At 69.0% G+C, this 57,210-nt stretch carries 50 protein-coding genes, 2 tRNA genes and 1 riboswitch (1 of these 53 only partly in view); of the genes, 31 read left to right on the forward strand and 21 right to left on the reverse strand.

What is annotated here, in order from left to right:
• The first annotated feature begins 204 nt into the window (after positions 1–204).
• Positions 205–1,212 carry a 3-isopropylmalate dehydrogenase gene (locus ACFU5M_RS09130; RefSeq protein WP_379046295.1) on the forward strand — a complete coding sequence of 336 codons (1,008 nt, stop codon included), beginning with the start codon at positions 205–207 and terminating at the stop codon, positions 1,210–1,212.
• A gap of 676 nt (positions 1,213–1,888) precedes the next feature.
• Here the strand turns inward: ACFU5M_RS09130 and ACFU5M_RS09135 are convergent.
• Positions 1,889–3,070 (reverse strand): MFS transporter, encoded by a 1,182-nt coding sequence (locus ACFU5M_RS09135; protein WP_379046298.1) that lies wholly within the window; start codon positions 3,068–3,070, stop codon positions 1,889–1,891.
• Positions 3,071–3,271: 201 nt separating this feature from the next.
• Between ACFU5M_RS09135 and ACFU5M_RS09140 the strand changes: the two genes are divergently transcribed.
• The 4 genes from ACFU5M_RS09140 to ACFU5M_RS09155 all read left to right on the forward strand — a co-directional run bounded on the left by ACFU5M_RS09140 (position 3,272) and on the right by ACFU5M_RS09155 (position 5,953).
• Entirely contained in the window at positions 3,272–4,045 is a 774-nt protein-coding gene (locus ACFU5M_RS09140) for a fumarylacetoacetate hydrolase family protein (RefSeq protein WP_379046301.1), read from the forward strand.
• Between the two features lie 13 nt (positions 4,046–4,058).
• Positions 4,059–5,549: a glutamate--tRNA ligase gene (gene gltX, locus ACFU5M_RS09145; RefSeq protein ID WP_379046305.1), complete on the forward strand. Its 1,491-nt coding sequence runs from the start codon at positions 4,059–4,061 to the stop codon at positions 5,547–5,549.
• A 115-nt stretch (positions 5,550–5,664) separates the two neighbouring features.
• A tRNA-Gln gene (locus tag ACFU5M_RS09150) sits at positions 5,665–5,736 on the forward strand.
• A gap of 144 nt (positions 5,737–5,880) precedes the next feature.
• Positions 5,881–5,953, forward strand: a tRNA-Glu gene (locus ACFU5M_RS09155).
• Positions 5,954–6,560: 607 nt separating this feature from the next.
• On the opposite strand, the gene ACFU5M_RS09160 is transcribed toward ACFU5M_RS09155, so the two are convergent.
• The 3 genes from ACFU5M_RS09160 to ACFU5M_RS09170 form a co-directional block, all read right to left on the reverse strand.
• Positions 6,561–6,740 carry a DUF5302 domain-containing protein gene (locus ACFU5M_RS09160; protein WP_062969883.1) on the reverse strand — a complete coding sequence of 60 codons (180 nt, stop codon included), beginning with the start codon at positions 6,738–6,740 and terminating at the stop codon, positions 6,561–6,563.
• Positions 6,741–6,888: 148 nt separating this feature from the next.
• Complete coding sequence (locus ACFU5M_RS09165) at positions 6,889–7,389, reverse strand: PPOX class F420-dependent oxidoreductase (protein ID WP_379046310.1); 501 nt, start codon at positions 7,387–7,389, stop codon at positions 6,889–6,891.
• 33 nt (positions 7,390–7,422) lie between these two features.
• The gene (locus ACFU5M_RS09170; protein WP_174183959.1) at positions 7,423–8,124 is read right to left on the reverse strand and encodes an IclR family transcriptional regulator; all 702 of its coding nucleotides are present in this window, start codon (positions 8,122–8,124) and stop codon (positions 7,423–7,425) included.
• 154 nt (positions 8,125–8,278) lie between these two features.
• On the opposite strand from ACFU5M_RS09170, the gene leuC reads away from it, so the two are divergent.
• The 3 genes from leuC (at position 8,279) to ACFU5M_RS09185 (ending at position 11,155) form a co-directional block, all read left to right on the forward strand.
• The gene (leuC, locus tag ACFU5M_RS09175; protein WP_379046314.1) at positions 8,279–9,700 is read left to right on the forward strand and encodes a 3-isopropylmalate dehydratase large subunit; all 1,422 of its coding nucleotides are present in this window, start codon (positions 8,279–8,281) and stop codon (positions 9,698–9,700) included.
• 39 nt (positions 9,701–9,739) lie between these two features.
• The gene (gene leuD / locus ACFU5M_RS09180) at positions 9,740–10,348 is read left to right on the forward strand and encodes a 3-isopropylmalate dehydratase small subunit (protein ID WP_379046317.1); all 609 of its coding nucleotides are present in this window, start codon (positions 9,740–9,742) and stop codon (positions 10,346–10,348) included.
• 156 nt (positions 10,349–10,504) lie between these two features.
• Complete coding sequence (locus ACFU5M_RS09185; protein WP_379046320.1) at positions 10,505–11,155, forward strand: HU family DNA-binding protein; 651 nt, start codon at positions 10,505–10,507, stop codon at positions 11,153–11,155.
• 195 nt (positions 11,156–11,350) lie between these two features.
• Here ACFU5M_RS09185 and ACFU5M_RS09190 read toward each other — a convergent pair whose 3' ends face one another.
• From ACFU5M_RS09190 to cofC, 3 genes are all read right to left on the reverse strand, one after another.
• Entirely contained in the window at positions 11,351–12,313 is a 963-nt protein-coding gene (locus ACFU5M_RS09190) for an NUDIX domain-containing protein (RefSeq protein ID WP_379046323.1), read from the reverse strand.
• Complete coding sequence (locus tag ACFU5M_RS09195; protein WP_379046326.1) at positions 12,310–14,481, reverse strand: RNA degradosome polyphosphate kinase; 2,172 nt, start codon at positions 14,479–14,481, stop codon at positions 12,310–12,312. Before ACFU5M_RS09195 ends, ACFU5M_RS09190 begins: the two co-directional genes overlap by 4 nt.
• Before the next feature lie 71 nt (positions 14,482–14,552).
• A complete protein-coding gene (gene cofC / locus ACFU5M_RS09200; RefSeq protein WP_379046329.1) occupies positions 14,553–15,236 on the reverse strand; it encodes a 2-phospho-L-lactate guanylyltransferase in 684 nt (227 codons plus the stop codon).
• A 31-nt stretch (positions 15,237–15,267) separates the two neighbouring features.
• On the opposite strand from cofC, the gene ACFU5M_RS09205 reads away from it, so the two are divergent.
• Both ACFU5M_RS09205 and ACFU5M_RS09210 read left to right on the forward strand, forming a co-directional pair.
• Positions 15,268–16,263, forward strand: coding sequence for an NAD(P)H-dependent glycerol-3-phosphate dehydrogenase (locus ACFU5M_RS09205; protein ID WP_379046332.1), 996 nt, complete (start codon positions 15,268–15,270; stop codon positions 16,261–16,263).
• An 87-nt stretch (positions 16,264–16,350) separates the two neighbouring features.
• Complete coding sequence (locus ACFU5M_RS09210; RefSeq protein WP_379046335.1) at positions 16,351–17,454, forward strand: D-alanine--D-alanine ligase family protein; 1,104 nt, start codon at positions 16,351–16,353, stop codon at positions 17,452–17,454.
• Between the two features lie 143 nt (positions 17,455–17,597).
• On the opposite strand, the gene ACFU5M_RS09215 is transcribed toward ACFU5M_RS09210, so the two are convergent.
• Positions 17,598–18,254: a DUF3515 domain-containing protein gene (locus ACFU5M_RS09215; protein ID WP_379046512.1), complete on the reverse strand. Its 657-nt coding sequence runs from the start codon at positions 18,252–18,254 to the stop codon at positions 17,598–17,600.
• Positions 18,255–18,582: 328 nt separating this feature from the next.
• Between ACFU5M_RS09215 and thiL the strand changes: the two genes are divergently transcribed.
• Genes thiL through ACFU5M_RS09235 form a run of 4 tightly spaced genes read left to right on the forward strand, consistent with a single transcriptional unit; the run spans position 18,583 to position 21,673 of the window.
• Positions 18,583–19,764 (forward strand): thiamine-phosphate kinase, encoded by a 1,182-nt coding sequence (thiL, locus tag ACFU5M_RS09220; RefSeq protein WP_379046338.1) that lies wholly within the window; start codon positions 18,583–18,585, stop codon positions 19,762–19,764.
• Between the two features lie 11 nt (positions 19,765–19,775).
• Complete coding sequence (locus ACFU5M_RS09225) at positions 19,776–20,459, forward strand: uracil-DNA glycosylase (RefSeq protein ID WP_379046341.1); 684 nt, start codon at positions 19,776–19,778, stop codon at positions 20,457–20,459.
• Positions 20,460–20,511: 52 nt separating this feature from the next.
• Entirely contained in the window at positions 20,512–20,751 is a 240-nt protein-coding gene (locus tag ACFU5M_RS09230) for a hypothetical protein (RefSeq protein WP_379046344.1), read from the forward strand.
• 58 nt (positions 20,752–20,809) lie between these two features.
• A complete protein-coding gene (locus tag ACFU5M_RS09235; RefSeq protein ID WP_379046347.1) occupies positions 20,810–21,673 on the forward strand; it encodes an alpha/beta fold hydrolase in 864 nt (287 codons plus the stop codon).
• A gap of 7 nt (positions 21,674–21,680) precedes the next feature.
• On the opposite strand, the gene ACFU5M_RS09240 is transcribed toward ACFU5M_RS09235, so the two are convergent.
• The 3 genes from ACFU5M_RS09240 to rpmB form a co-directional block, all read right to left on the reverse strand.
• Positions 21,681–22,469 (reverse strand): enoyl-CoA hydratase-related protein, encoded by a 789-nt coding sequence (locus ACFU5M_RS09240; protein ID WP_379046350.1) that lies wholly within the window; start codon positions 22,467–22,469, stop codon positions 21,681–21,683.
• 178 nt (positions 22,470–22,647) lie between these two features.
• A complete protein-coding gene (locus ACFU5M_RS09245) occupies positions 22,648–23,178 on the reverse strand; it encodes a GNAT family N-acetyltransferase (protein ID WP_379046354.1) in 531 nt (176 codons plus the stop codon).
• 105 nt (positions 23,179–23,283) lie between these two features.
• Entirely contained in the window at positions 23,284–23,475 is a 192-nt protein-coding gene (gene rpmB / locus ACFU5M_RS09250) for a 50S ribosomal protein L28 (RefSeq protein WP_011210730.1), read from the reverse strand.
• A 327-nt stretch (positions 23,476–23,802) separates the two neighbouring features.
• On the opposite strand from rpmB, the gene ACFU5M_RS09255 reads away from it, so the two are divergent.
• Both ACFU5M_RS09255 and recG read left to right on the forward strand, forming a co-directional pair.
• Positions 23,803–25,566, forward strand: coding sequence for a DAK2 domain-containing protein (locus ACFU5M_RS09255; RefSeq protein ID WP_379046515.1), 1,764 nt, complete (start codon positions 23,803–23,805; stop codon positions 25,564–25,566).
• 3 nt (positions 25,567–25,569) lie between these two features.
• Positions 25,570–27,852 (forward strand): ATP-dependent DNA helicase RecG, encoded by a 2,283-nt coding sequence (recG, locus tag ACFU5M_RS09260; protein WP_379046357.1) that lies wholly within the window; start codon positions 25,570–25,572, stop codon positions 27,850–27,852.
• Between the two features lie 19 nt (positions 27,853–27,871).
• On the opposite strand, the gene ACFU5M_RS09265 is transcribed toward recG, so the two are convergent.
• On the reverse strand, positions 27,872–29,293 hold the full coding sequence (locus ACFU5M_RS09265; protein ID WP_379046360.1) for a short-chain fatty acyl-CoA regulator family protein: 1,422 nt from the start codon (positions 29,291–29,293) through the stop codon (positions 27,872–27,874).
• 246 nt (positions 29,294–29,539) lie between these two features.
• Here ACFU5M_RS09265 and ACFU5M_RS09270 point away from each other — a divergent pair, with 246 nt between their 5' ends.
• The gene (locus ACFU5M_RS09270) at positions 29,540–29,911 is read left to right on the forward strand and encodes a nuclear transport factor 2 family protein (protein ID WP_379046363.1); all 372 of its coding nucleotides are present in this window, start codon (positions 29,540–29,542) and stop codon (positions 29,909–29,911) included.
• 434 nt (positions 29,912–30,345) lie between these two features.
• Here the strand turns inward: ACFU5M_RS09270 and metE are convergent, their stop codons facing one another.
• Positions 30,346–32,613, reverse strand: a complete 2,268-nt coding sequence (gene metE / locus ACFU5M_RS09275) for a 5-methyltetrahydropteroyltriglutamate--homocysteine S-methyltransferase (protein ID WP_379046365.1) — start codon at positions 32,611–32,613, stop codon at positions 30,346–30,348.
• Positions 32,614–32,783: 170 nt separating this feature from the next.
• Positions 32,784–32,971, reverse strand: a riboswitch (cobalamin riboswitch).
• 695 nt (positions 32,972–33,666) lie between these two features.
• Here metE and ACFU5M_RS09280 point away from each other — a divergent pair.
• From ACFU5M_RS09280 to coaD, 3 genes are read left to right on the forward strand one after another with little or no spacing between them, the layout of a single operon-like run.
• Complete coding sequence (locus ACFU5M_RS09280; RefSeq protein WP_379046369.1) at positions 33,667–37,071, forward strand: pyruvate carboxylase; 3,405 nt, start codon at positions 33,667–33,669, stop codon at positions 37,069–37,071.
• Complete coding sequence (rsmD, locus tag ACFU5M_RS09285) at positions 37,068–37,631, forward strand: 16S rRNA (guanine(966)-N(2))-methyltransferase RsmD (protein WP_379046372.1); 564 nt, start codon at positions 37,068–37,070, stop codon at positions 37,629–37,631. Before ACFU5M_RS09280 ends, rsmD begins: the two co-directional genes overlap by 4 nt.
• A gap of 53 nt (positions 37,632–37,684) precedes the next feature.
• Positions 37,685–38,170 carry a pantetheine-phosphate adenylyltransferase gene (coaD, locus tag ACFU5M_RS09290; protein ID WP_379046375.1) on the forward strand — a complete coding sequence of 162 codons (486 nt, stop codon included), beginning with the start codon at positions 37,685–37,687 and terminating at the stop codon, positions 38,168–38,170.
• 78 nt (positions 38,171–38,248) lie between these two features.
• Here the strand turns inward: coaD and ACFU5M_RS09295 are convergent, their stop codons facing one another.
• Complete coding sequence (locus ACFU5M_RS09295) at positions 38,249–38,767, reverse strand: GtrA family protein (RefSeq protein ID WP_379046378.1); 519 nt, start codon at positions 38,765–38,767, stop codon at positions 38,249–38,251.
• 382 nt (positions 38,768–39,149) lie between these two features.
• Between ACFU5M_RS09295 and ACFU5M_RS09300 the strand changes: the two genes are divergently transcribed.
• From ACFU5M_RS09300 to ACFU5M_RS09350, 11 genes are all read left to right on the forward strand, one after another.
• Complete coding sequence (locus ACFU5M_RS09300) at positions 39,150–39,896, forward strand: DivIVA domain-containing protein (RefSeq protein ID WP_379046518.1); 747 nt, start codon at positions 39,150–39,152, stop codon at positions 39,894–39,896.
• Positions 39,897–39,992: 96 nt separating this feature from the next.
• On the forward strand, positions 39,993–40,622 hold the full coding sequence (locus ACFU5M_RS09305; RefSeq protein ID WP_379046521.1) for a YceD family protein: 630 nt from the start codon (positions 39,993–39,995) through the stop codon (positions 40,620–40,622).
• A gap of 52 nt (positions 40,623–40,674) precedes the next feature.
• Positions 40,675–40,857, forward strand: a complete 183-nt coding sequence (rpmF, locus tag ACFU5M_RS09310) for a 50S ribosomal protein L32 (protein WP_014987105.1) — start codon at positions 40,675–40,677, stop codon at positions 40,855–40,857.
• A gap of 22 nt (positions 40,858–40,879) precedes the next feature.
• Positions 40,880–41,593 carry a ribonuclease III gene (gene rnc, locus ACFU5M_RS09315; RefSeq protein WP_379046381.1) on the forward strand — a complete coding sequence of 238 codons (714 nt, stop codon included), beginning with the start codon at positions 40,880–40,882 and terminating at the stop codon, positions 41,591–41,593.
• Between the two features lies 1 nt (position 41,594).
• Complete coding sequence (gene mutM, locus ACFU5M_RS09320; RefSeq protein ID WP_379046384.1) at positions 41,595–42,455, forward strand: bifunctional DNA-formamidopyrimidine glycosylase/DNA-(apurinic or apyrimidinic site) lyase; 861 nt, start codon at positions 41,595–41,597, stop codon at positions 42,453–42,455.
• A 64-nt stretch (positions 42,456–42,519) separates the two neighbouring features.
• A complete protein-coding gene (locus ACFU5M_RS09325) occupies positions 42,520–43,101 on the forward strand; it encodes a dihydrofolate reductase family protein (protein ID WP_379046387.1) in 582 nt (193 codons plus the stop codon).
• 28 nt (positions 43,102–43,129) lie between these two features.
• Complete coding sequence (locus ACFU5M_RS09330) at positions 43,130–44,167, forward strand: PHP domain-containing protein (protein ID WP_379046524.1); 1,038 nt, start codon at positions 43,130–43,132, stop codon at positions 44,165–44,167.
• A 103-nt stretch (positions 44,168–44,270) separates the two neighbouring features.
• Positions 44,271–45,797 (forward strand): PstS family phosphate ABC transporter substrate-binding protein, encoded by a 1,527-nt coding sequence (locus ACFU5M_RS09335; RefSeq protein WP_379046389.1) that lies wholly within the window; start codon positions 44,271–44,273, stop codon positions 45,795–45,797.
• A 90-nt stretch (positions 45,798–45,887) separates the two neighbouring features.
• Complete coding sequence (locus tag ACFU5M_RS09340; protein WP_379046391.1) at positions 45,888–46,997, forward strand: winged helix DNA-binding domain-containing protein; 1,110 nt, start codon at positions 45,888–45,890, stop codon at positions 46,995–46,997.
• Between the two features lie 352 nt (positions 46,998–47,349).
• A complete protein-coding gene (locus ACFU5M_RS09345; RefSeq protein WP_379046527.1) occupies positions 47,350–48,543 on the forward strand; it encodes a glycosyltransferase family 4 protein in 1,194 nt (397 codons plus the stop codon).
• Between the two features lie 8 nt (positions 48,544–48,551).
• Positions 48,552–50,669 (forward strand): glycogen debranching N-terminal domain-containing protein, encoded by a 2,118-nt coding sequence (locus tag ACFU5M_RS09350; RefSeq protein ID WP_379046530.1) that lies wholly within the window; start codon positions 48,552–48,554, stop codon positions 50,667–50,669.
• Between the two features lie 353 nt (positions 50,670–51,022).
• Here the strand turns inward: ACFU5M_RS09350 and ACFU5M_RS09355 are convergent, their stop codons facing one another.
• From ACFU5M_RS09355 to ACFU5M_RS09385, 7 genes are all read right to left on the reverse strand, one after another.
• On the reverse strand, positions 51,023–51,478 hold the full coding sequence (locus ACFU5M_RS09355) for a DUF350 domain-containing protein (protein WP_379046394.1): 456 nt from the start codon (positions 51,476–51,478) through the stop codon (positions 51,023–51,025).
• Between the two features lie 64 nt (positions 51,479–51,542).
• Complete coding sequence (locus ACFU5M_RS09360; protein WP_379046397.1) at positions 51,543–52,706, reverse strand: glutathionylspermidine synthase family protein; 1,164 nt, start codon at positions 52,704–52,706, stop codon at positions 51,543–51,545.
• Entirely contained in the window at positions 52,707–53,528 is an 822-nt protein-coding gene (locus ACFU5M_RS09365; RefSeq protein ID WP_379046400.1) for a hypothetical protein, read from the reverse strand.
• Positions 53,529–53,559: 31 nt separating this feature from the next.
• Positions 53,560–53,838, reverse strand: coding sequence for an acylphosphatase (locus ACFU5M_RS09370; protein ID WP_379046403.1), 279 nt, complete (start codon positions 53,836–53,838; stop codon positions 53,560–53,562).
• Entirely contained in the window at positions 53,838–54,305 is a 468-nt protein-coding gene (locus ACFU5M_RS09375; RefSeq protein WP_379046406.1) for an OsmC family protein, read from the reverse strand. Before ACFU5M_RS09375 ends, ACFU5M_RS09370 begins: the two co-directional genes overlap by 1 nt.
• 98 nt (positions 54,306–54,403) lie before the next feature.
• Complete coding sequence (locus ACFU5M_RS09380) at positions 54,404–55,087, reverse strand: response regulator (RefSeq protein ID WP_379046532.1); 684 nt, start codon at positions 55,085–55,087, stop codon at positions 54,404–54,406.
• Between the two features lie 52 nt (positions 55,088–55,139).
• Positions 55,140–57,210 carry the 3' portion of an ATP-binding protein gene (locus ACFU5M_RS09385; protein ID WP_379046409.1) on the reverse strand. 470 nt of this gene lie beyond the right edge of the window, so the window shows 2,071 of its 2,541 coding nt (coding positions 471–2,541); its start codon lies beyond the right edge, outside the window — the gene reads right to left on this strand; it ends in the stop codon at positions 55,140–55,142.

The raw sequence follows: 57,210 nt of genomic DNA on the forward strand, positions 1-57,210 counted from the left end.
GAGCACTCGTGCGCGGCGCCGGTCGCTCGGCCGATGCGAGTACGCGGTGCGCCGCGTCCTCGCGCCCGGTGCTCGGCGATCCGGCCGCGCCGAGTACCGTGACGGTGCTGCGGTCACCCGGCCGGAATGTCGCGCGCACCCGACGGCCGCCTCTGGGCCGCACGTTGCGGCGGCGCGACCGGAACATCGAACGGAGCATTTGTCATGAAGCTTGCTGTCATCCCGGGCGACGGAATCGGGCCCGAGGTCATCGCCGAGGCGCTCAAGGTGCTCGACGTGGTCGTGCCCGGCGTGCAGAAGACCGAGTACGACCTCGGTGCGCGCCGCTACCACGCGACCGGCGAGATCCTGCCGGACTCGGTGCTGCCCGAGTTGAAGCAGCACGACGCGATCCTGCTCGGCGCGATCGGCGACCCGTCGGTGCCCAGCGGCGTGCTCGAACGTGGCCTGTTGCTGCGCACCCGGTTCGCGCTGGACCACCACGTGAACCTGCGGCCGTCCAAGCTGTTCCCCGGCGTGACCAGCCCGCTGGCGGGCAACCCCGACATCGACTTCGTGGTCGTGCGCGAGGGCACCGAAGGGCCATACACCGGCACCGGCGGTGCGATCCGCGTCGACACCCCGCACGAGGTGGCGACCGAGGTCAGCACCAACACCCGCTTCGGCATCGAGCGCGTGGTGCGCTATGCCTTCGCCAAGGCGCAGGCCCGGCGCAAGCACCTGACGCTGGTGCACAAGAACAACGTGCTCACCTTCGCGGGCTCGCTCTGGCAGCGCACCGTGGACGAGGTCGCGGCCGAATTCCCCGACGTCTCAACGGCTTACCAGCACATCGATGCCGCGACCATCCACCTGGTCAACGACCCGGGCCGGTTCGACGTGATCGTCACCGACAACCTCTTCGGCGACATCATCACCGACCTCGCCGCGGCCGTGAGCGGCGGCATCGGGCTGGCCGCCAGCGGCAACATCGACGCGTCCGGGACGAACCCGAGCATGTTCGAGCCGGTGCACGGCAGCGCCCCGGACATCGCGGGTCAGTCCAAGGCCGACCCCACCGCCGCGATCCTCTCGGTCTCGCTGCTGCTCAACCACCTGGGCGACACCGAGGCGGCCGCGCGCATCGAGTCGGCCGTCGCCAAAGACCTCGAATCACGCTCGGGTGCCGCGTCTACGGTCGAGATCGGCGACCGCATAGCCGCCACCCTCTGACGTTCCCCAGGAAGGTCCCGCCCCACCCGGGAGCGGGACCTTCCTGCGATCGATCGCCGATCAGTCCTCCGCACATCACGCGGACTCGCACGTCGGGGTCGAGCGGCATCGCCCGGGTCGGCGACCGGGATGAACTCGATGCCACCATCGCCGCCGCGCGCATAGCTGCCTCGCGTCCGACGCGTCACTGCCGAGCCTTGGCCTGCTTCCACGAAGCTATGGCGTGGCTCGGCGTGATGCCGAGACCCGGCTATCGCTGTGCCACCGAGCCCCGTCGTATCGTCCGCCTGCCATGAGGTCTCGGTGCGAGCATGCCCTGTGGGTCCGCCCACCTGTCGCTAGTTGCCGTCGCACATGGGAGCTGGGAGATGTGTCGTGGGTGCGCCTGGCCTTGGGCTCGGCTACCGCTGTGCCACGGAGTTCCATCGCAGTGCCTCCCGCTCGGAGGTGTGGCGTGACCCGGCTCGACCTCGGTTTCGGCTGCTGTGATGCCGCTGAGTTCCGTTGGGCGTGGCCCACTGGCTACGTGACCTGCCCCGGCTCGGCGCAAGCCCGGCCTCACCACCGCTGTGCAACCCCCGTCGCGGCGGCGGGGCAGCGACATTGCAGTCGGGACCGTTTTCCTGGTGCGCGTGCGGGGACTGGCCTTCGCCGAGGTCGATGACGTCGGTGTTCGTCAGGCGGGGTCGCGCGGGACGAGCGGGATCGCCGCAACAGCCGTGACGGCGGCCAAGAGGAAGGCGGCGGAGAAGCCGCTGGCGGTGATCAGGGCGCCGAACACGGGCGGGACGGCGGCCATGGCGAGGTTCTGCCCGGTGTTCTGGATGCCGAGACCGCGGCCACTCCAGTACGGGCCCGCGATCTCGGCGACCGCGGTGAAGGCCAAACCATTGTCGGAGACGGTGATCACGGAAGCGGCGATCAGCAGCGGGATGGCGGCCCACCACCACTCGGTCCACGCGGTCAGCGCCAGCGCGGCCATCGAGAGCACGGCGGCCACGGCGACCGTGCGCAGCGGCCCCATCCGGCTGCCGACCCGATCGGACCACGCGCCCGCGCCGACGCGGCCCAGCGCGCCGAGGATCTGGGTAACCGTCACCAGCGCGCCCGCGGCGGCCAGCGACCAGCCGATATCGCGGTGCAGCCACAGCAGTGCGAAGGTCCACACGGTGCCCTGTGGGACGACGAGCAGCACCGAGACCAGATGGATCCGCCACAGGGTGGCGGAGTCGCGATAGGGGTTGGCGCGCAACGCCGGATCGGCCGCGGAGCCGCCGGGGCGCGGCGGATCGACGATGCCGGCCAGACAGCCCACGGCCGCCACGCCCGCCATGAGCGCGGGAACGAGGATGGCCGCGGGTACACCGTGGGCGGCGGCGACGGCCGGAATCGCCAGCGCGCCGACGCCCACGCCCAGCGGCTGCGCGGTCTGCCGGATCCCCATCGCCAGCCCGCGCCGATGCGGGGGGAACCAGCCCACGATCACCCGGCCGCTGGCGCCGTTGGTGCTCGCCGCCCCGACGCCGCCGAGGAACAGCAGTGCGCCCAGCGCGATGTCGTCGGTCGTGGTGGCCGCGGCGCACCCGGCCGCAAGCATCAGCACCGGACCGCCGACCAGCACTTTGCGTTCGCCGATCCGGTCGACCAGATAGCCCCACGCGATCAGGGTGCACACCAGGCCGACGGTGGGCATGGCCACCAGCAGCCCGGCCGTCGCCAGCGGCATGCCGCGATCGGTCAGCGCGGGCAGCAGGAATGGGACGCCGTGGATGAAGACCGCACTGGAGGCCTGGGCGAACACGCCGAGACCGAGCATGGACCAACGCCGAACCTCGTCGATCTGCGTAACGGTCGCCATCGACCCACCTCGAATCTCATTATTTGGGATCTGCTTCCCACTTTGTGAACCGCCCTGCACACGGTACACCCGTGTGGCCGCTGGATTCGACGCCGGCGGCTGTCGGACTGCTCACAGCGCGGGGACCATAGGGCCTGCCCGGATCCGACCACTCGGTCGGGCGCGTTCGGGCAGGTGACGGCGGGTCGATAGACTCCGGGCATGCGTCTAGGTCGAGTTGCCAGTCCCGAAGGAGTCGCCTTCGTCAGCATCGAGGGCGACGGAAGCGACAGCGTGGCCAAGGAGATCGCGGAACATCCGTTCGGCACACCGACGTTCACCGGACGGAGCTGGCCGCTGGCCGACGTGCGGCTGCTCGCGCCGATCCTGGCCAGCAAGGTGGTCTGCATCGGCAAGAACTACGCCGCGCATGCCGCCGAGATGGGCGGGCCCGCCCCCGCCGACCCGGTGATCTTCCTCAAGCCGAATACCGCGATCGTGGGGCCGAACGCCCCGATCATCTTGCCGCCCAGTTCCTCTCAGGTCGACTACGAAGGCGAGCTGGCGATCGTCATCGGCCGCCCCTGCAAGGACGTGCCCGCCGCTCGCGCGCTGGACGTGGTGCTGGGTTACACCGCCGCGAACGATGTGACCGCCCGCGACCAGCAGCGCCATGACGGCCAATGGACCAGGGGCAAAGGCTACGACACGTTCTGCCCGCTCGGTCCGTGGATCGAAACGTCCTTGGACCCTTCGGATCTGGAGATCGTCACCGAGCTCGACGGCGAGGTGCGTCAGCGCAGCCGTACTTCGCTTCTGCTGCACGACATTCCGAAGCTCATCGAGTGGGTCACCACCGTGATGACGCTGCTGCCCGGTGACGTCATCCTCACCGGCACGCCCGAGGGCGTGGGCCCGATGCGCGAGGGCCAGCAGGTGTCGGTGACCGTCGAGGGCATCGGAACCCTCACCAATCCCGTTGCCGCCAAACGCTGATCGAAAGAGAGCCATGACTGAAGTACGGGTCCGATTCTGCCCGTCACCGACCGGGACACCGCACGTCGGCCTGATCCGGACGGCGCTGTTCAACTGGGCCTACGCCCGCCACCACGGCGGCACATTCGTCTTTCGGATCGAAGACACCGATGCCGCACGCGATTCCGAGGAATCCTACCGGGCGATTATCGACGCGCTGCGCTGGCTCGGACTCACCTGGGACGAAGGCCCGGAGGTCGGCGGGCCTTACGAACCATATCGCCAGTCGCTGCGAAAAGATCTGCACCTGGACGTGGTTCGGCGTTTGCTGGAGGCCGGTGAGGCGTATGAATCGTTCTCCACGCCGGAAGAAGTCGAAGCCCGTCATCGCGCCGCGGGGCGCGATCCGAAGCTCGGTTACGACAACTACGATCGCGATCTGACACCCGAGCGGATCGAGGCGTACCGGGCCGAGGGCCGGCCCGCCGTGATCCGGCTGCGCATGCCCGACGAAGACCTGTCCTGGCACGATCTGGTGCGCGGTGAGACCATCTTCAAGGCCGGTAGCGTCCCGGACTTCGCGCTCACCCGTGGTAACGGTGATCCGCTGTACACGCTGGTCAACCCGGTCGACGACGCGCTGATGCGGATCACCCACGTGCTGCGCGGTGAGGACCTGCTTTCCTCCACGCCGCGGCAGCTCGCGCTGTATGCCGCGCTGCGCCGTATCGGGGTCGCCGATTTCACTCCCGAGTTCGGTCATCTGCCTTTCGTCATGGGCCAGGGCAACAAGAAGTTGTCCAAGCGTGATCCGGAGTCGAATCTGTTCGCCCACCGCGACCGCGGGTTCATTCCTGAAGGTTTGCTGAATTATCTCGCGCTACTCGGCTGGGGACTGTCCGAGGACCGCGATGTGTTCTCCATGGCGGAGATGGTCGAGGCCTTCGACATTTCGAAAGTAAATTCGAATCCGGCCCGTTTCGACCAGAAGAAGGCGGACGCGCTCAACGCGGAGCACATCCGATTGCTGGCGCCGGGTGATTTCGCCCACCGGCTGCGGGAGTATCTGACCGAACACGGCCGTATCGGCGCGGAAATCGACGAGAAGGTATTCGCCGAGGCGGCGGAACTCGTGCAGACCAGGATCGTCGTGTTGTCCGACGCCTGGGAACTGCTGCGTTTCTTGTTCGCGCCTGCGGACGAGTTCGCGATCGACCCCGCCGCGGGCGCCAAGAATCTCGGTTCCGGCGCCGCCGAGGTATTGCAGTCCGCTATTACCGTCTTGGAGCCGTTGACCGACTGGACCGCCGAGGCGATCGAATCGGCGCTGAAAAAGGCGCTGATCGATGATCTGGGGCTCAAACCGCGCAAAGCGTTCGCGCCGGTGCGGGTGGCGGTCACCGGGTCGCATATCAGCCCGCCGCTGTACGAATCGCTGGAACTGCTCGGCCGTGGCGTCACCCTGGACCGGCTGCGCTCGGCGTTGCACTGGGAGGGAGCGGTCCCGGCGTCGCCGCAGGGCTGAAAATATGGCTTTGACCAGGCGATTTGTAGTTAACCCGTAGCCGTTTGGTACTCTTCTTCTCGGCCCGGAACACGGTCTCGAGTCACCCAGACTCGCGACTGAACGACCTGGTCATTGGGGTATGGTGTAATTGGCAACACAGCTGATTCTGGTTCAGCCATTCTAGGTTCGAGTCCTGGTACCCCAGCGGAGTGGGTTGTTCGACTTCGGTTTGCGGCCGAAATCAATCAACACCTGGCGATTTGGTCGCCGGGCCTCGGCCGGTTAAGCTAGCCGAGCCTCCTGATCGAAAGATCACACGGCGCTCCTCACGACAGTGAGAAGCAGTCCTGGCCCCGTCGTCTAGCGGCCTAGGACGCCGCCCTCTCAAGGCGGTAGCGCGGGTTCGAATCCCGTCGGGGCTACGTAAGTAGAAGGCCCATGCTCATGGAGCATGGGCCTTTCTCATTTCGAGTCTTGTGGGGGCAACCCCCACGCCCGCCCGAAGGCTTCGCTCCCGGACCCCGGCGAGGGGTTCGCCCCATCCGGCTAGTCGTGGTCCGGTGAAGATATTCGCTGTGTCAGCGCCATACCTGAGCCAGGCTGCCGGTGGATGGTGCCGAACCAGCCGGTGCCGCCGGATGACTGTCAACCGTGTCAGAAGTGTCGTGGACACCCCGGTGCGCAGCCGGTTCGTGAGGGGGTAGCGCCTCGCAGGGTCGACGCCCCGCCCCTGGTCTCTCGGATACGCCTGCCGGAGGTGTCGGACCCGGCTGTCGGCTCCATCGTGGTCCTCGGCCCGTCCCCCCTCTCGCTTCGATTTCCGCTGGACAGCGCGTGCTGGAACGACGGAGCCGAGTCCCCTCCGCGCAGCTGGATCGGTGATCGGGGCCTACGGATATGGAGCTGTAGAGAGCCGACGAGAGGATTGGTTCGCCGAGACCGGGTGCCCCTCGGCTTGTCCGGCGCAAACCGGCGCAAAAGGAAGGCCCTCCAGCGATCTTGCTGGAGGGCCTTCGCCGTCTGCGCGGACTATCCGCTCTTGCGCCGGAATTCCCGCTTGTGGCCGACCGCGGTGTGCGCCGCGGACGCCTTGGACCGTCCGTCGAGGTGGTCTGCCGCGCGGGCGTTCTGCTGGTTCTTGCGCTCCAGTGCCTCCCGGAACTTGCGCTTCACCTCGTCGGCGCCATTGGACTTACCCGAATCCGCCATCGCTGCTCCTCGTCGTCGCGGTCGCGCAGCGCGTCCTCGCGGGCGACGCTGCCCGGCCGAATTCTGTCGAACACCCCGACGTTAGTCGGTGCGAGGCGGTTGTGTCAGTTGGATTTCGGGCGCGTCGCTCGACCCGAGCGCGCGCGGGTCAGTCCAGCGCCTGCGCGGTGCTGCCGCCGAGGGGCATGGCCGGGAGGCCCAGCTTGCGGTGATCCCAACTGCGCGTGCGCTCGGGCACGACGCGCACGGCGACCCGCTTGTGCAGCATGGCCTCGACCATCGGCCGCACCTCCTCGCTGTAGGGGCCGGTGTAGCGCTCCCATACGCTCACGCCGACGGCGAAGAGTTTGTCGGCGTCCTCGACGATCTCGGCGCGGCCCTCGATCGACAGGCCCCTGAGCTGGTCGTAGGTGTCGCCCGCCTCGACCATGCAGGTGACCCGGGGATCGCGGCGCAGGTTCACCGCCTTCTGCGACTTGGCCTTGGTCTCGAACCAGATCTCACCGTCGATCAGCGCGTACCACATCGCGGTGAGGTGCGGCGTGCCCTTCGGGCCGATGGTCGCCAGCGTCGCGATCCGGCTGCGCTGCAAGAACTCGGTGATCTCGGTGTCGGACATCACGATCTGTGCCCGTTGGTTGACTCCCATGGGCCCACTGTAGAGAGCCGGATGTGAAACGGGTTACAGGCGCTTGTGCAGGGCCTCTGCCGCCGCGACCAGATCCGCCGCCCACCGGGCGCCCGGTCTGCGGCCCATCCGATCGATCGGCCCCGACACGGACACGGCCGCGACCACGGCGCCCCCGGCGTCGCGCACCGGCGCGGAAACGCTGGCCACGCCGGCCGCGCGCTCGGCCGCGCTCTGTGCCCACCCGCGCTTGCGCACCTCGGCCAGCGCCCGCTCGCCGAACACGGCGTCCGCCAGGATGGTGCGCTGCAATTCCGGGTCGGCCCACGCCAGCAGCACTTTGGCCGCCGAACCGGCGGTGAGCGGCAGCCGCGCCCCGATCGGCACGGTGTCCCGCAGTCCGACCGGGGGTTCCAGCGCCGCGACGCAGACGCGGGCGTTGCCGTCGCGGCAGTAGAGCTGGACGCTCTCGCCGGTGATCTCGCGCAACCGGGGGAGGATGGCCGACGCGGCCTCGAGCAGCGGGTCATCAGCGCTGGTCGCGAGTTCGGCGAGGGCCGGGCCCGGCCGCCAGGTGCCGTTGCTGTCGCGAGCGAGCAGGCGGTGCACCTCCAGGCCGACGGCCAATCGGTGTGCGGTGGCGCGCGGCAGGCCGGTGCGCGCGCAGAGCTCGTTGAGACCCGAGGGATGCTCGGCGACGGCGTAGAGGACCGCCACTGCTTTGTCGAGGACGCCGATGCCGCTATGCTGTCTCATAGAACGATACTAGCGTCTCGAATGTTGAGAAATCCACCTTCATGGTTCTCCTTCTCAGCGCTCGGACCAGGCGTAGCTATCCCAACTTGTGCAACCGTCGCCGCATCGGAGTCCAGATCGCGGAACGGCTGCTTCGTCCGAAAGGTGATCGACAATGGCCGAACCGCGCACGCTGGCCGAGAAGGTATGGGACCAGCATGTCGTTGCTCGCGGGGAGGGTGAGGGTGCCTCGCGCGAACCGGACCTGATCTACATCGACCTGCATCTGGTGCACGAGGTGACCAGTCCGCAGGCCTTCGATGGGCTGCGCGCCGCGGGCAGGCCGGTACGACGGCCGGATCTCACTATCGCGACCGAGGACCACAATGTCCCGACGATCGATATCGACAAGCCGATCGCCGACCCGGTTTCGCGCACCCAGGTGGAGACGCTGCGCCGCAACTGCGCCGAATTCGGTGTGCGGCTGCACCCCATGGGCGACCTGGATCAGGGCATCGTGCACGTCGTCGGGCCGCAACTGGGCCTCACCCAGCCGGGCATGACCGTGGTCTGCGGCGACAGTCATACCTCCACGCACGGTGCGTTCGGGGCGCTGGCGATGGGCATCGGCACCTCCGAGGTCGAGCATGTGCTTGCCACCCAGACCCTCTCGCTGCGCCCGTTCAAGACGATGGCGATCACGGTGGACGGCCTCATGCCCGCGGGTGTGACGAGCAAAGACCTGATCCTGGCCGTCATCGCGAAGATCGGCACCGGCGGCGGCCAAGGCTACGTCCTGGAGTACCGCGGCGAGGCCATCCGGGCCATGTCGATGGAGGCCCGAATGACGATCTGCAACATGTCCATCGAGGCGGGCGCGCGGGCCGGCATGATCGCGCCGGACGAAACGACCTACGAATTCCTCGAAGGACGGCCACACGCCCCGCAGGGAGCCGATTGGGACGCGGCAGTGGCCGCCTGGGAGGCGCTGAAGACCGACGAGGGTGCCGTTTTCGATGCCGAGGTGCACATCGACGCCGCCGAGCTGAGCCCGTTCGTCACCTGGGGCACCAATCCGGGTCAGGGCGCCCCGCTGGGCGCGGCGGTGCCCGACCCCACCGCCTTCGCCGACGAGGTCGCCCGCGAGTCCGCGGAGAAAGCTCTGCGTTACATGGACTTGGAGCCGGGTACTCCGCTTCGACAAGTACCGATCGACACCGTATTCGTCGGTTCGTGCACCAACGGACGCATTGAAGATTTGCGTGCGGTGGCCGGGATTTTGAAGGGACGTCATGTCGCCGACGGCGTGCGAATGTTGGTTGTACCGGGGTCGATGCGGGTTCGCGCACAGGCGGAAAAAGAAGGACTCGGCGAGATTTTCACCGCGGCGGGCGCCGAATGGCGGCAGGCGGGCTGCTCAATGTGCCTGGGAATGAATCCGGACCAGCTCGAGCCCGGCCAGCGTTGCGCGTCCACCTCGAACCGCAACTTCGAGGGCAGGCAGGGCAAAGGCGGCCGTACACACCTCGTTTCTCCCCTCGTAGCGGCCGCGACGGCGGTCCGCGGAACACTGTCGTCGCCTGCGGATCTGGACTGACCGGCCCCGATTCCCTCAAACAAACCCAGGAGATTCGTAATGGAAGCCTTCACTGTGCACAAGGGCATCGGGGTGCCGCTGCGCCGCTCCAATGTCGATACCGATCAGATCATCCCGGCGGTCTACCTCAAGCGGGTGACACGGACCGGATTCGAGGACGGGTTGTTCGCCGCATGGCGGGCGGATCCCGACTTCATTCTGAACATCGCGCCTTACAACAGCGGTAGTGTGCTGGTGGCGGGTCCGGATTTCGGTACCGGGTCGTCCCGTGAGCACGCTGTTTGGGCGCTGGCGGACTACGGCTTTCGGGTGGTCATCTCATCCCGGTTCGCCGACATCTTCCGCGGCAATGCGGGCAAGGGTGGTGTGCTCGCCGCTCAGATGTCACAGAACGATGTCGAAATGCTCTGGAAGTTGCTCGAGGAACAGCCCGGCTTGGAATTGGTTGTGGATCTCGGGGCACGCACGGTGACGGCCGGAACCGTCGTGTTGCCGTTCGATATTGATGACTACACCAGGTGGCGTCTGCTGGAGGGATTGGATGACATCGGGCTGACCCTGCGCCGGGAGGACGCGATCACCCGGTTCGAAAAGGCAAGGCCAGCATGGAAACCCACTACCCTTCCAGCACATATTTCGCAGACGTAATCACCCTTGCCGGTTAGCTGGACAGCCGGAGTTGCGGTAGCTGGACGTGTGCTAAACCACATGAATTTTGGCGTGGCACATAGACTCTTGCCCAAAGTGGGTTTACCGTGGTACCTAGTCGGTCCGACGACGGGCCATTAGTCTGCGGAGGATTCAATGAACAAGGCGGAACTGATCGACGTTCTGACCGAAAAGTTGGGTACGGACAGGCGCACGGCCACCGCGGCAGTCGAGCATGTGGTCGACACCATCGTGCGCGCGGTGCACAAGGGTCAGAGCGTCACAATCACCGGTTTCGGTGTGTTCGAACAGCGTAAGCGCGCGGCTCGCGTCGCACGGAACCCGCGTACCGGTGAAACCGTCAAGGTCAAGCCCACTTCGGTGCCCGCGTTCCGCCCCGGCGCCCAGTTCAAGGCTGTGATCGCGGGTAAGCAGAAACTGGCCGCTACCGGGCCCGCCGTCAAGCGCGGGGTGAATGCGCCGGTGGCCGCGAAGAAGGCGGCGGCGAAGAAGACGGCGGCCAAGAAGACCGCCGCCAAGAAATCGACGCCGACCAAGGCTCCGGCCAAGAGCACGGCCCGCAAGGCCGCCGCCAAGGCCCCGGCGAAGACCACCGCGCGCAAGACGACCGCTACGAAGACCGCCGCGAAGAAGGCGCCCGCGAAGAAGGCCGCGGTCGCGAAGAAGGCTCCGGCCAAGAAGACGGCCACCAAGGCCACGGCGGCCAAGAAGACCACCACCGCCGCCAAGAAGGCACCAGCGAAGAAGACCGCGGCCAAGAAGGCCTCGGCTCGTGGAACCCGCTGATCTCGAGCCACCGCCGGATCGGCGCTGAATGCGCGGCCCTACCATCGGGCCCATTCGCCTCAACGTCGAGACGGCCCCGGGAGACACCCGGGGCCGTTTTCGGCTGTCCGCCTACCGTGACCTCATCCTCGCGGCGCGCCGTTGTCCTTCTCGGCGCCCGCCGACCCGCGCGGTGACGGGGAAGTTGCCGTCGTATCAGGTCTGCCCGTCGTAGGCTGACAGCGATCGATCCAGATGGTCGGCGGCCACCAAGCGATGGCCGACGAACGACAGCACCCACACACTGCCCTTGCGATTGCGCGCCGACGGCAGCGCGAGTCCGTCGCGTTCGGCCAGTCCGCTCAGCAGATCCGGGATCACCTTGCCCTGACTGCAGACGACGCGAACGGCTTTGTCCGACACCAGGGCTCGAAGACACTCCCGGGCCTTGTCCGGGTGTTCGGCGTACCCGGTCTCGGAAAACAGTGGCTCCTCGATGATTTCGGCGTCGAGCTTCTCCGCGAGCGGCGCCACGGTCTGCGTGCAGCGCAGGGGAGGAGCCGAGTAGACCTGAGATGCGCCGAATGCCAGCAGATTCGGCGTGAGCGCCCGCGCCTGCGTCTCGCCCTCACGGTCGAGCGGACGCAGCTCGTCGGGACCGTTGTAGCGGTCCCTGCGGCCGGCTTTGGCGTGCCGGACCAGAAGGAGGGTGTCGGTGCGCGCGGGCAGCCGGGTGAAGGCGCGCACCACCTGGCGGTCCATCGGATACGACAACTGGTCCATCACCCGATCCAGCGGGTGCCAGCTGAGCAGATCCACCTCGGAGTTGGCGGTGAACTCCCCGCCCGCCTGTTCGGCGGCCCAGTAGTCGACCCGCTTCAGCTTGCGATGGCCGGGAATCGGATAGGTCACGTGGCCGAGGTAGCGGCCGAGCCTGCATTCCAGCCCGGTCTCCTCGCGGACCTCGCGGACCGCGGCCAGCACCGGTGTCTCACCCGGGTCGAGCTTGCCCTTCGGCAGTGACCAATCCTCGTACTTGGGGCGGTGCACGAGCGCGATCTCGATCGTCCCCGCGGACGATTCACGCCACAGCACCGCCCCCGCGGCGTGGATATTGGCAGTGATCCGGGGATCCCAGAACGGGCCCCCCTCTTGTTCGAACCCCGTCTTGGCGTTCACTGCTGATCTGGCCTCCGCAGCCGCATCAAGAACTCCTGATGATCTCTGATCTTGTCCCCGTCGCCGGACGAACCCGGCGACGCCTGCCAGGTGCCGTCCGGTTGCAGCACCCAGCAGCGCGTGGTCGGCGACAGAGCGGATTCGAACACCCCGTGCAGTTGCTCGGTCAACCGCGGATCCTTCACCTGCGCCATCACCTCGACCCGGCGATCCAGGTTGCGGTGCATCATGTCGGCGCTGCCGATCCAGTACTCGTCCTGTGCCTGGAAGTGCAGGATGCGGGAATGCTCCAGGAACCGGCCGAGGATGGAGCGGACCTCGATGTTCTCGCTCATGCCGGCTACGCCGGGGCGCAGACCGCAGATGCCGCGCACCACGATCCGCACCGGCACGCCCGCCTGTGAGGCCCGGTACAGCGCGTCGATGATCTCCTCGTCGACGATCGCGTTGGCCTTCAGCAAGATCCGGGCGTCCTCGCCCTGACCGGCCAGCTCGGTCTCGCGCTGGATGCGCTCGATGATGCCCGCGCGCACGCCGTGCGGGGCGACGAGCAGGTTGCGATAATTCTCTTTGCGCGAGTAACCGGTCAGCGAATTGAACAGGTCGGTCAGGTCGGCGCCGATTTCCGGTGCCGCGGTGAGCAACCCGACGTCCTCATAGAGGCGTGCGGTCTTCGGGTTGTAGTTGCCGGTCCCGATGTGGCAGTAGCGGCGGATGGTCGCGCCTTCGCGGCGCACCACCAGGCAGGTCTTGCAGTGGGTCTTCAGGCCGATGAGGCCGTACACCACGTGCACGCCGGCCTGTTCCAGCGCGCGGGCCCATTTGATGTTGGCCTGCTCGTCGAAGCGCGCCTTGATCTCCACCAAGGCGACCACCTGCTTACCCGCCTCGGCCGCGTCGATGAGCGCGTTGACGATCGGGGAGTCGCCGGAGGTGCGGTACAGGGTCTGCTTGATGGCCAGCACCTGCGGATCGGCGGCGGCCTGCTCGATGAAGCGCTGCACGCTGGTGGAGAACGAGTCGTAGGGATGGTGCACGAGCACGTCGCCCTCGCGCAGCGCGGCGAAGACGTTGCGCGGGGTCTCGCGCTCGCCGAACGCGGGCGGTGTCACGGGGACGTACGGGGTGTCCTTCAGATTCGGCCGGTCCACGCCGTACACCTGCCAGAGGCAGGACAGGTCGAGCAGGCCGGGCACCTGGATGACGTCACCGGGGTCGACATCCAGCTCCCGCAGGAGCAGATCGAGCATGTGCTCGGTCATGTCGTCGGACACCTCTAGTCGAACCGGCGAACCGAACCGCCGCCGGGCCAGCTCGCGCTCCAGCGCCTGGAGCAAGTCCTCGTCGCGGTCCTCGTCGACCTCGAAATCCGCGTTGCGGGTGATCCGGAACGAGTGGTGCTCGACCACCTCCATACCCGGGAACAGCAGATCCAGGTGTGCGGCGATGAGCGCTTCCATCGGCAGGAAAGCGGCGATCGGGGAGCCGGATTCGGTGCGGCGCACGCGGACGAACCGGTCGACGTTGTCGGGCACCTTGACGCGGGCGAAGTGCTCGCCGCCGGTCGAGTAATCCTTCACCGTCACCGCGAGGTTGAGACTCAGCCCGCTGATATAGGGGAAGGGGTGGGCCGGGTCCACCGCGAGCGGGGTGAGGACCGGGAACACCTGGTCCTGGAAGTAACCCGAGAGGCGCTGACGCTCGCCCTCGTCCAAATCGGACCAGTCGATGATCGCGACGCCTTCCGCGGTGAGCGCGGGCAGCACGCTGTCGAGGAAGACGCGGGCATGCCGCACCGCGATCTCCTGCGTGCGCGCGGCGATCAGTTCCAGCTGCTCGCCGGGGGACCGACCGTCGGCCGACCGCACCAGCAGGCCGGTTTCGGCGCGGCGTTTCAGTCCCGCGACCCGCACCATATAGAACTCGTCGAGATTGGACGCGAAGATCGCCAGGAACTTCGCACGCTCCAGCAACGGAAGCGAGGCGTCCTCGGCGAGGGCGAGCACGCGGGCGTTGAAGTCGAGCCAGCTCAATTCACGATTGAGGTAGCGATCGCGTGGCAACCGCGCCGCCGACGAGTCGGCGGACAGGGGTGTCGCCGCCGGGGGTGGCGTGGGAAGCAACGGCTGCTGCTTGACGGTTTCCGTATCGCTCACGCCAACGATCATCCCCTACCGGAGAGCACCTGTGCATCCCGCGAGTGCGATCGCCGTGTGTCTCACACCACCATGGCGACCTGCTAGCACACGTGTGGAACGGGTTCGTGAACGCCGCCCGGCCAGCCGATGTCGTGCAGGACAGCACGGGTCGCGTTTCCGGCCCCGAGCGCCACCGCGCGGTCCAAGTCGGCGGCGGTGTCGACGTCGAGACGCAGCCCCGGCCAGTCCCCGGTGAGATCGACCGCTCCCGCCTCGATATGGCTGCGCGCCGATCCGGGGCCGAAGCGGGGGTCGAGCGCGGCGACCGGGTCGCGAACCACGAGCGCGGCGGTGCCGCTGCCCTCGTGGTCGGCCACGATCGAGCGCAGTCCGCGCGGGGCGGCGGCGAGCATGTCCGACAGCTCTTCCGAACGCAGCGCCGGCAGATCGGCCTGCAGCGCGAGCAGATCGACCGGCCCGTGCGCACCGCGCAACGCGGTAGCGGTGGCGGCCAACGCGGTGTTCAGCCCGTCGGCACGCGGTTCGCGCGGTTCCGGATGGACGTCGGCGCCCAGCGTGCGGGCCAGGTCCGCGACCTCGGGGTCGGGCGTGACCACGGTGACCGACACGACCTCGCCGACCGCCGCGGTGGCGGTCACGGTGTCGGCGAGCATGGCCAGCACCAGGCGTGCCCGGTGCTCCGGGCGCAGCCGATCGGCCAGTCGGCTCTTGGCCTGATCGAGGCTCTTGACCGCGATCACGGCATGCACGGCGTGCGGGCGCATGCGAGCAATCCTTCCATGGCATATTGGGCTGATGACGAGGGTGGCAGTGCTGGGCGCGGGATCGTGGGGCACCGCGTTCGCGAAGGTGTTGGCGGACGCGGGAACCGAGGTCACGATCTGGGCCAGGCGGCCCGAGGTCGCCGCGGCGCTGGCCACCGAACATCGCAATCCCGATTACCTGTCGGATATTCCGCTACCACCGATCGCGGCGACTCCCGAGCCCGCGGTGGCGCTGGACGGAGCCGATATCGTCGTGCTGGCGGTGCCGTCGCAGTCGCTGCGCGCCAACCTCGCGGAGTGGAAGGGACTGATTCCCGCCGACGCCACCTTGCTGAGCCTGGCGAAGGGCATCGAGACCGGGACGCTGCTGCGGATGAGTCAGGTGATCGAGGAGGTCACCGGGGCGGATCAGAGCCGGATCGCGGTGCTGTCCGGGCCGAACCTGGCGCGCGAGATCGCGGTGGGCCAGCCCGCCGCGACCGTGATCGCCTGCTCGGACAACGACCGCGCTGTGGCGGTGCAGCACGCCAGCGCGACCGGATACTTCCGGCCCTACACCAACACCGATGTGGTCGGCTGCGAGATCGGCGGCGCCTGTAAGAACGTCATCGCGCTGGCCTGCGGCATCGCCTCGGGAATGGGTCTGGGCGACAACTCGATCGCGAGCTTGATCACCCGTGGTCTGGCCGAGATCATCCGGCTCGGGGTGGCCCTGGGCGCGGAGCCGGTGACACTGGCCGGCCTGGCCGGAGTCGGGGACCTGGTCGCCACCTGCACCTCCCCACTGTCGCGCAACCGGTCGTTCGGTCATGTGCTCGGGGCGGGCGGATCCATGGATGCCGCGCAGTCGGCCACTCATGGCCAGGTCGCCGAGGGTGTGAAGTCCTGCACATCGGTGCGCGCGCTGGCCGAACGGCACGGCGTCGAGATGCCGCTGACCACTTCCGTGCATCAGGTCTGTCACGAAGGGCTCTCCGTGCGCGAAGCCGTCGGCAACCTGCTGGGGCGGCGGATCAAGCCGGAGTGATCCGGCCCCGCCCCGCGCCCGCGGAGGCCGGAGTGTCCGGGACGGTCAGCGGTGGGAGCGCGCACCGAAACGGGTACGGTTCGGGGCATGACGAACCGGATCAGGGTGGCAGTGGTCTTCGGCGGGCGCAGCAACGAGCACGCCGTATCCTGCGTATCGGCCGGTAGCGTGCTGCGTCACCTCGATCCGGAGAAGTATGACGCCGTGCCGATCGGCATCACCACCGAGGGCCGCTGGGTGCTCGGCGGCGCGGACGTGGCCGCGCTCGGCATCCACGACCGCGCCCTGCCGTCGGTGGACGCCAACGGCACGGCACTCACCCTGGCCGCTGACCCGAGCCGCTCGGGAGCGCTGATCGCGCTCGACGATCCGAGCGCCGCGCTCGGCGCGGTCGACGTGGTCTTCCCGATCCTGCACGGACCGTTCGGTGAGGACGGCACATTGCAAGGAATGCTGGAACTCGCCGGAGTCCCCTATGTCGGCCCCGGCGTGCTGGCCAGCGCGGCGGGCATGGACAAAGAGTTCACCAAGAAACTGCTCGCGGCCGAGGGGTTGCCGGTCGGCACCCAGGTGGTGCTGCGGCCCGGCACCGCGACGGTCGCCGAGGAGGACCGGCTGCGCCTCGGCCTACCGGTGTTCGTCAAACCCGCCCGCGGCGGTTCGTCGATCGGCATCACCCGGGTTTGCGACTGGGATGAACTCGATGCCGCCATCGCGGCGGCGCGCGCGCACGACCCGAAGGTGATCGTCGAAGCGGGCATCGTCGGACGCGAAGTGGAGTGCGGGGTCCTGGAATTCCCGGACGGCCGGGTCGCTTCGAGTGCGGTCGCGGAGATCCGGATGCCGGAGACCGGCACCATCGCCGATGCGCCCGCCTTCTACGACTTCGACACCAAATATCTCGACGACGTCTGCGAATTCGACGTCCCCGCCAAGCTGGACGACGAGGTCTCCGATCAGATCCGGGAATTGGCCGTACGCGCCTTCCGAGCCCTCGACTGCCAGGGCCTGGCACGGGTCGATTTCTTCGTCACCGAGCAGGGACCGGTGATCAACGAGATCAACACGATGCCGGGATTCACCGCCATCTCCATGTACCCGCGCATGTGGGAGGCCACCGGCGTCGATTTCGCCGCACTGATCTCCACGCTCATCGACACCGCGCTCGCCCGCGGCACCGGCCTGCGTTGAGCCCGATTCCCTGAACTCGGTCACGCTCCGGTCGGCGTTCGGCTCTGACCGCTTGTCCGCTGTGACGGGGCCGGCCGCGGTGTGTGTGCGCCGCAGGACGAGTCGCCCGCCTCCGCGGGTGGATCGGCGCACACTGCTCGCCGTCAGTTCGGCAGCGGCCCCGGGTCGATGGGCTGGGCCGGGAGGTGGGCGGTGATGGTGTCGGAGACTTCTTGCAGCGGCGTGGGGCCGGAGCCGTCGGGGACCGTGAGGGCGATGTAAGCACCCCGGTCGACGGCGAACCAGGTGCTCGCCGCGGCGGCTCGGTCGCGGACCTCGAACCACTGCACGCCGTTGACGATCTGCAGCGGCGAGGCGCGGTTGAATTCCAGCGGGCGATCCAACCCGCAGCGCACAACGATGGCCTCGTCGCCTTCGGTGCGCTGCCATGCGCGGGTAGCGGGCGGAGCGGGCTCGACCAGGGTCGATTTGGTGAATTCGCCCAGGTTCGCGGGCAGAGCGGGCAGGAGCGCGGCGCAGGCCGGGCCCTCCGCCGCCGGGGCCGGGACAGGGCCGAGCACCAGCGGTTCTCGCTCGACGGGCGCGCGGCGCGCTAGCACGGCGGCCACGATCACGGCGACGACCAGCACCACCGGAAGCGCCACGGCGGTGGCGATGAGCGCGGGCGAGTACTGGTGCGCCGGGGCAGGCGGGTTGTCCGGCTCGTTCGCTGCCGCGTCGAAGTCTTCGGTGTCGCGCTCGTCTGCTGCTGCGGGCGAGTTCTCGGCGTCGCGGTCCGCAGTGCCGATGTCCGGTGCCACGGCGTCGGAGGGAAGGGCGTCGGAGGGAAGGGCGTCGGCGGGAACCGCGCCGACGCTATCCGCCGCATCGTCCGAGCTCTCGGACTTCCGGGATCCGGGCGCGACTTCCCCGTGCTCCTCCCGCTGCTCCGCCGAATCGCGGTCCGGCGAATCCGCCGCCATGGTCACCGATCCTTTCTGGTGCGCGCGTCGCCCCTGGTCAGCAGCCGCGCAGCGGTGGACGGGGCCGGTAGTACTCGAGTGCCTCCGAAAGGGTACCGTCGGCCTCGTTCCAGCAAGCACCGCGCCGGAAGGATCGGTCATCAGCGCCAGCAGTGCCCCGAGGACAGTGCGTGAACTGGGGGAGTTCGCGCTGATCGACCGCATCAACGCGGGCCGCGTGCAGGCGCCGGGTGTGCTGCTCGGCCCTGGCGACGACGCGGCGCTGGTCGCGGCTCCGGACGGCCGGTTCGTGGTGACCACCGACATGCTCGTGCAGGACCGGCATTTCCGGCTGGACTGGTCCAGCCCCGAGGACGTGGGCCGCAAAGCGATCGCGCAGAACGCCGCCGATGTGGTCGCGATGGGCGCTACGCCGACCGCGTTCGTGGTGGCGCTCGGCTGCCCGGCCGACACCCCGCTCGAGGTGGTCGACGGACTCGCGGACGGCATGTGGGCCGAGGCGGCCAGGGCGGGGGCGTCCATCGCGGGCGGCGACCTGGTCCGCAGCCGGGAACTGGTCATCTCCGTCACCGCCTTCGGCGATCCGGGCAGCGGCGCGCCGATTACCAGAGCAGGTGCGCGCGCGGGGGATGTCGTCGCGGTGGCGGGCAGGCTCGGCTGGTCGGCCGCGGGCCTGGCCGCCTTCACCGCGGGGGTGACCGGGCCCGAGGTCGCGGAAGCGCTTGCCGCGCATCGTGTCCCGCAGCCGCCGTACGCCGTCGTGCTGGACGCGTTGCGCGGCGGGTCCTCCGGGCCTGCGGAAATCGTGGCGGCTCAGCGGCTTTCGGCGCGAACCGAGGCCGCATCCGGTGTGGCCGCGCGACATTCCGCGTTCGATCCGCTGGAATCCGGAGCGTCGAGGCCCACAGAGTCGTCGTCCCGGCCGGTGCCGCTCGGTGACCACCCGGAAGCGCGCACCGCGTCCGGAAGTACGGCGCCGGGAGCGCCCGCGCACGGGCTGCACGCGCTGACCGATGTGTCCGACGGGTTGCTCGCGGATCTGGGGCACATCGCCTCGGCCTCGGGCGTGGCCATCGACCTGGATTCGGCCGCCCTGCGCGACCCGGCGCTGGAGCCTGTCGCCGCTCGGCTGGATGCCGATGCGACGCAATGGATCCTGACCGGCGGCGAGGACCACGCCTTCGCCGGCGCTTGGGCTCCTGGCCGCGCGCTGCCGCCCGGATGGGTCGCGATCGGGCGAGTTGTGGCCGGTCGCGGGCTTTCCGTCGACGGCGTCGCGCAGACCGGCGGCGGTGGGTGGGAATCGTTCCGTGGGGCGGACTCGTCGTCCGGCGCCGAGCCACGCTAAGTTGTGCGGTCATGGGCACGAAACCACTGTCGGAAATCATGGATCCGGGATGGGCGAAGGCACTCGAGCCGGTGGCGGATCGGATTTCCGCCATGGGCGAATTCTTGCGTGCCGAGAACGCCGAGGGCCGTGGCTACCTACCGTCCGGTGAGAACGTCCTGCGCGCCTTCCAGCGTCCGTTCGACGCGGTGCGCGTGCTCGTGGTCGGCCAGGATCCCTACCCGACGCCCGGCCATCCGATGGGGCTGAGTTTCTCCGTGGCGCCTGATGTTTCGCCGATCCCGCGCAGCCTGGCCAATATCTTCGCCGAGTACAGCAAGGATCTCGGCCACCCCACGCCCTCCTGCGGTGATCTGAGCCCGTGGTCGGACCAGGGTGTGCTGATGCTGAACCGAGTGCTCACCGTGTCGCCCGGCAAGCCCGCCTCGCACCGGGGCAAGGGCTGGGAGGAGGTCACCGATCAGGCGATCCGCGCCCTGGTCGCCAGGGACGAGCCGCTGGTGGCGATCCTGTGGGGCCGCGACGCGGCGACGCTGAAGCCGCTGCTGGCCGAATCCGAGGTGCCGTATATCGAGTCCGCGCATCCGTCGCCGCTGTCGGCGTCTCGTGGGTTCTTCGGTTCCCGCCCCTTCTCGCGAGTGAACGAATTACTCGACGAACTGGGTGCCGAACCGGTTGACTGGCGCCTGCCCTGAATCGGGCGTCTGTGTGTGATCGACCGAGAGTAAACGAGTGAGGAGCTGTTCCATGCACAACACCACCGTCCGCGGCGCGCTGCGCGGCACCACCGCGACCCTGGCCTTCTGTGCCGCTTTGACCAGCGGCGCGGCCGTCGCGGGAGCGGCCCCGCTGCGCCTCGAGCCTGCCACGGAGACCACCACGGCTCCGGTCGCCGAGGAGTACACCTCCAGCGGCTCCTCCACCATCTCCGCCTCGGTGAACGCCAAGATCGCGTGCCTGTTCTTCGTGGGCAATCTCGGCTGCTGAACCCTCGATTCGCCGGGTTCACGCCGGCGCGGAACGGCGTTGTGCGATCCTACAGATCGTGAGTAATGCGAACAATCTTCTCGAACCGTCCCGGCTCCGGCTGCGCGGTTCGGGCGGAATCGAGCTGGCCGCCGATCAGTTCGGCCCGGTCGACGGCCCGCTCGTCGTCTTCTTGCACGGTGGCGGGCAAACCCGGCACTCGTGGAAGAAGACCGGCGCCCGGCTGGGCGCGTCGGGAATGCGGGTCGTCACGGTGGACGCCCGCGGCCACGGCGACAGCGAGTGGGCGCCGGATCGTGACTACCGGCGCCAGACCATGGTCGACGACCTGCTGCTGGTGCTGCAACAGCTGGGCGCTCCCGCGGTGGTCGTCGGGGCCAGCATGGGCGGAATCACCGGCCTGCTGACCACCGCGCGGCCCGGGGGAGAGGCCATCAGCGCCCTGGTGCTCGTCGACATCGTGACCCGGCCCGAGCCGGAGGGGGTCGCCCGGGTGATCGACTTCCTCGGCAAACATCGCGATGGCTTCGACAGCATAGAGCAGGCGGCCGACGCGGTCGCCGCGTACCTGCCGCACCGCCCGCGTCCGAAGAGCACCGAGGGCCTGCTGCGCAACCTGCGCGAGCGCGACGGACGCTGGTACTGGCATTGGGATCCGGACATGCTGAGCGACCGTCCGGAGGATCCGTCCGCGATGATCGAGCCGATGGAGGACGCGGCGCGCGCGCTGCGTATCCCGGTGCTGCTGGTCCGTGGCATGCGCTCGGATGTGGTGAGCGCCGAAGGAGCCGAAGCGTTCCAGCGACTGGTGCCGCACGCCCAGCTCGTGGAGATCGGCGGCGCCGCGCACACCGCGGCCGGTGACGACAACGACTCGTTCACCGACGCGGTGGCGAAATTCGTGCTCTCGACCCTGGAGTGACGACCGATCAGGCCAGCCCGGCGTAGTCGGGTTTGCGCTTCCCGGCGAACGCGTCGACACCCTCGCGTCCGGCGGCGGAGCCCGCGGCCGCGGCGATTCCGTCGCGCTCGCTGTCGAGCTGATCGCTCAGTGTCGCGGTCTCCGACTGTCGCAGCAGAGATTTGATGCTCGCATGGGTGGAACGCGGCCCGGTGGCGAGGGTGCGCGCGAGGCGCTGTGCCTCCTCGGCGATCTCGCCGTCGGGGACCAGCCTGCTCAGCACGCCGAGGCGCACCGCCTCCTCGGCGTCCAGGACCGCGTCGGTGAGCAGGATCTCACGGGCCCGCGCTCGCCCGACGATGCGCGGCAGCGTCCAGGACATGCCGCCGTCGGGGCTCAGGCCGATGCCCGGATAAGCCGGGCGCAGCTTGGTGGCGGGTCCGCCGAGGGCTATGTCGGCCATGCAGACCAAGCTCATGCCCGCGCCCGCCGCCCAACCCTGGACCGCGGCCACCACCGGGACGGTGGCCGCGTCCAGCGCGCGGACGAATTCGTGCAGGTCGGTAGCGAGGCCGTGGATGTGCGCCGAGCGATCCCGTGCCGCGGCGAAACCCCGAACATCGCCGCCCGCGCAGAAGTTCGCGCCCGCGCCCCGCAGCAGCACCGCGCCCACTTCGGAGCCGAGTGAGCCGAGTGCGACGGTGCCGGCATTGATGCCCGCGAAGTCCATGGACGTGCCGTTGGCGGACGTGGCGATGGTGATCTGGAGGACGCCGTCGACGGTTGTCACGTATCCGGCTTGCTCGCTGGAGGTCATGATCTGCACCTTAAACGGGCGGAGCCGGACACGGTCCGTCGGTAGCCGGTGGTGGGAGTGAAGGTATGCATGACGCGCTCGGCGAATCCGGTGGCATCGACGTACGCGGGACGCGTACGGGGGAGCGGGGTCGCGGAGGTGGGCAGGACGCGGAGGAAGTAAAGGCGCGGAGGTAGGCCTAGTGGGTGTCATTCAGTGCTAGGTCCGCGTGCATCGTGGGGGTGCGCACCATGCGCACCTCGAACGCGGCGGTGAACGACTCGACCTTGCGCGTGCCGTCGAGCACGAAACCGTGCTTGCGGTAGAAAGCCTGGGCGCGCGCATTCTGTTCGAACACCCACAGCGAGCACGGAGCGGCCGGATCGAGCGCGGCGCGGATCAGATCGTCGGCGACCCCGCTGCCGTGCCAGCGGGACCGCACATAGAGGGCGTGCAGCTCCAGCGGCGTCACCGCGTCAGCGTTGCCGGGCGGACCCGCGCTGGAGAATCCGATGACCGCGTCCCCGATCACCGCGACGTGCGTGCGGCCCGGATAGCGCACCCGGTCGCGCTCCCACTGCTCGGCTCGGCGCTTGATGTCGAACGCGTCGAGCACGTGCGCGGGCACCAGCCCCCGATACGCCTCGCGCCAGCAGGCGATGTGGCACTCGGCGAGGCTGTGCACATACTCGGCGGCCAGCGGCTGGACCCGCCACGAATGCTCGGTCACAGCGGCCACACTCGTCGCCCGCCCGCAGTCATGACAACGCCCCGGACCACCCGATGCGGGTGGTCCGGGGCGTGTGCCGACGATACTGATCAGCCGGGAAGCGGATCAGCCGCGGACGACCTTGCCCGCCTTCAGGCAGGAGGTGCACACGTTCATGCGGCGGGTGTTGCCGGGGGCAACCTGCGCGCGAACGGTCTGGATGTTCGGGTTCCAACGACGGTTGGTGCGCCGGTGCGAGTGCGAGACCGACTTCCCGAAGCCGGGGCCCTTGGCGCAGACGTCGCAGACGGCAGCCATAGTCGCGAACTCCTTCATGTCATGGTGGGACCGCCGCTTTCGCGGTGCGTCCTCGTGCAATGTCAAGTGTGGTGCCCTGTCGGCGGGGAGCCGACCAGCGCAGACCGACGACGGCCGCGCGAGGCAACCCTGCAAGGGTAGCTGTGCAGGCGTCGATCCACCAAACCGGTCCCCGCGGACGAGTGCCGGACCCGTGGCCGAGCACTCCCGGTCTATCGGCGCGGTCTTGCCGGTCGCCCGTCGGCACGGCCCGCTAACCTGGCGGGCGGCGGTGGTGCGCAGGTGGCGGAAGGGAGTGAGGTGACGGTGTCCGGAGCGCGAGATGTGATGGACGGCACGGCATTGTTGCGCTGGGGCCGCGCCTGTCTCACCGGCCTCGAGCATCGGCGCGAGGAGATCAACGCACTCAATGTCTTTCCCGTCCCGGACGCGGACACCGGTACCAACCTGCTCGCCACCATGCGCGCCGCGGTAGAGGCGGGGGAGGCGGCCACGGCACGGGAGAACCGGGACGGAAGCGCGGCACGCGCCGTCGCCGTCGCGATGGCGCACGGCGCGACGGTCGGGGCCAGGGGCAACTCCGGGATCATCCTGTCCCAGGTACTGCGCGGCGTCGCGGACGCGGTGGACGGTGGCCCGTTCACGGCGGACAGCCTGCGCGCCGCGCTGGCCAGGGCCTCCGAACTGGTCCGCGAAGCGCTGAGCGTGCCGATCGAGGGGACCATCCTCACCGTGCTCGACTGCGCGGCCGCGGCGGCCGCGCAGTGCCCGGACCAGGAGCTGGCGAACGTGGCGCTGGCGGCGGCCGACGGCGCGGCCAAAGCGCTCGGTGACACGCCGTTCCAATTGGGCGTGCTGCGCCGGGCCGGTGTCGTGGACGCGGGTGCCCGCGGGTTGGTCGTGCTGCTGGACAGCTTGGTGACGGTGACCCGGGGTGAGGCGCCCGCCCGGCCGGAGTACCCACGGCCCGCGGCGGCGCGACCGGCGCCCACCGGCGACGCCGAGCCGCAGTACGAGGTGATGTACCTGCTGACCGGCTCCGATGAGCGAAGAGTGGCCGCGCTGCGAGCCCGTCTCGGCGAACTCGGCGACTCGGTCGTCGTGGTCGGGGACGGGGGCGGATCCTGGTCGGCGCATGTGCACTGTGCCGACGCTGGGGCGGCGGTGGAGGCGGGCATCGCGGCGGGCGAACCGAGTCGGATCCGGATCGAAAATGTTGTGTTCACCTCGCGTCGAGACGCACCGGCCTGGTCCGCTGACGTCGCCGCCGATCTCGGCGAACGCGCGAACTCGGCGCATCCCCCCGCCGGTGACGGCGTCTCCGGCTCGCGGATCCGGCCGGTCGGAACCGGAGGATCCGCACCGCCCGCCGATTCGACCCAGGTGGTAGCCGGTGGGCTCGGCCCGAGCGCGAGGGCGACACGGGAAGTTCCGGCGGATCGCGGAATTCTGGCGGTGGTCGCGGGTGCGGGCGCCGCGACGCTGTTCGAGGACGCGGGCGCCGTGGTGCTGGCGGGCGACGAGCCGGTCACCGCGACGACGCTGCTGGCCGCGATCCGGCGGATGCCGAACCGCGAAGTGCTGGTGCTGCCCAACGGCGCCCTGCCCGCGCACGAACTGGTCGCCGTCGGCGTCGCCGCGCGTGACGCCCATCGCGACGTGCTGCTGCTGCCGAGCGCGTCGATGGTGCAGGGACTGGCCGCCCTGGCCGTGCACGACCGCGGGCGAATGGCGGTCGACGATGCCTTCGCCATGTCGGAAGCGGCCGCCACGACGCGATGGGGAGCGCTGCGCGCGGCGACCGAGCGTGCGCTCACCATGGTCGGCACCTGCGAGCCGGGCGACGGTCTCGGACTGGCCGGACACGATGTCGTCGTGATCGAGCGCGATGTGCCCGCGGCGGGGCGGACGCTGCTGGACCGGCTGCTCGCCTTCGGCGGCGAGCTGGTCACCCTGCTGGTGGGAGCGTCGGCGCCGGACGGGCTCGGCGACGAACTGGCCGCTCATATCGCGCGCAATTTCCCCGGTGTCGAGGTGATCGTGTATTCCGGTGGGCAGCACGGCGATTCGGTGCAGATCGGAGTGGAGTAGGGCATGGCGGCACTGAGCGATCGGCTCGACCACATCCTCGGCGCGAAGGCGGCGGCCTCGCTGGCGGACGCGTTCGACATGCAGACCGTCGAGGATCTGCTGCGGCACTACCCCCTGCGGTACGCGACGCAGGGCCAGCCGCTCACCGAGGAGGCGCCCGAGGACGGTACGCACATCACCGTCATCGGGCGGATCACCAAAGCCGAACTGCGGCCGATGCGCAACCGCCGCGGATCGCTGCTGAAGGTGGTTCTCGACACCGGCTCCGGGCGCGGCGTCGACGTCACCTTCTTCAACGGCGACAAGGTGAAATACGTGGTCCGCGAAGGTCTGCGCGCGATGATGTCGGGCACGGTGAACTACTGGCGCCCGGGCCAGTGGAATCTCAGCCACCCCGGCTACCTGATCCTGCCGGAGGCCGAGGACGCCGACGACTCGGTCGGCGCGCTGACGAAGGTGCGCGGCGGCGGAGACCTGCGCGGCCTCGCGCAGAGCGCTCGAGGCGAGGGTGGAGTGGACACGTCGTTCATGGAACGCGAGTTCATCCCGGTCTACCCGGCGACCGCCAAGGTGCAGAGCTGGGACGTCCTCGCCTGCGTGCGGCAGGTGCTCGACCAGCTCGACCCGCTCGAGGATCCGCTACCGGAGGACATGCGCGCCGAACGGGCGCTACCGCACCTGTCCGACGCGCTGCGCCTGGTCCACTTGCCCGAGCGCAAGTCCGATATCGATCAAGCCAAGGATCGGCTGCGTTTCGACGAGGCGCTGGCCCTGCAATTGGTGCTGGCCGATCGAAGGCACGAGGTGTCCGGCCGCCGGGCCCGCGCCTGCGCGCCACGCGCCGACGGCATCGCCGCGGCCTTCGACCAGCGGCTGCCCTTCGAACTCACCGCGGGGCAGCAGCAGGTCGTGGCGGAGATCTCCGCCGATCTGGCCCGCGAGCAGCCCATGCACCGGTTGCTGCAAGGCGAGGTGGGCTCCGGCAAGACGATCGTCGCCCTGCACGCCATGCTGCAGATAGTGGACGCGGGGCTGCAGTGCGCGCTGCTCGCCCCGACGGAGGTGCTCGCCGCGCAGCACTTCCGGTCGCTGCGCGGCATGCTCGGTGAGCTGGCCGCCGGGGGTGAGCTGGGCGCGGCCGACCACGCCACCCGCGTGGTGCTGGTGACCGGGTCGATGTCGGCCGCGGCCAAGAAGGCGGCCCTGCTGGAGGCGGTGACCGGCGAGGCGGGCATCGTGATCGGCACACACGCGCTCATCCAGGACAACGTCGAGTTCTTCGATCTCGGCATGGTGGTGGTCGACGAGCAGCATCGCTTCGGCGTGGAGCAGCGAGATGCCCTGCGCGCCAAGGCCAAAGCAGGTGTCAGCCCGCACCTGCTGGTGATGACCGCGACGCCGATTCCGCGCACCATCGCCATGACCACGCTCGGCGATCTGGAGACCTCCACGTTGACCGAACTGCCGAAAGGCCGTTCGCCGATCGTCTCCAAGGTGGTGCCGCGCAGGCAGCATCCGAACTGGGTGGATCGCGCCTGGGAGCGGATCGTGGAGGAGGTCGCCGCCGGACGCCAGGCGTACGTGGTGTGTTCGCGCATCGGCGACGACGAGGAAGCGGCGGGCAAGTCCCGCAACGGGCGGTCGAAGTCCGGCGACGGCGACAAGGAGGGCCCGACCACCCAGGCCGTGCTCGACGTGTTCGAGATGTTGCGTGGCGGCCCGCTGTCCGGCGTGCGGGTCGGCCTGCTGCACGGCAGACTGCCTGCCGACGAAAAAGACCAAGTGATGCGGGCGTTCAACGACGGATCGGTGGATGTGCTGGTGTGCACCACCGTGGTCGAGGTCGGCGTGGACGTGCCCAACGCGACGGTGATGGTGATCGTCGACGCCGACCGGTTCGGTGTCAGTCAGTTGCATCAGCTGCGCGGCCGGATCGGACGGGGCCGGCACCCCGGGTTGTGCCTGCTGGTCACCGATGCCGCGCCGGGCGGATCGGCCATGGCACGGCTGGACGCGGTCGCCGCCACCACCGACGGCTTCGAACTCGCTGTGCTCGACCTGCGTACCCGCCGCGAAGGCGACGTGCTCGGCGCCGCCCAGTCCGGGACGGCGCGCTCTCTGCGCCTGCTGTCGCTGCTGGACGACCTCGAGGTCATCACCGCCGCCCAGGAGTTCGCCCGCGCCGTGGTGGCCTCCGACCCCGGCCTGCGCAAGCATCCCGGTTTGGCCGGGATGATGCACGCGGCAGTGGACTCGGAGCGGCTGGAGTATCTGGCCAAGTCCTGAGGCCTCGGACCCGGCGAGGTCAGCGCCCGAGCCGCGGGTAGGGCAGGTCGGTGCTGGTGTGCTCGGCGACCGCCAACGGGCTGCCGATGTGCGGGAAAGCGCGTTGCGGGCAGGTGGGGCGCTCGCATACTTTGCAGCCCGCGCCGATGGGCACCGACGCCGACGGGTCGCCCAGTTGCAACCCGGCCGAATACACCAAGCGGTCGGCGTATTCGATATCGCAGCCTAGACCGATCGCGAAATTCTTGGCCGGGGTGCCGAACCCGTGCGGCGCTATCGCCGCGGTGCGGGCGACCCACAGATAGCGACGGCCGTCGGGCATCTCGGCCACCTGGGTCAGGACGCGGCCGGGGTTGGAGAAGGCCTCGTGCACCACCCATAGCGGGCAACTGCCGCCCACCCGGGAGAAATGGAAGGCGGTGGCGGATTGCCGTTTGGAGATGTTGCCCGCCCGGTCGGTGCGCACGAAGAAGAACGGGACGCCGCGCTGGCCCTGCCGTTGCAGGGTGCTGAGCCGATGGCAGATGGTCTCGAAGCCGACCTCGAACCGCAGACCGAGCAGGTCGATGTCGTAGCGCAGTTCCTCGGCCGAGCGCAGGAATCGGCCATACGGCAGTACCAGCGCGCCTGCGAAGTAATTGGCCAGTCCGATCCGCGCCAGTGTGCGCGATTCGCCATTGAGCGACGGGCTTTCGGCCAGGACGGCGTCCAGCTCGGCTCCGTACAGCAGAAGGCCGAGCGTGGTGGCGATCTGGAAGGCGCGCTGGCCCGGCCGCAACCGGCGAGCGAGCGTGAGCGTCCGGGTCTCCGGGTCGTAGTGGCGTTTGGGAACGGTGGGGTCGGCGCCGTCGCCGCGCACCAGAACGGTGACTCCGGCGCGTTCCTCGGCGACGCGGGCGAGCTGGCGATCGAGGGAGCCGATGGTGAGCCCGGAGTTCTCGAACAGCTGCTCGGCGGCGATGTCGAGCTGCGCGATGTGGTTGTGATGGTCGTAGAAGAAGTCGCGCACGTCCTCGTAGGGCATGGGCACGCCGGGCGCGCCCGCGGGCGCGGACACTCGCGCGGAGAGCAGGTCGAGCTGATCGGTGGCGGCGCGTAGTCGGCGATGCATCGCGACGACGATCCTGGCGACCTCCGGCTGACGGGTTGCCAGTTCCTCCACCTCGGTCAGCGGCGCGGTGTGCCCGCCCGCGGCGTCGATGAGCACCTCGTGCAGGTCCGACACGAGACGCGCGTCGGAATCGGCGGCGAAGAACTGGACGTCGAGGTCGAAAGTGGAATTGAGTTTCAGCAGTACGGGAATGGTGAGTGGACGCTGGTCGCGCTCGAGCTGATTGAGATAACTCGGCGACAGATCCAGCGATTTCGCCAGAGCCGCCTGAGTCATCCTCCGCTCTTCCCGCAATCGTCGAAGCCGGGCGCCCGCATACATCTTGCGCACGTGCACGATGGTAGCTGCGATGATTCGCAATCATCGCAAAAACGCGCGCACTTTCCCACAAGAATATGCTTTTGCGAGGTGCCCAGCAATGTATTCGATCTGCGTAGCGTGCGAAGAGAGGTTTGCCGCCGCATCGTGGACGATGCGCGAAAATGCTCATTCATCCTCTTCCCTACCGAGCGATTGCTTGGTTGAATCGAGGGAGGCCGGCCCCGCCTTCCGGCAGCAGGAAAGTGAGCAGAACGAATGCCCGATCCCGAGGAACTCGTGCGAGCCATGTGCCGAAGCTGGTCCGACCCCGATCCGGACCGGATCAGCGCGTACTTCGCCGAGGACGCCGTCTACCACAACATTCCGATGGAACCCATCGTCGGCCGCACCGCCATCCGCGACTTCATCGCGGGCTTCCTGACCACCTTCGAGGCCATCGACTTCGACATCCACCACCAGATCGCCTCCGGCAACGTGGTGATGAACGAGCGCACCGACACCCTCCGCTCCGCCGGACGCGAGACGCCGCTCCCGGTCATGGGGTTCTTCGAAGTCACCGACGGCGAAATCACCGCGTGGCGCGACTACTTCGATATGGCCGCCATCAACCGGGCCTTCGGACTGTAGAGCGAGACATCGGTCGAACAGATCGTTCTCGGATCCGGCGGCGGTGGCCCAGTGCGTCCAGGACTCGAGCCGGTCGAGATCGGCGCACCCGGTCATCTCGGCCCGCGTCCTCTCCGCGATGTCGAATCGTATGGAACCGAATCGGGGGGTGGGCGCGTCGAAGTAGGTAAGAGGGGAACGTTGTCCGGTGGTCGACATGTGAGGAGGGGTAGCCGATGGAGCGTTGTTCCGGGTGTCATACGGCGTGGCGGCGGGGGATGCGGGCGCGGGCGCGGGAGTTGCCGGTGACGCGGCGGGAGGAACCGTGTGATCGGTACACGCTGCGTCGGCGGCAACCGCCACGGCCGGAGCCGGAAACAGACTGTGGCTCTTGATGATTCGGTGTCCCCCTCGGGGTGACGAAGGGGACACCGATCACCGACGGGCGGGCAGGGCTACCTGATGGCCGCCGCCGCGGCGACCATATTGCGCAGCGCGGCTTCCACCTCGGCGCGTCCCCTGGTCTTCAGTCCACAGTCGGGATTCACCCAGAGCCGTTCGGCCGGAACAGCTTTCAGCGCCGCGCGCAGCGAGCTGGTGATCTCGTCCACACCGGGCACCCGCGGAGAGTGGATGTCGTACACGCCGGGGCCGACGCCGAGGTCGAACCCCGCCGCGTTCAAGTCGTCGAGCACCTCCATATGAGAGCGCGCCGCCTCGATCGACGTGACGTCGGCGTCCAGCCCGGCGATCGCATCGATCACCTCGCCGAATTCCGAGTAGCACAGGTGCGTGTGGATCTGCGTCGCATCGGACACCCCGGAGGTCGCGATCCGGAACGATTGCACCGACCACTGCAAGTACCCGGGCTGATCGGCCGCGCGCAGCGGAAGCAGTTCGCGCAGGGCGGGCTCGTCGACCTGGATGATCCGGATGCCCGCCGACTCGAGGTCAACGGTCTCGTCCCGGATCGCCAGCGCCACCTGGCGCGCGGACTCGCCCAACGGCTGGTCGTCGCGCACGAACGACCACGCCAGAATGGTGACCGGTCCGGTCAGCATGCCCTTGACCGGCTTGCCGGTGAGCGACTGCGCGTACCCGATCCACTCGACGGTCATCGGCTCCCGCCGCGCCACGTCCCCGAACAGGATCGGCGGGCGCACACAACGCGTTCCGTAGGACTGCACCCATCCCTGCTCGGTCGTCGCGAACCCGTCGAGTTGCTCGGCGAAGTACTGCACCATGTCGTTGCGCTCCGGCTCGCCGTGCACCAGCACGTCCAGCCCCAGTTCCTCCTGGAGTGCGATGACCTCCGCGATCTCGGCACGCATCCGGCGGACGTACTCCGCCTGGTCGATCTCGCCCTTGCGCAGTGCGGCGCGCGCCAGCCGGATGGCCGAGGTCTGCGGGTAGGAACCGATCGTCGTGGTCGGCAGCGCGGGCAGCCGCAAGCGGTCCCGTTGCAGTTCCCGGCGTTGTTCGGCGGGCGCGCGGCGGACGGCGTCGGGCCCGAGCGCGGCCAGCGCGGCCCGCACCCGCGGATCGTTCAGCCGCGGATCCGACCTTCGCGACGCCAGCGCCGCACGCACCGCGGCCAACTCGGCGCCGATCGCTTCCACACCCTCGCTCAGCGCGGTCGCGAGCAGGCGGACCTCGGTCACCTTCTCCGCGCCGAACGCCAGCCAGGACCGCAGCCGCACGTCCAACCGCGTCTCGGCGGCCAACGTGTAGGGCACGTGCAGCAGCGAGCACGAACTCGAGACCGCCACCTGCGCTGCGGATGCCAGCGCCGTATCGAGGATGGACAGGGCATGGTCGAGATCGGCGCGCCAGACATTACGACCGTCCACGACCCCTGCGACGACCAGCTTGCCGGTCAGCGCGGGCACGGCCGCCACCGCGGCGACGTCGGCGCCGGAGGTGAAGTCGAGAGCCACTCCTTCTATCCCGGTGCTCGCCAGCGCCGCCAGTGCGGCGCCCGGCTGCCCGAAGTAGGTCGCGACGAGGATCGCCGGACGCTCGGTGGCGTCCGCGAGTTCCCCGTAGGTGACCTGTACCAGGCCGATCTCCTCCGCCGTGAGGTCGGTGACCAGCACCGGCTCGTCGATCTGCACCCACTCGGCGCCGGCTGCGGCCAGTCTGCGCAGCAGCTCCCGATACAGCGGCAGCAGTTCGATCAGCCGGGACAGGCCCGAGCCGCCGGTCGCCTTGGCCAGCTTCAGGAAGGTGATCGGGCCGATCACCACCGGCCGCGCGGGCACGCCCAGCTCGAGCGCCTCCCGCAGTTCCGCCAGTAATTTCTCCGGGTGCAGCGAGAACGCCGTCTCCGGGCCGATTTCCGGCACCAGGTAGTGGTAGTTGGTGTCGAACCACTTGGTCATCTCCAAGGGCTCCACCGTGTCGGTGCCGCGCGCGGCGGCGAAATACCGATCCAGCGGGTCGGCGATCCTGGCGACCCTTGGCGGCAGCGCGCCCAGCAGTTCGGCGGTGTCGAGCATCTGGTCGTAGTAGGAAAAGGTGCCGACCGGAATCGAGTCCAAGCCCGCGGCCCGCAAGCCGGTGAGCTGGTCGCGCCGCAGGTCGCGCGCCACGGCATGCAACCGGCCCGCGTCGATCCTGCCTGCCCAATAGGCTTCGGTGGCCCGCTTCAGTTCCCGCCGGGGCCCCACTCGAGGAAGCCCGAGAACCGTTGCGGTGAACGGCTTTTGCTGTGCAACAGTCACAGTGTCTCTCCATTGCTGTGGACGAAAGCCATCGCCATACGGGCAGGCGGAGAACCTGATGACATGCCGGTGGAATTCCCGGCCGAGGAGCCCGACACGTCAGCTGGTGATCCGCACGCCCAATCCACGAGGCGGTGGCCGCCGGGTACGGCGTACCCGGCACGGCTGGCAGGTCTTCGGACTCGCGGGCACCGGCCGTGCGGGCCGGCATACGCCGGAGAGCTCCCGATGGCCGACCTACTGGCCGTCGCTTCCCGAGTCGCGGAGCCTTCCGGCTCGGTGAACTCAGTGCCTGGTGACGGCGGTCGTTCCTGCATACCGCTGCGGGACAGTCCCGGATTCCCACCGGGTTCCCTCTCACCCGCCGTGACGTCGCCGCACGGGCGGGCTCGACTCCGTCGCGCGACGTCGGGGCTCCATCTCGTCGTGCTGCGGTGAACCAGCTGCACCCTCAGCATAGGACGCGGTGCGGCCGACACGAACGACCGACCCGAGATGGCGATCCGCTGCCCGGCGGCCTGCGGTCGATACGAGCCGCACGGCCGGGGCCGCACTCGTCCGCCCCGGCGGCCGCGGGGTTCGGCCGGCGGGGCGCCGCGAGGGACATCACATCGGTTATTTGCCCGAGACGCTCGCCGCGTACCGATGCCGCACCGGCTCGCGTTCCGGCTATCGGCAGAATCGGGCCTGCGGAATCGGCTCGGCCCTTCGCGCAACTCCCCGGGCCGCGCGCGAAATCGGCTCGGCTGTTCGCAGATACCCGGCGTCGGGTGCCGGAGATCCGTACTTCCGAACTCCGCGTGCGCAAGGTTCGCGTCGTGTGCGGTCGCGGCCCCGTGTCGGGGTATCGAGGCCGAGCCCGGCCGTCGGTCGGCGCGTCACCGCACCTGCGCACCGCACCCGGCCGCCGGGCAGCACACCGGTTGCTGCGACGCCGCCCATGTGTCGCCTCTGTGAACGCAACTTCGCAACGGTGCTAGTCGGTCTTGTGAAGAGGTTTGCGAAGGGGGATTCCGTGTCGGTGCGGTTCACGCGGCCGGGTACCTTAGGTCAATGTTCTCGAAAGTCTTGGTTGCCAACCGTGGCGAGATCGCCATCCGAGCCTTCCGCGCGGCTTACGAACTCGGCATCGGGACGGTCGCCGTGTTCCCCTACGAGGACCGCAATTCGGTCCATAGGTTGAAGGCGGCGGAGTCGTATCAGATCGGTGAGCCTGGTCATCCGGTGCGGGCTTATCTGTCGATCGAGGCGATCGTCGAGGCGGCCAAGTCGGCGGAGGCGGACGCGATCTACCCGGGGTATGGGTTCTTGTCGGAGAATCCGGATCTGGCGGCGGCGTGTGCGCGGGAGGGCATCACGTTCATCGGTCCGTCGGCCGAAGTGCTGGAGCTGGCGGGTAACAAGGCGCGCGCTATCGAGGCCGCCAAGGCAGCCGGGCTGCCGGTGCTGCGGTCGAGCGCGCCGTCGTCGGACGTGGACGAGCTGCTGGCCGCGTCGCACGAACTGGAGTACCCGATCTTCGTCAAGGCTGTCGCGGGCGGTGGCGGGCGCGGCATGCGGCGAGTCGCGGCGCCGGAGCAGTTGCGTGAGTCGATCGAGGCGGCTTCGCGGTTGGCGGAGTCGGCGTTCGGTGACCCGACGGTGTTCCTGGAGCAGGCGGTGGTGAACCCGCGTCATATCGAGGTGCAGATTCTCGCCGACCAGCACGGCAATGTGATGCATTTGTTCGAGCGGGACTGCTCGGTGCAGCGCAGGCATCAGAAGGTGATCGAGTTGGCGCCCGCGCCGAATCTGGACCCGGCGCTGCGGGAACGGATCTGTGCCGACGCGGTGGCCTTCGCCCGGCAGATCGGCTACTCGTGTGCGGGCACTGTGGAGTTTCTGCTGGACGAGCGCGGCAATCACGTGTTCATCGAGATGAACCCGCGCATCCAGGTGGAGCATACGGTGACCGAGGAGATCACCGATGTGGATTTGGTGCAGTCGCAGCTGCGGATCGCTGGTGGGGAGACGCTCGAGCAGTTGGGTTTGAGCCAGGACACGGTGACGATCCGGGGTGCGGCGTTGCAGTGCCGGATCACCACCGAGGACCCGGCCAACGGGTTTCGTCCCGACACCGGCCGTATCACCGCCTACCGCACGCCGGGTGGTGCGGGTATCCGCTTGGATGGCGGTGCGAACCTGGGTGCGGAGATCGGCGCCTATTTCGACTCGATGCTGGTCAAGCTCACCTGCCGTGGTCGCGATTTCGGTGCGGCGGTGGCGCGGGCGAGCCGGGCGCTGGCGGAGTTCCGGATCCGGGGTGTGGCCACCAACATCCCGTTCCTGCTGGCGGTGCTGGATGATCCCGACTTCGCGGCGGGCCGGGTGACGACCTCGTTCATCGAGCAGCGTCCGCAGCTGCTGACGCTGCGTCAGTCCGCCGACCGGGGCACCAAGATCCTCGACTACCTGGCCGATGTGACGGTGAACAAGCCGCACGGGGAGCGGCCGACCACGGTGTACCCGCACGACAAACTGCCCGCGATCGATCTGAGCGTGCCGCCGCCGGACGGGTCGCGGCAGCGGTTGCTGCGGCTGGGGCCGGAGGGTTTCGCGCGGGCGCTGCGTGAGCAGAAGGCGGTCGGGGTCACCGACACCACCTTCCGCGACGCGCACCAGTCGCTGCTGGCCACCCGGGTGCGCACCAACGGCCTGCTGGGTGTGGCGGGGCATGTGGCGCGGTTGACCCCGCAGCTGCTGTCGGTGGAGTGCTGGGGTGGGGCGACCTACGACGTGGGGTTGCGGTTCCTCTACGAGGATCCGTGGGAGCGGTTGGCGGCGTTGCGCGAGGCGATCCCGAATATCTGTTTGCAGATGTTGCTGCGTGGCCGTAACACTGTCGGCTACACCCCGTATCCGGAGGCGGTGACCCGTGCGTTCGTGTCCGAGGCGACCGCCACGGGTATCGACATCTTCCGTATCTTCGACGCGCTCAACAACGTCGATCAGATGCGCCCGGCCATCGACGCGGTCCGCGAGACCGGCACCGCGGTCGCCGAGGTCGCGATCAGCTACACCGGTGATCTGTCGAATCCGGACGAGTCGCTCTACACCCTGGACTACTACCTGAAGCTGGCCGAGCAGATCGTGGACGCGGGCGCGCACGTGCTGGCGATCAAGGACATGGCCGGGCTGTTGCGCGCTCCGGCGGCGTCCACGCTGGTCACCGCGTTGCGCAGCAATTTCGATCTGCCGGTGCACGTGCACACCCACGACACACCGGGCGGGCAGTTGGCCACCTACCTGGCTGCCTGGCAGGCCGGCGCCGACGCGGTCGACGGTGCGAGTGCCGCGATGGCCGGCACCACCAGCCAGCCCGCGCTCTCGGCGATCGTGGCCGCGGCAGCGCACAGCGAGTACGACACCGGGTTGGACCTGCAGAACGTGTGCGACATGGAACCGTACTGGGAAGCGCTGCGCAAGGTGTACGCGCCGTTCGAGTCCGGGCTGCCCGCGCCCACCGGTCGGGTCTACACCCACGAGATCCCCGGCGGGCAGCTGTCGAACCTGCGCCAGCAAGCCATCGCGCTCGGATTGGGTGACCGGTTCGAAGAGGTCGAGGCGAAATACGCCGCCGCCGACCGGCTGCTCGGGCGTCTGGTGAAGGTCACCCCGTCTTCGAAGGTCGTCGGTGACCTGGCGTTGGCGCTGGTCGGCACCGGCGTCGAGGTCGAGGACTTCGCCACCGACCCCGGACGCTACGACATCCCGGACTCGGTGATCGGGTTCCTGCGCGGCGAACTGGGCACCCCCGCCGGCGGCTGGCCCGAACCGCTCCGCAGCAAGGCGCTCGCCGGGCGCGGCGCGGCCAAGCCCGAGACACCGTTGACGCCCGCGGACGAGAAGGGCCTGGCCGGTAGCTCGGACGAGCGCCGGGCGACGTTGAACCGGTTGCTGTTCCCCGGCCCGACCGCCGAATTCCTCGCTCATCGCGAGAAGTACGGCGACACCTCCGGATTGTCGGCCAACCAGTTCTTCTACGGCTTGCGCCGCGGCGAGGAACACCGGGTGCAACTGGAGAAGGGCGTCACCCTGCTCATCGGCCTGGAAGCCATCTCCGAACCCGACGAGCGCGGTATGCGCACGGTGATGTGCATCCTCAACGGGCAGTTGCGGCCGATCTCGGTTCGTGACCGGCAGATCGCCAGCGAAATCCCGGCGGCGGAGAAAGCCGACAAGACCAACCCCGGCCACGTCGCGGCGCCCTTCGCCGGTGTCGTCACTCTCGCGGTGTCCGAAGGAGATTCGGTCGCGGCGGGTGACACCATCGGCACCATCGAGGCCATGAAGATGGAAGCCGCGATCACCGCGCCCCGCGCGGGCACCGTCGGCCGGGTCGCCATCGGCGCCGTGCAACAGGTCGAAGGCGGTGACCTGCTCATCGAACTGGCGGTCCGGGAGTCGTCCGCCGGATGACGCGGATCGTCGCGGGAACGGCGGGTGGACGGCGCCTGCGGGTGCCGCCGTCGGGCACCCGCCCGACCTCCGACCGAGTCCGGGAGGCGCTGTTCAGCGCGTTGGACGCCCGGCTGGACTTCGCGGGCGCGCGCGTGCTCGACCTGTACGCGGGTTCCGGCGCGCTGGGGCTGGAGGCGCTCTCGCGCGGCGCCGAGCACGCGCTGCTCGTCGAGTCCGACCGCAAGGCGGCGGCCGTGGTTCGCGGCAACATCGCCGACCTCGGCCTGCCCGGCGCCGAATTGCGGGTCGCGACGGTGGCCGGCGTGCTGCAACTCGGCGGAGCGGGCGGCTTCGACGTGGTCTTCTCCGACCCGCCTTACGCGCTGGACAACGCCGCGGTGCTGGCCGATCTGCGGGCGCTCACCGAGCACGGTTGGCTGCGTCCCGGGGCGTTGATCGTGCTGGAGCGTTCGGTGCGTTCTCCCGAAATAGCCTGGCCCGCAAGCTTCGTCCCGGCCAAATCGCGACGGTACGGCGAAACACGCATCGACCTCGCGGAGTTCGAGCCGGACGGGTAGGCGCGGGTCCGCCCGCGCGTACCCGTCGGCGGTCGCCCTGCTAGCGTCGCCTCATGGCAGGAGCACTGTGCCCCGGGTCGTTCGACCCCGTGACCTATGGACACCTCGACGTCTTCACCCGGGCCGCGGCCCAGTTCGACGAGGTCGTCATCACCGTCATGATCAACCCGAAGAAGCAGGGCATGTTCACCGTCGAGGAGCGCATCGAGCTGCTGCGCGAGTCGACCGCGCACCTGGGCAACGTGCGGGTGGATTCCTGGCAGGGCCTGCTGGTCGACTTCGCCCGCGAGCAGGGCATCACCGCGATCGTGAAGGGCCTGCGCGACGCGGGCGACTTCGGTTACGAACTACAGATGGCGCAGATGAACAAGAAGCTCTCCGGGGTGGACACCTTCTTCATCGCCACCAACCCGTCGTTCAGCTTCCTGTCCAGCTCACTGGTCAAGGAGGTCGCCGCGTACGGCGGCGACGTCGCCGACATGCTGCCCCCTTCGGTCCACAAGCGCCTCCTCGACCGCTTGGCCGAGCGCAACAGCTGACGGACCCAGAAGACCTGGAAACGGCCCGATTCAGCCTCTCGCCGGGAGGAGTCCGAATGTCCGGAGCGGCGAACGGGCCTAGAACACCAGACCGCGCAGGGCCAGGAAGCGCATGCCGCCGACCGCGGCGGTGATCGCGAGGATCGCGGCGGCCTGAGCGGTGTCCCCGAGGCCGGGGGCCCATACGCCGAGTGCGGCCAGTGCGGCGGTCGTGACGCCGAGGCCGACCAGCGCCAGTCCGCCGCCTTCCCACTGTGCGGTGAACCAGCCGACCCGTCCCGCCGCGTGGAAGGTGAGCTGACGGTGCAGCTCGTTGGCGATCATGGTGCTGACGACGGAGCCGACGACATTGGCCAGTAGCGGCCCGGCCCCGTGCATCGCGAAGAACAGCAGGACGTAGGCGATGTTGCTGGACCCGCCGACGAGCGCGAACCGGATCAGTTGAGCGAAGGCACGATCGCCGCGCAGATACTGGGCGAGCTGTCCGAACTCGGTCGCGACCCAGGTCGTCGGCAACGCCGGGTATGGGCCGGCCCACGGCACGAAGAAGCTGGTGGCGCTTACTCCCGCCGGTCGCGGTAGTTCGAGAACAGTCATCGTCTTTCCGATCGAACACAAGCCATCGGCAAGGACAACGGCGATGGTGATCGCTCACCTCTCCCGTCGACTCTTGGCAGGTTCCGTTCGTAGCCATGGTCAGGAATCGCTGACGCATCGGAGCCTGTCGACATTCGACGGCGGTTGTCCGTACCTCCGGCTTCCTCGTCCGCGATCCGGGGGGACCGCGGTAGGTGTCGAAGGTCTTGGTCGACCTTCCAGAAAAATGTAACACGAAGCGGAGAGGAGGTCTCCACTTGATTTCTGTGGCGTGCGAGACACTGCCACGACACACCGGAAAGGGACTCGGCACGAGCCGTGACGAGAGGCACACTGGGTTCGGCGGAAAGTTTCGCCGTGAGTCCGCAGGAGGGTAGTGAGCATGTATCGCGTATTCGAAGCGCTCGACGAACTTGTCGCCATCGTCGAAGAGGCGCGCGGCATCCCGCCGACCCGCAGCTGCATAGTGCCGCGCGGCGACGTGCTCGAACTACTCGACGACGTCCGGGACGCGCTGCCCGGCGAACTCGACGACGCCCAGGACGTGCTCGACCATCGGGACAAGATCGTGTCCGATGCCAGGACCGCGGCCGAGACCGCCGTGACCGGAGCCAACGAGCAGGCCGAGCGCACCATCACTTCGGCGCGCGAGAACGCCGATCGCATCCTGGCCGATGCCAAGGCGCACGCCGACCGGATGGTCGCCGAGGCGAGTGCGCACGCCGATCACCTGGTCGTCTCTGCTCAGGAGGAGGCCGATCGGGTGGTGGCCGACGGCAACGCCGAATACGAGGCGGTGACAGGCCGGGCGCGCATCGAGTCGGAGCGGATGATCGAGGCGGGCAAGGCCGCCTACGACCGCTCCGTCGCCGACGGGCTCGCCGAGCAGGAGCGGCTGGTCACGCAAACCGAGGTGGTCCGGGCCGCGCATGCCGAATCGGCGAGGGTGATCGACGCCGCGCACGCCGAAGCCGATCGCCTGCGCGAGGAATGCGACCACTACGTCGACTCCCGGCTGGCCGACTTCGAGGAGACGCTGACCAGCACGCTGCGCACGGTCGGGCGGGGACGCCATCAACTGCGCAGTGGGGCGGGCGTACCCGACTACGCCAGCGAATTCCGCAGGTAGCGGCGCTGACGGCGGTGGGTGCGTTTGGGCGCGCACCACGTGATCGCGTATTGTCGAGTGGTTGCCCGTACCCCCTCGAGTGTGAGTGAGTTCGTGATGTCCGCCGGTTCCGGTTCCGCGTCGCGTCCCAAGTCGGCCAAGCGCCGGTCGCCGGACGGTGGTTTCGTGCTGGACGTCCGCAGCCTCGGCCGCAGGCCGGGGACCATGCGCGAGCTGCGCCGCACCGTCACCACCGAGGAGCGGATCGGTCTGGATCTGATCGCCGTTCCCGTAGGCGCGCAGGTGGAGCTCGACCTGCAATTGCAGGCGGTGTCCGAAGGTGTGCTGGTCACCGGGATGATGACGGCGCCGATCGAGGGGGAGTGCTCGCGCTGCCTGGAGCCGTTCGGCGACGAGGTCGTCCTGCGGCTGACCGAGCTGTTCGCCTACCCGGACAGCACTACCGAGCAGACCACCGAGGACGACGAGGTCTACCGCCTGATCGATGACACCATCGATCTGGGGCCGGTGGTGCTCGACGCCGTCGGTCTGGAGCTGCCGCTGCAGCCGCTGTGCACGCCGGATTGCGCGGGACTGTGCCCGGAATGCGGGGTACGGATGGCGATTGCGGGATCCGACCACGGGCATGAGATACTTGACCCTCGCTGGGCCGGACTGGCTAAGTTCGCCTCCGGATCGCCCGGCGCAGGCAGCCCCGACGAGGGTGCGGCCGACCGAGACCACTGAGCAAGACCGATCAGCCGAACCGGCAGAGCAATTAGACAGAGGAGAAGTAGTCGTGGCCGTTCCCAAGCGCCGGATGTCCCGTTCCAACACCAGGTCGCGGCGCAGCCAGTGGAAGGCCACCGCGCCGACCCTGATCACCTGCCCGAACCGCGCCTGCGGCGAGAAGACCTTGCCGCACATCGCCTGCCCGTCCTGCGGCACCTACAAGGGCCGCCAGGTCACCGCCGCGGTCTGATCGTTCGACCTGTCGTAGCGACGTGACCGACGAACCCGACTCGTCCGCAGGACGCGCGAGCCTGCTCGCCGCGCTCGGCGTCGACCTGCAGCCGGATCTGCTGCGTCTTGCGCTGACCCATCGGTCGTACGCGTATGAGAACGGTGGTCTGCCGACGAACGAGCGTCTCGAGTTCCTCGGCGACTCCGTGCTCGGGCTGAGCATCACCGAACGGCTGTATCACGAGCATCCCTCGAAGACCGAGGGTGAACTGGCCAAGCTGCGCGCGAGCGTGGTGAATATGCGCGCGCTCGCCGAAGTAGCCCGTGGGCTCGGCGAGGGCGGCCTCGGTGCGCACCTGCTGCTCGGCAAAGGCGAAGAACTCACCGGCGGCCGGGACAAGGAGAGCATCCTCGCCGACGGTATGGAGTCACTGCTGGGCGCCGTGCACTTGGAGCACGGCATCGAGATGGCTCGTGCCGTGGTGTTGCGGCTGTTCGCCGAACTGCTCGAGCGCGGACCGCGGATGGGCGCGGGCCTGGACTGGAAGACGAGCCTGCAGGAACTCACCGCCGAGCGTGGTCTCGGCGTGCCCAGTTACGAGATCACCTCGACCGGGCCGGACCACGACAAGGAATTCACCGCCACTACGGTGATCGGCGGACGGGCCTACGGGCAAGGTGTCGGCCGGTCGAAGAAGGAAGCCGAGCAGAAGGCCGCGGGGACCGCCTACGAGGCGCTGACCGCCGAAACCTGACGTGCCCGAGCTTCCCGAGGTCGAGGTCGTTCGACGCGGCCTCGCCGAGCATGTGGTGGGCCGGGTCGTCGAATCGGTGGCGATCACCCATCCCCGCTCGGTGCGCCGCCATCTCGAAGGCGCCGCCGATCTCGCCGCGCGGCTGACCGGCCTGACGGTCGAGTCGGCCGAGCGGCGCGGCAAATTTCTGTGGTTGACCTTCGGCGACCCGGAAGCCGCCCTGGTCGTGCACCTGGGCATGAGCGGTCAGATGCTGGTCCAGCCCGCCGACGCGCCGCTGGAGAAACACGCCCACATCCGCGCCACCTTCGGCGACGGCACCCAGCTGCGTTTCGTCGACCAGCGCACCTTCGGCGGCTGGGCGCTCGCCCCGCTGGTCGAGGTAGACGGCACCCTGGTACCGCAGCCGGTCGCGCACATCGCCCGCGACCCGCTGGATCCGCGTTTCGACGCGGAATCCGTGGTCGCCGTCGTCCGGCGCAAGCAGACCGAGATCAAACGCGTCCTGCTCGATCAAGGTGTCGTCTCCGGGATCGGCAACATCTACGCCGACGAGGCGTTGTGGCGCGCGAAGATACACGGTGGCCGGCTCGCTTCGGGCCTGGCCAGGCCCATGGTGCGCGGATTGCTCGCCGATGTGGCCACGGTGATGGGCGAAGCGCTCGCCGCGGGCGGTACCTCGTTCGACGCGCTCTATGTGAACGTCAACGGCCAGTCGGGCTACTTCGAACGCGCCCTTGCCGTATACGGTCGGGAGAACGAGCCGTGTCGCCGGTGTGGTGCGCCGATCATCCGGGAGCGGTTCATGAACCGCTCGTCCTACTCCTGCCCGCGCTGCCAGCCGAAGCCTCGCCGTCGTTAGCGCGGGCGAGCTACCGTTTCCCCAGGGCGGTTCGGAATGTCAGCCGACCGTGAGGAAGGGAAGCATGCGCAAGCTCACCTATTACGTCGCCTCGACGATCGATGGATTCATCGCCACCGAGGAGGGGTCGGTCGATTTCTTCCCGGTCGGCGGCGATCACGGTCCGTCGATCAACGCGCAGTACCCGGAGACCCTGCCCACCAAGGTGCGCGAGGCCATCGGGCTGGAGGAGCGCAATCGCTACTTCGACACGGTGCTGATGGGACGCAAGACGCACGACTTCGGTGTTCGCACCGGCACCTCGACCCCGTACGCGCACCTGCGGCAGTTCGTGGTCTCGACCACGCTGCCCGAGAGCCCCGATCCGGCGGTCGAGCTGATCTCGGAGAACCCGGTCGAGAAGGTCCGTGAACTCAAGCGGGAGAGCGGGCTGGGCATCTGGCTGTGCGGCGGCGGCGAACTGGCGCAGGTGCTGCTGCCGGAGATCGACCAGATCTTCCTCAAGCTCTACCCGATCGTGCTCGGCTGCGGCCGCGCGCTGTTCGGCGCCGGATCGCGGCTGCCGGAACCGGCCGAGTTCCGGGTGATCACCAGCACCGTGTTCGAGGACGGGGTGGCCTTCGTCAAATACAGCCGGGTGCGATAGCCCGGTGCCCGACCAGGATCCGAGCGGGATGCCGGACGGGGCCGCGGCGCCCGGTCCGGAGGCGGCGCTGCGGGAGATCGGCTTCTGGCTGGAGCGCTCCCGGGCGGAAACCCACCGGGTGAAGGCCTACCGGCGCGCCGCCGACGTCGTCGCGGGATTGTCCGCCGATGAGCGCGAGTCGCGCGCGGCGGCCGGCACTTGGACCGAGCTCGCCGGCATCGGGCCCAAGACCGCCGCCGTCATCGAGCAGGCGTACGCGGGTGTGGTGCCGCGATACCTGGCCGAGCTGCGCGTGGCCGCGCAACCGATCGGGGCGCCGGGCAAGCCGTTGCGGGAGCAGTTGCGCGGCGATCTGCATACGCACTCGAACTGGTCCGACGGCGGCAGTCCGATCGAGGAGATGATGCGGGTCGCGGCCGCGCTCGGGCACGAATACTGTGCCCTGACCGATCATTCGCCGCGCCTGACCGTGGCCAACGGCCTGTCCGCCGACCGGCTGCGCAAGCAACTCGACGTGGTGGCCGAACTCAACGACCGGATGGCGCCGTTGCGCATCCTCACCGGTATCGAGGTGGACATCCTCGACGACGGCACGCTCGATCAGCAGGCGGACCTGCTCGCCCGCCTGGACATCGTCGTGGCCAGCGTGCATTCGCACCTGCGCGACGACAGCGCGACCATGACCAAACGCATGGTGTACGCGGTCGCCGACCCCCACGTCGACGTGCTCGGCCACTGTACCGGCCGCCTGGTCGCGGGTGGACGCGGCACCAGGCCGGAGTCGACGTTCGACGCCGAGGTGGTGTTCGAGGCATGCCGCACCTACGGCACCGCCGTGGAGATCAACAGCAGGCCCGAACGACTCGATCCACCGTCGCGATTGCTGCGCCTGGCCGCCGAGATGGGGTGCCACTTCTCGATCGACACCGACGCGCACGCGCCGGGACAGCTCGACTGGCAGGGGTACGGTTGCGAGCGCGCGCTCGCGAACGGTGTCGCGGCGGAACGGGTGATCAACACCTGGCCGCTGGCGGATCTACTGGCCTGGACTCGCGCGGGAGCGTGACCGCCGGGTTAACTGTTGCCGAATACTTCGACTCGGCCTGTGTCGGTGAGTGATTGCCGTCGAGAATGAGGGCCACACAGATTGCTGGGGGTGGGACCGACCGGTGGGCGACTTTCCGCTCGAAATCGTACTGGCGCTCATCGGTATCGCGGTGCCGGTCGGTGCGTTCCTGTGGGAGTTCGTCTTCGCCGGCCGCAGGCGGCTCGGCTATCGGGTCCAGATGGACACGCCGGTCACCGGCGAGATCGAGTCGGTGTTCCCGGGTGTGCTCCCGCAGCTGCGCCCCTCGGCCGACGGCGCCAGCCCGGACCTGAAGGACATCTCGGTCGTTCTGGTGCGCATCGAGAACAGCGGCCTCACGACCATCGACACCCATGACTACAAGGCGCCGGAAGCCGCGCGGATCGGTCTGCACCTGCGCTTTCCGCAGCGCCGCGTGATCGGCATGGCGGTCAACGAGCTCAGCGATCCCGCGTTGGCCGACAACCTCGACGCCGACTCCGGCATCGCGGTACGCGAGGACACCGGCGGGCATATCGGCGTGATCGATCTGCCGAAGGTGCCGCTCGGCCCTGGCGATCACTACAAGATCCTGGCGATCCTGCAGCGTTCCGAGGGCGTGGGCGAATACTCGCAACCGGTGCTGCGCGGTGGCATCAAAGCCGGCCGGATCACCGAGACCCGCAGCCGCACCGGAATCCCCCTGATGATGGTCGCGCTCACGATATTCCTGGTACTGGTGATCGTCGTCCAGTTGGTGGTGGCCGCGCTGGAGCCGTCGCCGACGCCCCTGGAGTGCGCGTCGGGCAAACTGACCGTGATCGGGTCGTCGGCCTTCGGCCCGGTGGTCAGGGAAGCGGCCGAGCAGTATCGGAAGCGTTGCACCGAGGCGGAATTCGCCTTCGGCTTCGAGGGCACCGAGCGCGGACTCGACCGGCTCGCCGAGGAGGGCACAGGCAACCCCGGGCTGCTCGCCATCACCGACGGTGCGAAGGGCAGCGGTTATCCGGCGTTGGTGCACCGTCCGCTCGCGTTGTCGTTGTTCACCCTGATCGTGCATCCCGGCGTCGGCGTTCGCGATCTCACCGTCGCCCAGATCCAGGGTCTGTACCGGGGCACGATCGGCAACTGGCGCGAGGTGGGCGGACCGGACCTGCCGGTGGTGCTGGTGAACCGCACACCGGGTTCCGGTTCGCGCAACACCTTCGAGCGCAGACTGCTCGACGGCGCCCAGCCGGATCGCTCGCACGTGAGCTGCACGGCGTTGAAGGGCACCGTCACCACCGCACCCGCGCACTGCGAGGTGCAGGTCACCGCCGACATGCGCAAGGCGGTGACCGACATCCCCGGCGCCATCGGCTATTCGGAGTTCTCCGAGGCCGTCGACGCGGGCCTGCCGACCGTCGTGATCGACGGTGTGAGCGCCGACCGCGACGCTGCCGTGCGCCGCACCTACCCCTTCTGGGGAGTCGAGTACGCCTATAGCAACGGCGATGTGCCCGGCGACTCCCTCGCCGCCGGTTTCCTGCACTTCCTGACCGACCGGACCGGCAAGGAGGTGCTGCGCGCGCATGGTAACGCGCCGTGCGCCGACCTGCCCGATCCCGGCCGCTGCCTACCGGATCAGTGAACCCAGGACGCCGTTGCCGGGACCCGTGGCACGGCGCGCCCGCTCCACCGGGAGCGCCGAGATGTCGGTGGGCTCGGCGAGGATGGACGCATGACGGAACTATCACTGCGCGAGCTGAATCGGACGCTGCTGGTCCGCCAGAAGCTGGTGGAGAAGGTGGCGCTGCCGCCGCTCGAACTCGTCCGGCATCTGGTCGCGGTACAGGGCCAGGAGCCGAACTGGCCCTATGTGGGGCTGTGGTCGCGCCTCGCGGAGTTCCGGCACGACGACTTGGCCGCGCTGCTGCGTGATCGCAAGCTGGTGCGCTCCACCATGATCCGCCGAACCGTGCACCTGGCCGACGCGGCGGACTACCGCTGGCTGCGGCCGACGGTGCAACCGGTGGTCGACGCCGCGCTGAAAGCGCCGTACTTTCGCGACGAGATCGACGGCGTCGACTTGGCGGCGCTCGCGGCCGCCGGACGAGAACTGCTGGCCGGACAGCGGCTGCGCCGCCGCGAACTGGGCGAACTGCTCGCCGAGCGTTTCCCGGACCGGCACACGCGCAGACTCGCCGAAACCGTCGAACTGCTGGTCCCGTTGACACACGGCCCGGAGACCGGCGCGTGGGGGCGGTGGCGCAATCGGCACGTCACCGTCGGACTGGCCGAGGAATGGACCGGCGCGCCGATGGCCGCGACGCCGCAGCCGGAGACGCTGGTGCTGCGCTACCTGGCCGCGTTCGGTCCGGCCACGGTGGCCGACATGCAGGCGTGGGCGGGCGTCACCCGGCTGGCCGAGGTCGTCGACGACCTGCGCACCCGGCTGCGTGTGTTCACCGATGACCAGCACCGCGTGTTGTTCGATCTGCCGGACGCGCCGTTGGCCGAGCCGGATCTGCCCGTGCCCGTGCGATTCCTGCCCGCCTTCGACAACGCGCTGTTGGGCCACAAGGACCGCCGCAGGATCATCAGCGAGGAAGACCGGAAGCGCACCGCCAGGGAAGCTTCCGCGGGTGTGCCCATGTATCTGGTGGACGGCTTCGTGCACGGCCGCTGGTCGCTCGACGGCACCACGCTGCGCATCATGCCCTGGCATCCGCTGTCCGCGTCCGAGGAGGCGGCGGTACGCGCGGAAGCGGGAGATTTGCTGTCGTTCATCGTGGCGGGTGACGAAGCCGCCGCGGCGGGCAGTGAACCGCGAGTCGTCCTCGAAGGGTGAGGCGCGTACGCTGATCGGCGGTCCGAGAAGGCGGGGCCACCGGACTACCCATCGGTAGCTGAACGATCGCTGGAAGGCGGGATTTTTCCCCAACTGTGGTTTGAACCACACCGCCTGAGGTACCTCCCACTCGGCCCCCCTGATCATGCCGAAGGCGTGAGCAGGCCAACCAAGCCCCATGGACGGCGGTGCAGCTAGGTCTTCACCTCCGCCGCGGGGGCCACTTAGTTCAGTTCGGCGCCCGGTACTCCGAGTGCTGGGTGAATGCGAGTGCTACTTGGTTGTCCCTGGAAGGAGGGTCATGAGCGCGCTTTCCGTGCCGATTTCCGCGCAGGCGTCGACCGATCTGGAGATGCCGTCGTGCGACTACGTGTCGACAGATCGCTCCAGCGGTCCGTTCCGCATCGCGATGGTCGTGCCGCCGTACTTCGACGTCCCGCCCAAGGCATACGGCGGTGTCGAGGCCGTGGTGGCCGATCTGGTCGACGCACTGGTAGCCCGTGGCCACGACGTGACTCTCCTCGGCGCGGGGGAACCGGGGACGAAGGCCAAGTTCGTGCCGGTGTGGGATCGGGCGCTGCCCGAGCGTCTCGGGGAGCCGTTCCCCGAGGTCGTGCACGCGTTGCGGGTGCGCCGCGCCATCGAGAAGCTGGTGGCGACATCGGGTGTCGACCTGGTGCACGACCACACCTTCGCCGGCCCGCTGAACGCGGCCGTCTTCCAGCAGATGGGCCTGCCGACGGTGCTGACCGTGCACGGGCCGGTGGAGGACGACATCTACCGCTACTACCAGGATCTCGGCGACGAGGTGGCGCTGGTCGCGATCAGCGACCGCCAGCGCGAACTGGCGCCGGGCCTGAATTGGTCGGGGCGCGTGCACAATGCCCTGCACGTCGACGACTGGCCGTTCCGGGTCGAGAAGGACGACTACGCGCTGTTCCTCGGCCGGTTCAACGAGTGCAAGGCCCCACATCTGGCGCTGGAGGCCGCGCACGCCGCGGGCATCCCGCTGGTGCTGGCCGGCAAGTGCAGTGAACGTCCGGAACAGGCGTACTTCGAGGAGAAGGTGCGGCCGATGTTGACGGACAACGATCACGTGTTCGGTCTCGCCGACGCGGCGGCCAAGCGTAAGCTGCTTGCGAACGCGCGTTGCCTGTTGTTCCCCATCCGCTGGGAGGAACCGTTCGGCATGGTGATGATCGAGTCCATGGTTTGTGGCACGCCGGTGGTCGCGTTGCGCGGCGGGGCGGTGTCCGAGGTGATCGTCGACGGCGTGACCGGCCGTATCTGCGAGGACCCCGCCGAATTGCCCGGGGCCATCGAAGAGGTCCGCGGTATCGACCCGTATGCCTGCCGAGCCCACGTGCAGGCCGATTTCGGTTCCGACACGCTCGGCTTCGGGTACGAGCAGGTGTATCGCCGGCTGCTGCGCTCCAAGCAGCGGTTCGGGGCCGCGCCGCTCGACATCGCGGCGCCGGCCGCGCCGCTCGATGCCACTACGAACGGCTCCGCGCCCATCCGGATCGCGGCGAGCGGATTGGCGTGACCGGTTCCATCCCGTTGAGCCCAGCCCCCCTGAACTCCGGTGAGCCGACCGGGTTCGGGGGGTGCGGTTCGGTGACCCTGGTCGAAGGCGGCACGTTCTGCCTGTCCAATCGGCTCGGCGATGTCGAACCGGGCAAGCCGCACGGCTTGTTCTTCCGGGACGCGCGCGTGCTGTCCCGCTGGGAGTTGCTGGTGAACGGCAAGCCCGCCGAGTCGCTTTCGGTGCTCAGTCCGGAGGCGTTCGCCGCCAGGTTCGTGTTGCGCAGGCCCCCGCAGGCGGGCCTGGCCGACAGCACGCTGCTGGTGGTGCGCGAACGGATCGTGGCCGACGGTATGCACGAGCTGATCACGCTGGAGAACATGGGCCGCGAGCCCACCGCGGTGCTGTTGGAACTGCACGTGGACGCCGACTTCGTCGACCTCTTCGCGGTGAAGGAAGGCCGGGCGGGGCACGGACGGGCCGACGTGACGGTCGCCGACGGCGAACTGGTGCTGCACGACCACGCCGACCGCAGCCGGGGAATCTCGATCTCGGCGACGGTGGAACCCGAGGTTATTCCGGGCTCGCTGCTGTGGCGGGTGATCGTGCCGGTCGGCGAATGCTGGCAGACCGAGATCATCGCCCAGCCGACGGTGGGTAACCAGCGATTCCAAGCCGTCTCGCCGGGGGAGCACTACGGCATCAGCGCGCCGGGCCGCAAGATCGAGGCGTGGCGCGACACCGCTACCGACATCGCCGCAGCCGACCCGGCGCTCACCCGAGTGCTGCGCCGGACCGAGAGCGACTTGGGCGCGCTGCAGATGCACGACGAATCCGGCGACGCCCGGCCGTTCGTCGCCGCGGGCGCCCCGTGGTTCATGACCCTGTTCGGCCGGGACAGCTTGCTCACCGCGTGGATGGCGCTGCCGCTGGAGGTCGATCTGGCTCTGGGCACGCTCCAGCAGCTGGCTGAACTGCAAGGGCAGGACGTGAACCCGCTCACCGAGGAGGAACCCGGACGCATCATGCACGAGATGCGCCGCGGCCCGGCGGGTGGGCAAGTGTTCGGCGGCAACATCTATTACGGAACCGCCGACGCCACACCGCTGTTCGTGATGCTCTTGGCCGAATGCCATCGCTGGGGCGCCGACTCGGAGGCGATCCGGCAACTGCTGCCCGCCGCCGACGCGGCGCTGCGCTGGATCACCGACTACGGCGACCGGGACGGCGACGGCTTCGTCGAGTACCGCCGCGCCACCGACCGCGGCCTGATCAACCAGGGGTGGAAGGACAGCTTCGACGGAATCAACGACTCCACCGGCCATATCGCCGAGGCGCCGATCGCGCTGTGCGAGGTGCAAGGCTACGTGCACGCCGCGATGCTGGCCAGGGCCGAGCTGGCGGAGGCTTTCGACGACCCGCGGTTGGCCGGCCTGCTGCGCGAACGCGCCGCGGAGTTGCGCGTCAAGTTCGCCGAGCAGTTCTGGTTGCCCGACCGCGGCTGGTACGCCGTGGCGCTGGACGGCGGTAAGCGTCAGGTCGACGCGTTGACCAGCAATGTGGCCCACTGCCTCTGGTCGGGTATCGCGACCGACGAGCACGCGGCCGAGCTGGTGTCGCGCATCGCGGCCCCGGAGATGGACTCCGGCTTCGGACTGCGCACCTTGGCCTCGAACATGGGCGCCTACAACCCGATGAGCTATCACTGCGGCTCGGTCTGGCCGCACGACACGGCGATCGCGGTCGCGGGGCTGCTGCGCTACCGGCACGTTCCCGGCGCGGTCGAGCTGGCGACCCGGCTGGCAACCGGCCTCTTGGACGCGGCGGCGGTGTTCGACGGGCGCCTACCGGAGCTGTTCTGCGGTTTTCCCCGGTCGCGATTCGCCACGCCCGTGCCGTATCCCACGTCCTGCTCGCCGCAGGCGTGGGCGAGCGCGGCGCCGCTGTTGCTGGTGCGCTCGTTCCTCGGCCTCGACCCGGACACGCCGACCCGGACGCTCACCGTTCGGCCACAGCTACCGGCGCGGTGGGGCAAGGTCTCGCTGCGTGCGTTGCGGCTCGGTGCGACCACCGTCGACCTGGAGGCCGAGGGCGCGCAGATCACCGCGGCACGACTGCCCGACGACTGGCGGCTGGTGACCCGGTGAGCCACACCGGTTGCCGAGCGGCCCGAGCGGGTATGCCTCCGGTGTAGGAACATGGCAAGCCTTCTCGCACTGACACGCAGCACGGGAGGTGCACGATGCAGACATCGCTGGATACGCAGGACTTGTGGCGGAGCCGATACCGGGACTGTTCCGCGGAGCCGCCGACAGATCTCGACCTCGACCGCGCACTGTTCATCCGCGGCGTGCATGCCGGCCACGGTCCGGAGTGCCGCCAATACCTCGCCGCGGCGGCCTATTGTCTCGACCACGGAGACGAGTACTGACCTGCGGCAGCGCCGCGGCGAGGAGTACCGGGCCGGTAGTGAACGTTCCCGATGCCTTTCCGGCTAGGCCTACAGAATCGCGAAGGCGACGACCAGACCGAGCGCGAAATGCGCGGCCGCCACCACGAGCACCTCGGTGGTGTAGGTGTCGGCGTGCAGTGCGGCGCCGATGTCGATGCCGAGTGCCCGTTCGATGACGCGCACCGAGATGACTTGGGCGATAATGCCGACCAGGCCGAACACCAGCGAGGCGATCAGGCCCTCGGACAGTTTGCCGCCGCCGCCCACGGCGAAGATGGCGAGCACGACGATGAACGCCATGCTGATCATCCCCGCCGCGGTGACGATGATGGCGTTGGGCTTGCCCGCCACCACCAGCTTCCGCAGCTTGCCCGGGGTGGTCAGGTCGATGGCGAAGAAGCCGACGAGCATGAGCACCAAGCCGACGAGGGCGTAGAGGATGATCGCTCCCACACCCTCGCCCAGCGAACTCCAGTACCCCGATTCCAGGGCGACTGCGGTCATCTTGATCCTTCCGAAAGGGTTTGGCGGGCGGCCGAGACAATTTCGTGCTTATCGGTGACGAGGCTCATTCGGTGATGCGGTGCGGGACGAAGGCGGAGCCGTCGTCGGTGATCAGTCCCGCGGTCTCGCGGATGCCCAGCCCCGCCGCGGCGTCGCCGACGATCCACGCGCCGAGCACCGGACGCATGTCATCGAATTCCGGCAGCGGGTCCAGCAGTTGGTACACGTAACCTTCCTCGCCGTAGACGCCACCGGTCGCGGTCTCCAGACCCGCGCCGACGATCGTCATGTTGGCGCCCTCGCGTCCCAGCTTCGGTTTGCGGATGTACTCCGTGAGCTCGTTGGGCTGGTCGAGGTAGGCGGGCAGCAGATTCGGATGGCCCGGGTACATCTCCCACAGCACCGCCAGGATCGCCTTGTTGCTCAGCAGCGTCTTCCACAGCGGCTCGATCCACATGGTCTCCGGCAGGCTGTCCACGACGCGCTTGCCGAAATCGTCGTCGAGCGCCCACTCCCACGGGTAGAGCTTGAAGATCGCCTCGATCGGAGCCTCCGCCAGATCGACGAAACGTTCCAGGGCCGAATCGAAGCCGAGTTCCTCGATCGGCAGCGCGATGGTGTCGAACCCGGCCTCGGCCGCGGTCTCCTGCATATAGGCGGTGGTGACGTTGTCCTCGCCGGTGGCGTCCGCGCCGGACCAGGAGAAATGCAATTGTGAGCTGGGCAGCATGTCACGCAGCGCGCCCCACCGCTCGACCAGCTTCTCGTGCAAGGAGTTCCACTGGTCGCCGCCGGGGTAGCGGTCGGTCAGCCAGTGCCACTGCACGATTGCCGCCTCCAGCAGCGAGGTCGGCGTGTCCGCGTTGTACTCGAGCAGTTTCGCCGGACGCCGCGCGTCGTAACGCAAGTCGAAGCGCCCGTAGACGTGCGGGTCGGAGCGCCGCCAGGATTCGGCGATCGGGCCCCAGCTCCATTCGGGCAGGCCGAAATCGGCGTACCGCTCGGTCAACACGATGTGCTCCACCGCGTTCAGGCACATCGAGTGCAGGAGTTCGACGTCGGCCTCCAAGGCGAGAATCTCCGGCATCTCGAACTCGTAATGCACCGACTCGTCCCAGTACGGTCGCGGCTGACCGCTCGCGTCCCGTCCCGGCGAACCGTAGACCAGACCCTGGCTTTCGATGATCTGCTGCCAGCCGGCTCGGGGCGTATCCCGCACGCGCCGCATCTACGAGCCACCGCCGGTGCTCTTGCTACCCAGGCCGCCGCGCTGGATCGTGGTGCCGCTCTTGGTCTTGATCTCGGCGCCTTTCGGTTTGATGGTGGTGCCGCCGATCGGCGGTCTGCCGACGGTGCCGGTACCGCCGTAGTAGTAGCGGTACTGTGGTCCGCCGCCGAGGATGATCAAACCCGGACCGACGCCGGTGTCGCCGATGAAGCCGGGACGACCGTCACCGCAGTTGGAGTCGTCCACCACGACCTCTTGGCCGTTCTCGACCTTCACGCACTGCGCCGTGACCCGGTCCGGCGCGGTCAGGGCGCGATAGGTCAGGTAGCCGCCGCCGACCAGCGCGGCGACGCCGACGATGGCGGCGCCGCCGATCATGACGCGCTTGCGGGTGCGCTTCTTGGCCTCCTCGGCCGCCGTGGCCGCGCGCTGCGCCTCCTCGGCGCGTTTGCGGGCCTTGTCCCTCGCCCGCAACTCGCCCACCGTGGGCGGACGGGGCTGGGTCACGCCGGCTTCCTGCCGCTGAACGCTGCCGGGGCGCGGCGGGGACGCGGCGGGTGGTTGCCGCTCGCCCGGACCGCTCGTGCTATCGGACGGCACCGAAGTCGGCGTCGACCAATCGACCTCGGGCTGCTCGGCACCGCTGGGTCCGGAAGCGGGGGTCGAATGATCCGTGCCACCGGAGACGGGCGTCGACCAGTCCTGTTCGTCGCCGGACCCGGGCGTGGCCGGGGCCTGCTCGTGCTCGTCCGGGCGTGGCGTCCCGGACGGCCGCTGGGGATCGTCCCGGCGCTCGTCGTCACCCGGATTCCGCGTGCTCACCGCTGTGCCCCCCTCGTCGCCCGAACCACCACTACCGCTCCTCGAAACCGGTCAAATCACCCCGCGCGGGCTCCCAGCTTTCCACAACCAACCGGACCTGACCAGGAGTATCGCCGGAACGCAGCTGTGCGAGCAACCGCTCGCAGGCCGGTCGCGGCCCCTCGGCGACCACGTGCACCCGGCCGTCCCTGGCGTTGGTCGCGTGCCCGACCAGACCGAGTTCCAGTGCCCGCGACCGAGTCCACCAGCGGAAACCCACGCCCTGGACCAGGCCGTGCACCCAGGTGCTCAACCGAACGGCCTCGTCCATCAGGCCTCGATGTCGAACGACAGCGAAACCTTCGATCCCGCCTTCAGCGTCCGTCCCACCGTGCAGACCTTGTCGATCGCACGCTGCACGGTGACCAGCAACCGTTCGCGGGCCTCGTCGTCGAGTTCGCTGAGATCGAGTTCGAACACTTCGTCCAGCTGCGGGTAGACCTCGTTCTCGCGATCGGCGTCGCCGGAGACGCGGATGGTCGCGTCGAAGTTGTCGCCGAGTTTGCGCGACAGCGGGAAGTCCGCGCTCAGGCCGGAGCAGGCGGCCAGCGCGATCTTCAGCAGCTCGCCGGGGGTGAACACACCGGGGACACCCTGCGAACCGATCAGGACCTCGGCGCCACGGGAGCTGCGTCCGGTGTAGGCCCTGGTTCCGGTGCGCTCGACCCACAGCGTGGTGGGTTCCGGCGCGCTCGGCGCCGCGGTGGCGGTGGCGGTGGTAGCGGTGTGTTCAGCCATGGGTTCGATCCTGCCATTGTCGTCGCAAACAGCTCGCGCGCCTGGCAACGCCGCGCTCCGTCGCGCCATTCCGCGCGGGCGGGGGCCCGTGGCCGGGATTACTCCTGAAACCGGTAACCCATGCCCGCCTCGGTGAGCAGATGCTTCGGGTGCGACGGATCGTCCTCCAGTTTGCGGCGCAATTGCGCCAGATAGACCCGCAGGTAGTGGGTCTCGGTGGCGTAGGACGGGCCCCAGACCTCCCGCAGCAACTCGCGCCGCCCGACCAGCTTGCCCCGATTGCGGACCAGCATCTCGAGCATGCCCCATTCGGTGGGGGTGAGGTGCACGGCATCGCCTCGCTTGGTGACCTTCTTCGCGGCCAGGTCGACGGTGAACGAGTCGGTGATCACCACGGGCGCCGTGGTGTCGGGATCGGTGGCGCCGCGTCGGACCGCGGCGCGCAGCCGGGCCAGCAGTTCGTCCATGCCGAAGGGTTTGGTGACGTAGTCGTCGGCACCCGCGTCCAGCGCTTCGACCTTGTCGGCGGAATCCGTCCGTGCCGAGAGCACGATCACCGGCGCCGAGGTCCAGCCGCGCAATCCGGCGAGCACCTCGATGCCGTCCATGTCCGGTAGGCCGAGGTCGAGGATCACGACGTCCGGGTGCCGGTCGGCGGCCGCGCGCAGGCCCGCGCCACCGGTCGCGGCGGTGATGACCTCGTAGCCGCGGACCGACAGGTTGATCCGCAGCGCGCGTACGATCTGCGGTTCGTCGTCGACCACGAGCACCTTCGTCGCCATCGCCTCGGGCGTCTTCGTCACAACCGCCGCCTCCTGTGTCGTCAGGGACACCTCACTCACCCGCGCTCGAAGTCTCGTGCGCGACCTCGCCGCCTGCGCTGCCCGGTGGTTCGCCGCCGGGCAAGTCGACCAGTATGGTCAATCCTCCGCTGGGAGTCGGCTCGGCGTGCACGGTGCCGCCCATCGCTTCGACGAATCCGCGCACCACCGACAGACCGAGCCCGACGCCGGTGCTGTTGTCCCGGTCGCCGAGGCGCTGGAACGGTTCGAACAGTTGCTCCTCGGTGCCGTGCGGCACGCCGGGGCCGGTGTCGACGACCGCGATCGAGACGCGCTCGCCTGCGTGTTCCGCGGTGACCCGGACCGTGCCCGCGCGTGGCGCGTGCCGCAGCGCGTTGTCGATCAGGTTGGCCAGCACCCGTTCCAGCAGGCCGCTGTCGGCGCGCACCGAGACGTCGCCGACCTCCACCCGGACCCGGTCCATCGCGGCGCGCCGCAGTCCGCGCGCACCCATCCCGACGCTCACCAGCGCGCGGTGCACCGCCTCGTCCAGGTAGACCCGCCGCAATCGCGGGGTGACCACGCCGACCGCGAGCCGGGAGGAGTCGAGCAAGTTGCCGACCAGCGCGGTGAGCTGATCTACCGATTCCTCGATCGTCTCCAGCAGTTCGGCGGTGTCCTGCGGGGAGAACTCGATGTCGTCGCTGCGCAGGCTGGACACCGCCGCTTTGGCGCCGGCCAGCGGGGTGCGCAGGTCGTGGCTGACCGCCGAGAGCAATGCCCGCCGCAGACGGTCGGCTTCCAGTAGAGCCGCGGCGGCGCTGGCCTCCTCGGCCAGGCGCGTCTGCCGCACCAGGGCGACTGCCTGGTTGGTGACCGCGTTGAGCACTGGACGGTCGGCCGCCGCGAGCGGACGGCCCGCCAGCAGCAGCCGGTGACCGGCATCTGCCGCCTCGACCACGGTGTCGGCGTCCGGCAGCCGCCGTGGCGGGTCGATTCCCATCTCGGCGAGCACCTGGTCACCGGCTACCAGGGCGACCGCGCGCTGGGCGAAGACCTCCCTGATCTGTTCGAGCAGCCGGGGCAGATCCGCGCCGTGCAGGATGGCGCCGGAGAACATGGTGAGTAGTTCGGCTTGCCGAGAAGCCTTGCGCGCCTGACCGGTTCGCTTCGCGGCCAGATCGGCCAGCGCCGCCACCGCGACGGCGACGATGAGCAGCACCACCACGGTGATGAAACTGTTCGGCTCGGCGATGGTCAGGCTGTAACGCGGCGGCGCGAAAAACCAGTTCAACAGCAGGCCGGACAGCAGCGCCGAGAACGACGCGGGCACCACGCCACCCAGCAGCGCCACCGCGACCACGCCGACGACGAACACGGCGCTGATGCCGCCCAGATCCAGCACGTCGTCGAGGTAGGCGGCGCTGATCGTGCTGACCAGCGCCGGCACGAGAACGGCGGCGAGCCAGGCGGCCACGGGGCGGCGCGGGCGCAGCGCCGAGTACCGGAACCCGCGGTGGGCCTGCTCGTGTGTCACCATGTGCACGTCGATCTTGCCGGAGCGCTGCACCACCGTGGACCCGATGCCCTCATCGACCATCCGCGCCCAGCGCGAACGCCGGGAGGTGCCGAGCACCAGCTGGGTGGCGTTCGCCTCACGGGCGAACTCGAGCAACGCGGTGGGCACGTCCTCCCCGGTGACGGTGTGCAGCGAAGCGTCCAGCCTGGCCGCCAGCTCACGCAGCCGCGCCAGCCGCTCGGTGGAGACCCCGGCCAGGCCGTCGCCGCGCACTACATGCACGACCACCAGATCGGCGCTGGATTTGGTGGCGATCCGGCTGGCCCGGCGCACGATGGTCTCCGATTCCGGGCCGCCGGTCACCGCCACCACGACGCGCTCCCGTGCCTCCCACAATTCGGTGATCTTGTGGTCGGCCCGGTACTTCGCCAGCGCGGCGTCGACCTGATCGGCCAGCCACAGCAGCGCCAATTCGCGCAGCGCCGTAAGGTTTCCCGCCCTGAAGTAGTTGCGCAAGGCGGCGTCGATGCGCTCGGCGGCGTACACGTTGCCGTGCGAAAGCCTGCGCCGCAGCGCTTCCGGGGTGATATCGACCAGCTCCACC

This window comes from Nocardia sp. NPDC057455 (assembly GCF_042802775.1).
In the GTDB taxonomy this organism is placed as follows: domain Bacteria; phylum Actinomycetota; class Actinomycetes; order Mycobacteriales; family Mycobacteriaceae; genus Nocardia.

Bases quoted from the DNA above. Each gene is read 5' to 3' on its own strand.
- ACFU5M_RS09160 (WP_062969883.1), bottom strand. From the start codon at position 6,740: ATGGCGGATTCGGGTAAGTCCAATGGCGCCGACGAGGTGAAGCGCAAG.
- ACFU5M_RS09205 (WP_379046332.1), top strand. From the start codon at position 15,268: ATGACGAGGGTGGCAGTGCTGGGCGCGGGATCGTGGGGCACCGCGTTC.
- ACFU5M_RS09380 (WP_379046532.1), bottom strand. From the start codon at position 55,087: ATGGCGACGAAGGTGCTCGTGGTCGACGACGAACCGCAGATCGTACGC.
- ACFU5M_RS09240 (WP_379046350.1), bottom strand. From the start codon at position 22,469: ATGACCTCCAGCGAGCAAGCCGGATACGTGACAACCGTCGACGGCGTC.
- ACFU5M_RS09210 (WP_379046335.1), top strand. From the start codon at position 16,351: ATGACGAACCGGATCAGGGTGGCAGTGGTCTTCGGCGGGCGCAGCAAC.
- rsmD (WP_379046372.1), top strand. From the start codon at position 37,068: ATGACGCGGATCGTCGCGGGAACGGCGGGTGGACGGCGCCTGCGGGTG.
- ACFU5M_RS09295 (WP_379046378.1), bottom strand. From the start codon at position 38,767: ATGACTGTTCTCGAACTACCGCGACCGGCGGGAGTAAGCGCCACCAGC.
- ACFU5M_RS09225 (WP_379046341.1), top strand. From the start codon at position 19,776: ATGGGCACGAAACCACTGTCGGAAATCATGGATCCGGGATGGGCGAAG.
- ACFU5M_RS09170 (WP_174183959.1), bottom strand. From the start codon at position 8,124: ATGAGACAGCATAGCGGCATCGGCGTCCTCGACAAAGCAGTGGCGGTC.
- ACFU5M_RS09230 (WP_379046344.1), top strand. From the start codon at position 20,512: ATGCACAACACCACCGTCCGCGGCGCGCTGCGCGGCACCACCGCGACC.
- ACFU5M_RS09270 (WP_379046363.1), top strand. From the start codon at position 29,540: ATGCCCGATCCCGAGGAACTCGTGCGAGCCATGTGCCGAAGCTGGTCC.
- ACFU5M_RS09325 (WP_379046387.1), top strand. From the start codon at position 42,520: ATGCGCAAGCTCACCTATTACGTCGCCTCGACGATCGATGGATTCATC.
- ACFU5M_RS09255 (WP_379046515.1), top strand. From the start codon at position 23,803: ATGGACGGCACGGCATTGTTGCGCTGGGGCCGCGCCTGTCTCACCGGC.
- ACFU5M_RS09300 (WP_379046518.1), top strand. From the start codon at position 39,150: ATGTATCGCGTATTCGAAGCGCTCGACGAACTTGTCGCCATCGTCGAA.
- ACFU5M_RS09360 (WP_379046397.1), bottom strand. From the start codon at position 52,706: ATGCGGCGCGTGCGGGATACGCCCCGAGCCGGCTGGCAGCAGATCATC.
- ACFU5M_RS09135 (WP_379046298.1), bottom strand. From the start codon at position 3,070: ATGGCGACCGTTACGCAGATCGACGAGGTTCGGCGTTGGTCCATGCTC.
- ACFU5M_RS09330 (WP_379046524.1), top strand. From the start codon at position 43,130: ATGCCGGACGGGGCCGCGGCGCCCGGTCCGGAGGCGGCGCTGCGGGAG.
- ACFU5M_RS09140 (WP_379046301.1), top strand. From the start codon at position 3,272: ATGCGTCTAGGTCGAGTTGCCAGTCCCGAAGGAGTCGCCTTCGTCAGC.
- ACFU5M_RS09355 (WP_379046394.1), bottom strand. From the start codon at position 51,478: ATGACCGCAGTCGCCCTGGAATCGGGGTACTGGAGTTCGCTGGGCGAG.
- leuD (WP_379046317.1), top strand. From the start codon at position 9,740: ATGGAAGCCTTCACTGTGCACAAGGGCATCGGGGTGCCGCTGCGCCGC.
- ACFU5M_RS09165 (WP_379046310.1), bottom strand. From the start codon at position 7,389: ATGGGAGTCAACCAACGGGCACAGATCGTGATGTCCGACACCGAGATC.
- ACFU5M_RS09305 (WP_379046521.1), top strand. From the start codon at position 39,993: ATGTCCGCCGGTTCCGGTTCCGCGTCGCGTCCCAAGTCGGCCAAGCGC.
- ACFU5M_RS09340 (WP_379046391.1), top strand. From the start codon at position 45,888: ATGACGGAACTATCACTGCGCGAGCTGAATCGGACGCTGCTGGTCCGC.
- ACFU5M_RS09280 (WP_379046369.1), top strand. From the start codon at position 33,667: ATGTTCTCGAAAGTCTTGGTTGCCAACCGTGGCGAGATCGCCATCCGA.
- ACFU5M_RS09375 (WP_379046406.1), bottom strand. From the start codon at position 54,305: ATGGCTGAACACACCGCTACCACCGCCACCGCCACCGCGGCGCCGAGC.
- ACFU5M_RS09195 (WP_379046326.1), bottom strand. From the start codon at position 14,481: ATGATCGTTGGCGTGAGCGATACGGAAACCGTCAAGCAGCAGCCGTTG.
- rpmB (WP_011210730.1), bottom strand. From the start codon at position 23,475: ATGGCTGCCGTCTGCGACGTCTGCGCCAAGGGCCCCGGCTTCGGGAAG.
- coaD (WP_379046375.1), top strand. From the start codon at position 37,685: ATGGCAGGAGCACTGTGCCCCGGGTCGTTCGACCCCGTGACCTATGGA.
- ACFU5M_RS09130 (WP_379046295.1), top strand. From the start codon at position 205: ATGAAGCTTGCTGTCATCCCGGGCGACGGAATCGGGCCCGAGGTCATC.
- cofC (WP_379046329.1), bottom strand. From the start codon at position 15,236: ATGCGCCCGCACGCCGTGCATGCCGTGATCGCGGTCAAGAGCCTCGAT.
- ACFU5M_RS09370 (WP_379046403.1), bottom strand. From the start codon at position 53,838: ATGGACGAGGCCGTTCGGTTGAGCACCTGGGTGCACGGCCTGGTCCAG.
- recG (WP_379046357.1), top strand. From the start codon at position 25,570: ATGGCGGCACTGAGCGATCGGCTCGACCACATCCTCGGCGCGAAGGCG.
- leuC (WP_379046314.1), top strand. From the start codon at position 8,279: ATGGCCGAACCGCGCACGCTGGCCGAGAAGGTATGGGACCAGCATGTC.
- ACFU5M_RS09185 (WP_379046320.1), top strand. From the start codon at position 10,505: ATGAACAAGGCGGAACTGATCGACGTTCTGACCGAAAAGTTGGGTACG.
- gltX (WP_379046305.1), top strand. From the start codon at position 4,059: ATGACTGAAGTACGGGTCCGATTCTGCCCGTCACCGACCGGGACACCG.
- ACFU5M_RS09345 (WP_379046527.1), top strand. From the start codon at position 47,350: ATGCCGTCGTGCGACTACGTGTCGACAGATCGCTCCAGCGGTCCGTTC.